The 57,671-nt window shown below is 55.3% G+C and carries 35 protein-coding genes, 2 tRNA genes, 2 other RNA genes and 15 pseudogenes (2 of these 54 running past the window's edge); 25 read left to right on the forward strand and 29 right to left on the reverse strand.

What is annotated here, in order from left to right; genetic code table 11:
- From dnaX to JCM15764_RS10120, 3 genes are all read right to left on the reverse strand, one after another.
- On the reverse strand, positions 1 to 282 hold the start of the coding sequence (gene dnaX, locus JCM15764_RS10115) for a DNA polymerase III subunit gamma/tau (protein WP_054695282.1). 1,449 nt of this gene lie to the left of the window's left edge; 282 of the gene's 1,731 nt are visible here — the first part of the coding sequence; its start codon is at positions 280 to 282; the stop codon falls past the left edge of the window.
- An 83-nt stretch (positions 283 to 365) separates the two neighbouring features.
- Positions 366 to 464, reverse strand: an RNA gene (gene ffs / locus JCM15764_RS22850) — signal recognition particle sRNA small type.
- A gap of 54 nt (positions 465 to 518) precedes the next feature.
- A tRNA-Ser gene (locus JCM15764_RS10120) sits at positions 519 to 609 on the reverse strand.
- Between the two features lie 163 nt (positions 610 to 772).
- On the opposite strand from JCM15764_RS10120, the pseudogene JCM15764_RS10125 reads away from it, so the two are divergent.
- From JCM15764_RS10125 to rdgC, 11 genes and pseudogenes are all read left to right on the forward strand, one after another.
- Positions 773 to 3,012 (forward strand): annotated as a pseudogene (locus JCM15764_RS10125) (ATP-dependent helicase).
- 138 nt (positions 3,013 to 3,150) lie between these two features.
- Positions 3,151 to 3,437 (forward strand): annotated as a pseudogene (gene gatC / locus JCM15764_RS10130) (Asp-tRNA(Asn)/Glu-tRNA(Gln) amidotransferase subunit GatC).
- 55 nt (positions 3,438 to 3,492) lie between these two features.
- A pseudogene (gene gatA, locus JCM15764_RS10135) lies at positions 3,493 to 4,949 on the forward strand (Asp-tRNA(Asn)/Glu-tRNA(Gln) amidotransferase subunit GatA).
- A gap of 22 nt (positions 4,950 to 4,971) precedes the next feature.
- Positions 4,972 to 6,409, forward strand: a pseudogene (gene gatB / locus JCM15764_RS10140) (Asp-tRNA(Asn)/Glu-tRNA(Gln) amidotransferase subunit GatB).
- A 251-nt stretch (positions 6,410 to 6,660) separates the two neighbouring features.
- A pseudogene (gene mtnA / locus JCM15764_RS10145) lies at positions 6,661 to 7,720 on the forward strand (S-methyl-5-thioribose-1-phosphate isomerase).
- Positions 7,692 to 10,870: pseudogene (glnE, locus tag JCM15764_RS10150) on the forward strand (bifunctional [glutamate--ammonia ligase]-adenylyl-L-tyrosine phosphorylase/[glutamate--ammonia-ligase] adenylyltransferase). Before mtnA ends, glnE begins: the two co-directional pseudogenes overlap by 29 nt.
- A 1-nt stretch (position 10,871) precedes the next feature.
- Positions 10,872 to 11,258 (forward strand): YbgC/FadM family acyl-CoA thioesterase, encoded by a 387-nt coding sequence (locus tag JCM15764_RS10155; RefSeq protein ID WP_054695284.1) that lies wholly within the window; start codon positions 10,872 to 10,874, stop codon positions 11,256 to 11,258.
- 37 nt (positions 11,259 to 11,295) lie between these two features.
- On the forward strand, positions 11,296 to 11,544 hold the full coding sequence (locus JCM15764_RS10160; protein WP_054695287.1) for a hypothetical protein: 249 nt from the start codon (positions 11,296 to 11,298) through the stop codon (positions 11,542 to 11,544).
- Positions 11,545 to 11,951: 407 nt separating this feature from the next.
- Positions 11,952 to 12,302 (forward strand): helix-turn-helix transcriptional regulator, encoded by a 351-nt coding sequence (locus tag JCM15764_RS10170; RefSeq protein WP_054695292.1) that lies wholly within the window; start codon positions 11,952 to 11,954, stop codon positions 12,300 to 12,302.
- 73 nt (positions 12,303 to 12,375) lie between these two features.
- Positions 12,376 to 12,933, forward strand: a complete 558-nt coding sequence (locus JCM15764_RS29540) for a CopG family antitoxin (protein ID WP_243688723.1) — start codon at positions 12,376 to 12,378, stop codon at positions 12,931 to 12,933.
- 211 nt (positions 12,934 to 13,144) lie between these two features.
- On the forward strand, positions 13,145 to 14,320 hold the full coding sequence (rdgC, locus tag JCM15764_RS10185) for a recombination-associated protein RdgC (RefSeq protein WP_054695301.1): 1,176 nt from the start codon (positions 13,145 to 13,147) through the stop codon (positions 14,318 to 14,320).
- Between the two features lie 12 nt (positions 14,321 to 14,332).
- Here the strand turns inward: rdgC and JCM15764_RS10190 are convergent, their stop codons facing one another.
- From JCM15764_RS10190 to ileS, 3 genes and pseudogenes are all read right to left on the reverse strand, one after another.
- The gene (locus JCM15764_RS10190) at positions 14,333 to 14,533 is read right to left on the reverse strand and encodes a hypothetical protein (RefSeq protein WP_012645488.1); all 201 of its coding nucleotides are present in this window, start codon (positions 14,531 to 14,533) and stop codon (positions 14,333 to 14,335) included.
- 184 nt (positions 14,534 to 14,717) lie between these two features.
- A complete protein-coding gene (lspA, locus tag JCM15764_RS10195) occupies positions 14,718 to 15,209 on the reverse strand; it encodes a signal peptidase II (protein WP_054695304.1) in 492 nt (163 codons plus the stop codon).
- Between the two features lie 20 nt (positions 15,210 to 15,229).
- Positions 15,230 to 18,002, reverse strand: a pseudogene (gene ileS / locus JCM15764_RS10200) (isoleucine--tRNA ligase).
- 154 nt (positions 18,003 to 18,156) lie between these two features.
- Here ileS and JCM15764_RS10205 point away from each other — a divergent pair.
- The gene (locus JCM15764_RS10205) at positions 18,157 to 19,977 is read left to right on the forward strand and encodes a KUP/HAK/KT family potassium transporter (protein WP_054695307.1); all 1,821 of its coding nucleotides are present in this window, start codon (positions 18,157 to 18,159) and stop codon (positions 19,975 to 19,977) included.
- A 173-nt stretch (positions 19,978 to 20,150) separates the two neighbouring features.
- Here the strand turns inward: JCM15764_RS10205 and JCM15764_RS10210 are convergent, their stop codons facing one another.
- The 9 genes and pseudogenes from JCM15764_RS10210 to JCM15764_RS28190 all read right to left on the reverse strand — a co-directional run bounded on the left by JCM15764_RS10210 (position 20,151) and on the right by JCM15764_RS28190 (position 31,048).
- On the reverse strand, positions 20,151 to 22,316 hold the full coding sequence (locus tag JCM15764_RS10210; protein WP_279384361.1) for a serine protein kinase PrkA: 2,166 nt from the start codon (positions 22,314 to 22,316) through the stop codon (positions 20,151 to 20,153).
- Positions 22,313 to 22,480, reverse strand: coding sequence for a hypothetical protein (locus JCM15764_RS29545; RefSeq protein ID WP_279384362.1), 168 nt, complete (start codon positions 22,478 to 22,480; stop codon positions 22,313 to 22,315). The genes JCM15764_RS10210 and JCM15764_RS29545 overlap by 4 nt, the downstream gene beginning before the upstream one ends.
- Positions 22,473 to 24,119, reverse strand: a complete 1,647-nt coding sequence (locus tag JCM15764_RS10215; RefSeq protein ID WP_054695310.1) for a SpoVR family protein — start codon at positions 24,117 to 24,119, stop codon at positions 22,473 to 22,475. The genes JCM15764_RS29545 and JCM15764_RS10215 overlap by 8 nt, the downstream gene beginning before the upstream one ends.
- 19 nt (positions 24,120 to 24,138) lie before the next feature.
- A complete protein-coding gene (locus JCM15764_RS10220) occupies positions 24,139 to 25,254 on the reverse strand; it encodes a DUF444 family protein (protein ID WP_279384363.1) in 1,116 nt (371 codons plus the stop codon).
- A 112-nt stretch (positions 25,255 to 25,366) separates the two neighbouring features.
- Positions 25,367 to 27,427, reverse strand: a complete 2,061-nt coding sequence (locus JCM15764_RS10225) for a serine protein kinase (RefSeq protein ID WP_054695315.1) — start codon at positions 27,425 to 27,427, stop codon at positions 25,367 to 25,369.
- 290 nt (positions 27,428 to 27,717) lie between these two features.
- A complete protein-coding gene (gene groL, locus JCM15764_RS10230) occupies positions 27,718 to 29,367 on the reverse strand; it encodes a chaperonin GroEL (protein ID WP_012645496.1) in 1,650 nt (549 codons plus the stop codon).
- 46 nt (positions 29,368 to 29,413) lie between these two features.
- Positions 29,414 to 29,704: a co-chaperone GroES gene (gene groES, locus JCM15764_RS10235; RefSeq protein ID WP_012645497.1), complete on the reverse strand. Its 291-nt coding sequence runs from the start codon at positions 29,702 to 29,704 to the stop codon at positions 29,414 to 29,416.
- Between the two features lie 217 nt (positions 29,705 to 29,921).
- Positions 29,922 to 30,452, reverse strand: coding sequence for a hypothetical protein (locus tag JCM15764_RS10240; protein WP_054695318.1), 531 nt, complete (start codon positions 30,450 to 30,452; stop codon positions 29,922 to 29,924).
- Positions 30,452 to 31,048 (reverse strand): annotated as a pseudogene (locus JCM15764_RS28190) (DUF507 family protein). Before JCM15764_RS28190 ends, JCM15764_RS10240 begins: the two are co-directional and overlap by 1 nt.
- A gap of 181 nt (positions 31,049 to 31,229) precedes the next feature.
- Here JCM15764_RS28190 and aroF point away from each other — a divergent pair.
- From aroF to recQ, 5 genes and pseudogenes are all read left to right on the forward strand, one after another.
- Positions 31,230 to 32,245, forward strand: a pseudogene (gene aroF / locus JCM15764_RS10255) (3-deoxy-7-phosphoheptulonate synthase).
- Between the two features lie 53 nt (positions 32,246 to 32,298).
- Positions 32,299 to 32,474, forward strand: a non-coding RNA gene (gene ssrS / locus JCM15764_RS22865) — 6S RNA.
- Between the two features lie 132 nt (positions 32,475 to 32,606).
- A pseudogene (locus tag JCM15764_RS10260) lies at positions 32,607 to 33,842 on the forward strand (spinster family MFS transporter).
- Between the two features lie 2 nt (positions 33,843 to 33,844).
- Positions 33,845 to 34,501, forward strand: coding sequence for a lysophospholipid acyltransferase family protein (locus tag JCM15764_RS10265; RefSeq protein ID WP_054695320.1), 657 nt, complete (start codon positions 33,845 to 33,847; stop codon positions 34,499 to 34,501).
- A gap of 7 nt (positions 34,502 to 34,508) precedes the next feature.
- On the forward strand, positions 34,509 to 36,326 hold the full coding sequence (gene recQ / locus JCM15764_RS10270; protein WP_054695323.1) for a DNA helicase RecQ: 1,818 nt from the start codon (positions 34,509 to 34,511) through the stop codon (positions 36,324 to 36,326).
- 302 nt (positions 36,327 to 36,628) lie between these two features.
- Here recQ and JCM15764_RS10275 read toward each other — a convergent pair.
- From JCM15764_RS10275 to JCM15764_RS10295, 6 genes and pseudogenes are all read right to left on the reverse strand, one after another.
- Positions 36,629 to 38,026: pseudogene (locus JCM15764_RS10275) on the reverse strand (DegQ family serine endoprotease).
- An 88-nt stretch (positions 38,027 to 38,114) separates the two neighbouring features.
- Positions 38,115 to 38,456: a sensor histidine kinase gene (locus JCM15764_RS22870; protein WP_243688724.1), complete on the reverse strand. Its 342-nt coding sequence runs from the start codon at positions 38,454 to 38,456 to the stop codon at positions 38,115 to 38,117.
- Positions 38,428 to 39,537 carry a histidine kinase dimerization/phospho-acceptor domain-containing protein gene (locus JCM15764_RS10280; protein WP_243688725.1) on the reverse strand — a complete coding sequence of 370 codons (1,110 nt, stop codon included), beginning with the start codon at positions 39,535 to 39,537 and terminating at the stop codon, positions 38,428 to 38,430. Before JCM15764_RS10280 ends, JCM15764_RS22870 begins: the two co-directional genes overlap by 29 nt.
- 4 nt (positions 39,538 to 39,541) lie before the next feature.
- Positions 39,542 to 40,216: a response regulator transcription factor gene (locus JCM15764_RS10285; protein WP_012645507.1), complete on the reverse strand. Its 675-nt coding sequence runs from the start codon at positions 40,214 to 40,216 to the stop codon at positions 39,542 to 39,544.
- Positions 40,217 to 40,277: 61 nt separating this feature from the next.
- Positions 40,278 to 41,087: a pyruvate, water dikinase regulatory protein gene (locus tag JCM15764_RS10290; protein WP_054695326.1), complete on the reverse strand. Its 810-nt coding sequence runs from the start codon at positions 41,085 to 41,087 to the stop codon at positions 40,278 to 40,280.
- Positions 41,088 to 41,182: 95 nt separating this feature from the next.
- Positions 41,183 to 42,343 carry a M20 family metallopeptidase gene (locus tag JCM15764_RS10295; RefSeq protein ID WP_054695329.1) on the reverse strand — a complete coding sequence of 387 codons (1,161 nt, stop codon included), beginning with the start codon at positions 42,341 to 42,343 and terminating at the stop codon, positions 41,183 to 41,185.
- Positions 42,344 to 42,501: 158 nt separating this feature from the next.
- Here JCM15764_RS10295 and prmA point away from each other — a divergent pair, with 158 nt between their 5' ends.
- The 3 genes from prmA to JCM15764_RS10310 all read left to right on the forward strand — a co-directional run bounded on the left by prmA (position 42,502) and on the right by JCM15764_RS10310 (position 44,829).
- Positions 42,502 to 43,446: a 50S ribosomal protein L11 methyltransferase gene (prmA, locus tag JCM15764_RS10300; protein WP_054695332.1), complete on the forward strand. Its 945-nt coding sequence runs from the start codon at positions 42,502 to 42,504 to the stop codon at positions 43,444 to 43,446.
- Positions 43,446 to 44,186 carry a 16S rRNA (uracil(1498)-N(3))-methyltransferase gene (locus JCM15764_RS10305; RefSeq protein WP_054695335.1) on the forward strand — a complete coding sequence of 247 codons (741 nt, stop codon included), beginning with the start codon at positions 43,446 to 43,448 and terminating at the stop codon, positions 44,184 to 44,186. The genes prmA and JCM15764_RS10305 overlap by 1 nt, the downstream gene beginning before the upstream one ends.
- A gap of 64 nt (positions 44,187 to 44,250) precedes the next feature.
- The gene (locus JCM15764_RS10310; protein ID WP_054695338.1) at positions 44,251 to 44,829 is read left to right on the forward strand and encodes a hypothetical protein; all 579 of its coding nucleotides are present in this window, start codon (positions 44,251 to 44,253) and stop codon (positions 44,827 to 44,829) included.
- Positions 44,830 to 44,844: 15 nt separating this feature from the next.
- Here JCM15764_RS10310 and JCM15764_RS10315 read toward each other — a convergent pair whose 3' ends face one another.
- From JCM15764_RS10315 to JCM15764_RS10345, 7 genes and pseudogenes are all read right to left on the reverse strand, one after another.
- Positions 44,845 to 45,996 (reverse strand): ribonuclease D, encoded by a 1,152-nt coding sequence (locus JCM15764_RS10315; RefSeq protein WP_054695375.1) that lies wholly within the window; start codon positions 45,994 to 45,996, stop codon positions 44,845 to 44,847.
- A 57-nt stretch (positions 45,997 to 46,053) separates the two neighbouring features.
- A pseudogene (gene hisC / locus JCM15764_RS10320) lies at positions 46,054 to 47,094 on the reverse strand (histidinol-phosphate transaminase).
- Between the two features lie 23 nt (positions 47,095 to 47,117).
- Positions 47,118 to 48,180: pseudogene (gene mqnC / locus JCM15764_RS10325) on the reverse strand (cyclic dehypoxanthinyl futalosine synthase).
- Positions 48,181 to 48,218: 38 nt separating this feature from the next.
- Positions 48,219 to 49,306, reverse strand: a pseudogene (gene mqnE, locus JCM15764_RS28195) (aminofutalosine synthase MqnE).
- Positions 49,307 to 49,375: 69 nt separating this feature from the next.
- A pseudogene (locus JCM15764_RS28200) lies at positions 49,376 to 49,918 on the reverse strand (UbiX family flavin prenyltransferase); the annotation flags it as partial.
- Positions 49,915 to 50,805, reverse strand: a complete 891-nt coding sequence (locus JCM15764_RS10340) for a 4-hydroxybenzoate octaprenyltransferase (RefSeq protein ID WP_054695378.1) — start codon at positions 50,803 to 50,805, stop codon at positions 49,915 to 49,917. The gene JCM15764_RS10340 and the pseudogene JCM15764_RS28200, both read right to left, overlap by 4 nt.
- 343 nt (positions 50,806 to 51,148) lie before the next feature.
- On the reverse strand, positions 51,149 to 53,569 hold the full coding sequence (locus JCM15764_RS10345; protein ID WP_243688726.1) for a M6 family metalloprotease domain-containing protein: 2,421 nt from the start codon (positions 53,567 to 53,569) through the stop codon (positions 51,149 to 51,151).
- 307 nt (positions 53,570 to 53,876) lie between these two features.
- Here JCM15764_RS10345 and JCM15764_RS10350 point away from each other — a divergent pair.
- The 5 genes from JCM15764_RS10350 (at position 53,877) to JCM15764_RS10365 (ending at position 57,352) form a co-directional block, all read left to right on the forward strand.
- Positions 53,877 to 53,953 (forward strand) — tRNA-Pro (locus JCM15764_RS10350).
- A 291-nt stretch (positions 53,954 to 54,244) separates the two neighbouring features.
- The gene (locus JCM15764_RS26475) at positions 54,245 to 55,000 is read left to right on the forward strand and encodes a dicarboxylate/amino acid:cation symporter (RefSeq protein WP_279384365.1); all 756 of its coding nucleotides are present in this window, start codon (positions 54,245 to 54,247) and stop codon (positions 54,998 to 55,000) included.
- Positions 54,975 to 55,388 carry a cation:dicarboxylate symporter family transporter gene (locus JCM15764_RS26480; protein WP_279384366.1) on the forward strand — a complete coding sequence of 138 codons (414 nt, stop codon included), beginning with the start codon at positions 54,975 to 54,977 and terminating at the stop codon, positions 55,386 to 55,388. The genes JCM15764_RS26475 and JCM15764_RS26480 overlap by 26 nt, the downstream gene beginning before the upstream one ends.
- Positions 55,370 to 56,053, forward strand: a complete 684-nt coding sequence (locus JCM15764_RS10360; protein ID WP_054695344.1) for a L,D-transpeptidase family protein — start codon at positions 55,370 to 55,372, stop codon at positions 56,051 to 56,053. The genes JCM15764_RS26480 and JCM15764_RS10360 overlap by 19 nt, the downstream gene beginning before the upstream one ends.
- Positions 56,054 to 56,410: 357 nt before the next feature.
- Positions 56,411 to 57,352, forward strand: coding sequence for an L-lactate dehydrogenase (locus JCM15764_RS10365; protein ID WP_054695347.1), 942 nt, complete (start codon positions 56,411 to 56,413; stop codon positions 57,350 to 57,352).
- Between the two features lie 86 nt (positions 57,353 to 57,438).
- Here the strand turns inward: JCM15764_RS10365 and JCM15764_RS10370 are convergent, their stop codons facing one another.
- Positions 57,439 to 57,671: the 3' portion of a YtxH domain-containing protein gene (locus tag JCM15764_RS10370; protein ID WP_054695350.1), read on the reverse strand. Its footprint extends 52 nt past the window's final position; the window shows 233 of its 285 coding nt (coding positions 53–285); the start codon falls outside the window, past its right edge; it ends in the stop codon at positions 57,439 to 57,441.

The following is a 57,671-nucleotide window of genomic DNA, read 5'->3' on the forward strand; positions in this document are numbered from 1 at the left end:
GTCGATTTCAAAAACATCGACAGAATTGCCGTCGGTGATTTCGGTGCAGGAAGGGCAGTTGTTGCAGGGTTCAGTGGTCAGACCATGTTCGCAGTTTAGGGCCTTTGCCAGTATCCGGGCAGAACTGGTCTTGCCGACTCCCCTGGCGCCGGTAAAAAGAAAGGCATGGGCGATCCTGCCGGTGTCGATGGCATTCTGCAGGGTACGGCTGACATGTTCCTGGCCGATCAAGTCACTGAAGGTCTGGGGTCGCCATTTTCGTGCCAAAACGAGATATGACAAAAGGGTTAACCTCTTTGCGCTGGTCACGGTTAGGGTTAATGGTTTGTGGGAGGGGCACAATCGGGGGAATTGCGGACACAACTGATAGCTGGGCGATCCCGCGGCACACGGGTTGAGTTACTGCCGCTGCTTCCTTCCGGACCTGACGGGGTTCATAACCTTCCGTTGCGAGGGGCCCAGCTATCAGTTGTGCCCGCAAAGGGCTAAGCGGGTACGCCAGTTTTCATGTTTTAATCTGGCGGAGAGAGAGGGATTCGAACCCTCGGTACGCTATTAACGTACACACGCTTTCCAGGCGTGCTCCTTCAACCGCTCGGACATCTCTCCACGGAAATAGAGATATTAGTATAGGCTACCATATTTTGTAAAGGTTTTTCTTGCCGCTCCCGGAGTGCCACCGTGGGAACCCATGGCCGGGCGGAAGAAAAACTTGATTTAAGGCGGCAAAAAATTTAGGATTTCGCCTATTAACATGCACGATGGGATATCTATGAATCTGCTCCACAACCTCAATCCACCCCAGAAGGACGCGGTGCTCCATGGCGAAGGGCCGCTCCTGATTCTTGCCGGCGCCGGTTCCGGCAAGACCCGGGTCATTGTCCACCGCATCGCCTATCTTATCACTGAGCGAGGCGTGCCGCCATGGCAGATCCTGGCGGTCACTTTCACCAACAAGGCAGCTGCGGAGATGCGCGGCAGGGTCGAAAAACTGCTCCCTGGCGGCGAAACCCCTCTCATTTCCACCTTTCATTCTGCCTGCGCTCGAATTCTGCGACGGGAGATCCATCACCTGGGATATGACTCCTCTTTTGCCATTTATGATGACAAGGATGGGGAGAAACTGATCAAGGAGATCGTTGCCGAGCTGCATCTGGATGAAAAGCGATTTCCGGCCAAACTCTTTACCGCTGCCATTGATGATTGCAAGAACGCCGGCCGTACTCCGGATGATCTGCCGATGGGCGATTACATGGCCGACAAGATCGGGCAGGTCTATGCCGCATATCAGAAACGTCTGCAGCAGTGCAATGCCCTGGACTTCGGCGATCTGGTGCTGCTGACGGTGCGGCTTTTCGAGCAGTTTCCGGAGGTTCTGGCTCGCTACCAGGATCGTTATCGCTGGATTCAGGTGGATGAATACCAGGACACCAATCCGATCCAGTACCGGCTGGTTAAGCTCTTGGCCGGCAATCGACAGAACCTTTGCGTGGTGGGAGATGATGACCAGTCCATCTATCGCTGGCGGGGGGCGGATATCCGCAACATCCTCGATTTCGAAGATGACTTTCCCCGTGTCAAGGTGGTGAAGCTGGAGCAGAATTACCGTTCGACCAGCACCATTCTTTCCGCTGCCGGGGCGGTGGTGGCAAAAAACCGGGGCCGCAAGGCGAAGACCCTCTGGACGGAGAATCCACCGGGCGAGCCGGTCGTCTACCGGCGTCTGATGGACGAACGGGAAGAGGCGCGTTTTGTTTGCAGGCAGATCGAGCAGTATGTGCGTAAGGGAGGCGACCTGGCGGGTGTGGCAGTCTTTTATCGCGCCAACGCCCAATCCAGGGTGGTTGAAGATGCATGGTGGCCGACGGCATCCCCTATCACATGATTGGTGGCATGCGTTTCTATGCCCGCCAGGAGATCAAGGACATCCTTGCCTATCTGCGGGTACTGATTAATCCGGCCGACGAGGTCTCCCTGAAGCGGATTGTCAATACCCCGGCCCGCGGCATCGGCCATGCTACCATGGAAAAAATCACCGAGCTGGCGCGGCGCAAGGGAATACTCTTTTACGAGGCCCTTTCCGAGGCAGCGGAGGGGGGATTGCTGGCGGCCGGTCCACGGGGCAAGATTGCCGGTTTTGTCGGGCTTCTGGAGCAGTTCCGGCAGCTCATGGACGCCGTGCCGCTCACCGAACTTACCTCCCGCATCATCCAGGAGACCGGTTACGCCATGAAGCTGAAGGAAGAGCGCACCGATGAGTCCCAGGACCGACTGGCCAACCTTGAGGAGCTCCTGTCTGCCCTGGAGGAATTCGAACGGCGCACTGAAGAGCGGACCCTGGCGGCCTTTCTCGAACAGGTGGCACTGATATCTGACCTGGAGCAGGAAGGGAAGGGACGTGAGTCCGCAACGCTGATGACGCTCCATTCGGCCAAAGGCTTGGAATTTCCCCTGGTCTTCATGGTCGGCATGGAAGAAAAGCTTTTCCCCCATGCCCGCTCCCTGGAGGAACCGGAGCAGATGGAGGAAGAGCGACGGCTCTGCTATGTGGGCATGACCCGGGCAAGGGAACGGCTGTTTCTGACCAATGCCAGGCGTCGCCGAATCTTCGGTCAGGAGCAGTACAATTCTCCGTCACGGTTTCTCGCTGATATTCCGAAAGAGCTGCTGGATGTGGAAGACGAAGGCTACCAGCAGCCCGCCTTCGGCTTTGGCTCGGGCCTGGGGGCAGTGCCTCCTCGTGAACCTGCTGTAGAAAAGGGACCGGTCCATAATCTGGCTTCGGTTTTTGAAATGGAGCTGGAACCGGAACTGGCCAATGAGGTGCAGGTGGTTCCAGATGAGACGGTAGACGGTGTCTGGTTGGGGATGAAGGTGCGCCATGGCAAGTTCGGCGTCGGCACCGTCCGCCGCATCGAGGGGAGCGGCAATGAACAAAAGGTGATCGTCTGGTTCAACTCGGTCGGACCGAAGAAGCTTTTGGTGAAGTTCGCCGGGCTGGAGCGGGCTTAACAAAGAGGTTCTACGTTCTAAGTTCTAGGTTCTAGGTTCGAAATTCGAGGTTACATGGGATTCCCCTCGGCTTGTCATTTGCCACTGTTCATGGTACAAAGGCATGCTTTTACTTATTACCCCACTGGGAGTCAACATATGAAGATCACCAAAGATGAGGTGGAGAAGGTTGCCCTGCTGGCCCGCCTGGAATTGACCGGCGAGGAGGCGGAAACGTTCACCGGACAGATGGATGCCATCCTGGCTACGTGGACAAACTGAACGAACTGAATACGGACGGCATCGTGCCGACTGCCCATGCCGTGCCCATGGAAAACGCCTTCCGTGCGGATGAGGTCCGTGATTCCATCGGCATCGACAACGCCCTGGCCAACGCGCCGAAGCGGGCGGAGAGCTTCTTCCGCGTGCCGAAAGTGATCGAGTGACTTTTGCTGCCGATCTTGGCGGCCCTTTGAATGCATTATTACACCCGGAGCAGATATGGAACTTTTCGAACTGACTATCCATGAGTTGCACGATAAGCTGAAAAAAAAGGAAGTCTCCTCAATGGAGGCGACCAAGTCAATGCTGGCGAGGATCGAAGCGGTCGAACCGAAGGTGAATGCCTTCATCACCGTTACCGCCGATCAGGCGCTGAAAGATGCTGCGGAGGCTGACAAGCGTATTGCCGATGGCGACATGGTGACACTTACCGGCATTCCCGTGGCCCTCAAGGACATCTTTCTCACCAAGGGAATCCGCACCACCTGCGCCTCCCGCATCCTGGAAAACTTCGTCCCACCCTACGACGCCACCAGCGTCGCCCGGTTGAAAGCCAGGGGAGCCGTGCTGGTCGGCAAGCTGAACCAGGACGAATTTGCCATGGGTTCCTCCACCGAATCCAGCTATTTCGGCAAGACGAGCAACCCATGGAAGCTGGATTGCATCCCCGGCGGCTCTTCGGGGGGCTCCGCTGCTGCCATCGCCGCACAAGAGGCAACTGCTACCCTTGGTACTGATACGGGGGGCTCCATCCGCCAGCCTGCTTCCCACTGCGGCTGTGTCGGCCTCAAGCCACTTACGGCAGGGTTTCCCGCTATGGGGTCATCGCCTATGCCTCCTCGTTGGACCAGGTCGGACCGGTAACTCGTGATGTCACTGACTGTGCCATCATGCTGGAGGCGGTGGCCGGTTATGACGCCAAGGATTCCACCAGTGTCGATCTGCCGGTGCCCGATTACACAAAAGCGCTGACCGGTGAGGTCAAGGGGCTGAAGATAGGCCTGCCCCGTGAATATTACATCGAGGGGCTCGATCCCGATGTGCAGAAGTCCATGGAGGAGGCCATCGCCACCTACCGGCAAATGGGAGCCCAATTTCAAGAGGTCTCCCTCCCCCACACCGATTATGCCGTTGCCACCTATTACCTTGTTGCCACCGCCGAAGCCAGCTCCAACCTGGCCCGCTACGACGGTGCCCGCTTCGGCCACCGGAGCGAAGCGGCCCAGAGTCTCCTGGACATGTACCGGAAGAGCCGTGCCGAAGGCTTCGGCGAGGAGGTAAAGAGGCGGATCATGCTCGGCACCTATGCCCTTTCTTCCGGTTATTACGACGCCTACTATCTTAAGGCGCAGAAGGTGCGTACCCTGATCATGCATGACTTCATCAAGGCTTTCGAGCAGGTGGATGTGCTGCTGACGCCGGTGGCCCCGACCCCGGCCTTCAGGATCGGCGAGAAGACCAGTGATCCCTTGCAGATGTATCTCTCTGATATTTTTACCATTCCGGTCAACCTGGCCGGCACTTGCGGTATCTCGGTACCTGCCGGCCTCAGCCGGGCCGGGCTGCCAATCGGTCTGCAGCTGATCGGCAAACCCTTCGGCGAGGAGAGCATCCTCCGTGCTGCCCACGCCTTCGAGCAGAATACCGACTGGCACAAGCGCAGAGCGGCATTGTAATAAAACCAACCGGAGAACTCCCATGGAATACAGAGCTGTCATCGGACTTGAGGTCCACGTCCAACTGAATACCAACACCAAGATCTTCTGCGGCTGCTCCACCATATTCGGCGCCGAGCCCAACTCCCAGACCTGCCCTGTCTGTCTGGGTATGCCGGGAGCGTTGCCGGTTCTTAACCGCAAGGTAGTGGAATATGCCATCAAGGCCGGCCTGGCAACCAATTGCCAGATTGCGCCGCGCAGCATCTTTGCCCGGAAAAACTACTTCTATCCCGATCTTCCCAAGGCTACCAGATCAGCCAGTACGAGCTTCCCATCTGCAGCGCCGGTCATCTGGATATCCAGGTGGAGGGCACGGCAAAAAGAATCGGCATCACCCGCATCCATATGGAAGAGGATGCCGGCAAACTGGTCCACGCTGATGTGCCGGGGGTGGGGGATGATTCCTGCGTCGACCTGAACCGCGCCTGTACCCCGCTCCTGGAGATCGTTTCCGAGCCGGACCTGCGCTCCGCCGACGAGGCGGTGGCATATCTGAAGAAACTGCACCAGATCGTCGTCTACCTGGGGATCAGCGACGGCAACATGGAGGAGGGGAGCTTCCGCTGTGATGCCAACGTCTCGGTGATGAAGGTGGGTGCCGACAAGTTCGCACCCGCACCGAAACGAAGAACGTCAACTCCTTCAAGTTCGTCAAGCAGGCCATAGAATACGAGATCGAACGCCAGATCGAGGTGATCGAGGATGGCGGCAAGATCGTCCAGGAGACCCGCCTCTTCGACCCGAACACCGGCGTTACCCGTTCCATGCGCGGCAAGGAAGAGGCCCATGACTACCGCTATTTCCCCGATCCGGACCTGGTGCCGCTGGTGATCAGCAACGACTGGGTGGAGGATGTGCGGCTCGGGCTGCCGGAGCTTCCCGAGGCAAAGCGGTTGCGCTACATGGATGAGCTGGGTCTGCCGGCCTATGACGCCGAGGTCCTGACCGCCAGCCGGGAGCTGGCCGACTATTTCGAGGCATGCCTTGAGTTCCATTCCCAGCCGAAGCCGGTCGCCAACTGGGTCATGGGGGAAGTGACCCGTGCCCTCAATGAAGAGAGCCGATCCATTACCGATACACCGGTCACCCCCCAGCTCCTTGCCGAGCTGCTGCAGCTGATCGACAAGGGGACCATTTCCGGCAAGATCGCCAAGACCGTTTTCGATGAGATGTGGCGGACCGGCAAGCCGCCCGCCCAGGTCGTTGAAGAGAAAGGGTTGGTGCAGGTTTCCGACACGGGGGAGATCGAGCGGATCATCGACGAGGTGCTGGCCAGGGAAGCGGGGCAGGTGGCGGAATACCGTAGCGGTAAGGACAAACTCTTCGGCTTCTTCGTCGGCCAGGTGATGCGTGCATCCAAGGGGAAGGCCAACCCGGCGGTTGTGAACGAGCTGCTTTTGAAGAAGCTCCAGGGGTAGCGATCCAATAAAAGAGTGATCAGACATTTCGGGAGGCTGCCGTGGCTTCGGGAGAGAGTGACAGAGCCGTAGCGGCGAGCGGACGCCCGCCGTACAGGGAACAGAGGCATATCTGCGGCGAGCTGATATAAATCTACGAGAATGAGAGGCGGTGCAAGGTCCGCAGCTGTGGCGACCGAACGAACGGACGAAGTCACGGCAGCCGTCACTTTCCAGAAACCTCCAGGTGAATCTTAAACAGAGGATACTCAATGTCTTTCAGAACAATCGAATGGCGCGACAACAAGGTGGTGATGATCGACCAGACCCGGCTGCCGGGTGAAGAGGTCTACAACGAATATGAGGATTTCCAGAGTGTCGCCGAAGCGATCCGCGGCATGATCATCCGCGGAGCTCCCGCCATCGGCGTGGCGGCAGCCATGGGAGTGGCCCTGGGCGCCCGCGAGATCATTGCCGATACCTATGAATCCTTTTCTCGCCAGCTGAGCAACGTCTGTGATGTCCTGGCCCGTACCCGTCCCACCGCAGTCAATCTTTTCTGGGCCATCGAGCGGATGAAACGGGTGGCGGAACAACCGGGACAGGGACCTTCACTTTATCCGGGAAACTCTCAAGGCAGAGGCGATCCGCATCGAGGAAGAAGACCTGGAGATCTGCCGCGCCATCGGCCGTCATGGCGCGCCGCTGATCCGGGAAGGAGCCACCGTTCTCACCCACTGCAACGCCGGCGGGCTGGCTACAGCCGGATATGGTACCGCCCTGGGGGTGATTCGTGCCGCCCATGAGGCGGGGAAGAATATCCAGGTCTTTGCCGACGAGACGCGCCCCTGGCTCCAGGGAGCCCGCCTTACCGCCTGGGAGCTGATGAAGGACGGCATTCCGGTTACCCTCATCGCCGATAACATGGCCGGCTTTTTCATGAAGAAGGGGGTCATTACTGCCTGCGTCGTCGGCGCTGACCGTATTGCAGCAAACGGGGACACCGCCAACAAAATCGGCACCTATTCCGTTGCCGTGCTGGCCAAGGAAAACAAGATCCCTTTCTATGTGGCTGCTCCCGTATCGACCTGGATCTTTCCCTCAAGAGCGGCGACGAGATCCCCATCGAAGAGCGCCATGCCTGTGAAGTGACCCACCTGCAGGGCCTGCCCATTGCCCCCGAGGGGTCAAGGTGCGCAATCCGGCTTTTGACGTGACTCCTGCCAAATATATTGCGGGCATCATCACCGAAAAGGGGTGGTGCGGGGGGATTACGAGAGAGAACTGAAGGCGCTGGTGGCCAATGATCCGCAATGGCCAGTTTGCGGATGAGCTCCAGGCTGCTCTTGCCTGTGACCCTGAATGCGACGGTGACCGGCTACTCATCGCCTTCCTCGAAAAAAAGGGGTATGGGTACGGACCCCGCTCAGCGACAAATCTCCGTCTTCTCGCCTACATCTTCGATACAGAAATCCTTTCCGCCATCGCCCTGGGTGCACTGGCCACTCCCACACCGGACATGGCCCTCAACAACCTGGAACGGATCAGCTGCATCGTCTCCAAAGATGAGCTGCTGACCATCTGCGGCAAAAAGGTGATGTTGGCACGGCTCCTCACCATTTGCGGCTCCTCTCCATTTCTCACCAACATCATCTGTCGGGATCAGAGCTATTTTCACGAATTATTCACCTGCAAGGGAATCGACCTTCGCCGGTCCGAGGCGGACATGCTCGCAGCTCTCCGCCGACAGATGGGACCCCATGTAGCCTGGCAGGATATCTTTCCTCTGCTGCGCCGCTTCAAGTTAACGGAGATTCTGCGCATTGCCGCCCGTGATCTCAACGGATTGGCCCCCCTGGAAGAGGTTACCGCCGAGCTTTCTTCTCTGGCCGCTGCTTGCCTGCAGGTGGCCTACGAGGAGGCACGCCGTCAGCTGATTGCCGAGCATGGCCTGCCAATGATGCAGACTTCAGAAGGTGAGGGCGAGGCAGACCTGACCATCATCGGCATGGGCAAATTCGGCGGCCGGGAGCTCAATTTCTCCTCGGATATCGACATCATCTTTTTCTATTCCTCCGATCATGGCGAGACCAGCGGCATCGGCGACGGGCAAGGTCAGAAAAAGGGAAATATTTCGCTGCACGCCTTTTTCGTCAAACTGGCGGAGATGGTCAGCAAAGCAGTTTCCCAGGTCACCGAGGACGGTTTTGTGTTCCGCGTCGACCTGGGGTTGCGTCCGGAGGGAAAAAGCGGCGATGTGGCCACTTCAATCAGGTCAGCAGAGATCTACTACGAGTCGTGGGGGCAATCCTGGGAGCGGGCAGCCATGCTCAAGGCCAGGCCGGTCGCCGGGTCCCTGGAGCTGGGAGAGAAATTTCTTGCCGCCATCCAGCCCTTTGTTCACCGCAAGTATCTGGATTACAACCTGATCGAAGACATGATGGCCATGAAGAAGAAGATCGATGCTTCCCTGGCCCGTTCCCAGGAAGGTGAATACAACATCAAGCTGGGCCGGGGCGGAATACGGGAGGTCGAGTTTTTTATCCAGGCGCTGCAGCTGGTCTATGCAGGGAAAAATCCGGCCTTGCGGGTGAAGAATTCGTTGCAGGCGCTGGAGACTCTGAGGGATGCCCGGATCATCACGGCTGAGGATTGCGCGGATCTGAGTGAGGCCTACCGTTTCCTGCGCTTTGTGGAGCACCGCATCCAGGTGGTCCAGGAGCGGCAGACCCACAGCCTGCCGCGCAAGGAAGATGAAATGCTGGCCCTGGCCAGACGCTGCGGTTACCTTCGTCCCAACGGTCTGGCCAAATTCTGCGAGGTTCTCGAATCCCACCGCCGCCGGGTCTCCGCCATCTATGGGGCACTGTTCCTTTCCCGGGACGAGCGCCTCAAGGAAGAGGTTCAGCCGGAGGTCTATTTCTTTTTCGACCGCAAGGCTGATCCTGACCTGATCAAGGATATGCTGGCAGAGTGCCGCTTCGAGAATGTGGATACCGCCTACGAAAACCTGCTCATGCTCCGTGACGGTCCCCCCCGTGCCCATCTCACCGAGCGGGGAAGGCGGATGCTGGAGAACATCGCCCCGCTCCTGTTGCAGGAGATTTTCAGCTCGCCCGACCCGGACATGGCACTGACCAACCTGGAGCGCTTTCTCTGTGCCGTCGGCTCCAGGTCGACCTTTTTCGCCCTGCTGGCAGAAAACAAGGAAATCCTCAAACTGATGATTTCCCTCTTCGGCATGTCCGAATTCCTGTCGAAGATCTTCATCAGCCATCCTGAACTTTTGGACAGCATGGTTTCCCGCAGCTACGCCACCTCCATGAAAAGTCCGGAGGTGATGGAAGGGGAGCTTGCCTCGCTCCTGGAGCAGGCGGAGGATTTCGAAGAAAAGCTCGATACGCTACGCCGTTACCGCCATGAGGAATTTCTCCGCATCGGTCTCAACGATATCTACGGCAAAATGGGACAGACGGAGATTGCCGTGCAACTCACCACTCTGGCCGATGTCTGTCTTGCCGCCGCCTGCCGCATGGCCAAGCAGGAGCTGCACCGCTTTGGCCGTCCCACCTGCAAGGAACAGGATGACAGCGTGCAGCAGGCCCATTTTGCCGTTCTGGCCATGGGAAAGCTGGGGGGCAACGAACTCAATTACCACTCGGACCTGGATGTGATCTATATCTACGATCATCAGGGCATGACCGACGGCGAAAAACAGATCACCAACCACGAGTATTTCGCCAAGCTGGCCCAGAAGATCATCCTTATCCTCACCACTCAGACCAGGGAGGGGTACGTCTACAAGATCGACACCAGGCTCCGCCCCTCTGGCAATGCGGGGCCGCTGGTAACTTCTCTGGATTCCTTCGTCAACTACCACCGTGAAGATGCCCAGATCTGGGAGCGCCAGGCCCTGACCAGGGCGCGGGTTGCCTTCGGCATCGGATCGCTTAAATCAAAGGTGGAAGAAGTCGTCCATCAGGCAGTTTACGGCACCGGTTGCGGGGATGAGGTGCGTAAAGAGATCCATCGCCTGCGCATGCGCATGGAGAACGAACTGGCCAAGGAGTCGGAGGGGAGTTACAACATCAAAACCGGCCGCGGTGGCATCGTAGATATAGAGTTCATCGTCCAGTATCTCCAGCTGAAGCATGGTGTGGCGTGCCCGGAGATCCGCAGCACCAATACCCTGGTGGCCATGAAGGGGATGAAAGCCTGCGGACTTATCGGAGAAGAGCAGTTTAACGTGCTGCAAAGCGGTTACAAATTCCTCCGCCGCCTGGAAAACCGGTTGCGCATTATTCATGACTATTCCATGAATGATCTTGGGGGGCCGGCCAAGTACCTGAACAAGCTTGCCCGCCGTCTGGGGTATGATCCGCAGCTGAAGCACCCCGAGAAGCGCTTATCCGGGATTACGAACAGATTACCGGTGAAGTGCGCCGGGTCTACGACCACATTTTCGTGGTCGAAGGAGAATAGGGTGGAAATACGGGTCTATTATGAGGACACGGACGTCGGCGGTGTCGTCTATCATGCCAACTATCTCCATTATTTCGAACGTGCAAGGACCGAATTCTTCCGGCGGAGGGGGTTGTCGGTGCGGGAGCTCCATGAACGGGGCTGCATCTTTCCCGTCGTTCGGGCGGAGGTGGATTTCCGCGCCCCCGCCAGGCACGACGACCTGCTCCGGGTGGAGACCGAAGTGCTTGAAGTGGGGAAAAGCTCCTTTGTTCTGGGCCAGCAGGTGATCCGGGCAGTGGACGACATGCTTTTAGTGGCAGGCGCCATAAAGCTGGTCTGTGTCGGCCCCGGCATGAAGGCGAAAAGGTTGCCGGCTGACCTGCTGGAGACTCTCCGGGGGGAATAGCTGTGCGCCTTGGCAAGACCGAAAAAGGAGGTAATTCATGAAAGCAATAATAATGCTTTGCGCCCTCGCCACCATCCTCGCCGGATGCAGCTCTTCCAGCCAGCCGCAAGGCAGCGAAAAGTACCAGGGGCGCGAGGAAACCAAGAAGCTGGAAGGTGCATCGGCGGTGGGCTACGACGGCACCGCCATCCGCAGGAATGTGGATAACACCCTCAACAAGAATGATGACCGCAATCAGGACCTGGACGAGGCGATGAAATCGGCCAGTGATGGGCAGAAACCGTAACTAAGAGTGGTTTGTAATCTACAAGAAGACTGACTTCAGCCATTAACCATGATGGGAGGCAGTACACAGAAACACTAGGAGGCGGCCTGATTGGCCGCCTCTGCTTTTTGTAGGGCACTAAATTAAATTTTGAAAAATCCCTTTTATGGGTATATTATTCCCGCATGAAGTGGACCGTTACCTTTACCGGCAAAGCACGGAAGCAGAAGGAAAAACTGCCGCTTAAAATTCGTGAGCTGCTTTTCCAACTTGCAAAAGATATTGAGGCCTCAGGCCGGTAAGGGGAGACTGGCCCAATTACGGCAAGTTGGTGAATAATCGGCACCACTGTCATCTGAAGAAAGGGCATCCAACGTATGTGGCTGTCTGGACTGAGGATCGTGGGGCCATAACTGTGGAGATAATCTATGCGGGTACACACGAAAGAGCACCCTACTGAAGAGCTTGTAACTGTTACCTTGCGTGTTCCTCGAAGCAAGGTGCCTTTGTTACGACGGTACGCTGAGTCTATTAAGGCTGGAGATGAGAAAAACTTCTCCATTGCCGAGACATTTCCGGAGTACATGGGCAAAGAGCAGGAGGTGGCGTTGCGGGCGTATCGCAACCGCGAAGGCCTGACCCAGAAGAGGCTCGCTGAGATGACCGGGATTCCGCAGCACCATATCAGCGAGATGGAAAATGGCAAACGCGGCATTGGTAAGGAAAGAGCCAAAAGACTTGCCGAAGCACTGAACTGCGATTACCGCCGGCTGTTGTAACGCCAGGGTGAAAGATCATGGATCAGCTGACGCCTTCCTTGCACATGCCTGTATATTATAGTAGTATACAACCATGATTGACCTGCATCGAATAACCGGCTTTGACTGGGACATCGGCAACGCCCGTAAGAATGAGAAACATGGCGTTTCTCAGGCTGAAGCCGAGCAGGTATTTTTTAATGAGCCTCTGGTATCGCTTGCCGATGCAGTACATAGTGTCCAGGAACCCCGTTTTCATGCCCTTGGTGTCACTGAAGAGGCAGACTCTTGCACGTCACCTTTACCCTGCGCTACGACAACACCCGCTTGCGGGTTATTTCGGCGCGGGACATGCACCGCAAGGAGCGAACTTTTTATGAGAACTCAACGAAAGAAAATTCCTGAATTCGCCAGTGAGCAGGAAGAACGCGAGTTCTGGGAAACGCATGATTCCGCCGATTATGTGGATTGGACACAGGCGAAACGGGTGTCATTTCCTAGCCTGAAGCCGACGACCCAGTCGATTTCTCTGCGATTGCCCCTTTCCCTGCTCGAGGGAATCAAATCAGCAGCAAACAGCAAAGATGTACCGTATCAATCGCTGATCAAGATCTGGCTGCATGAGAAGCTGCACGAGGGACATGGGCACTAAGGTTTTGCATGAGCTTACTTGTACTGCTGCATACTTACTAAAGATCGAGGCTCTGCGCCATTAACAATGGGCCATCTTCTCACCTAATTATTCCTGGGCAATTGTTCCGCCTGTCTGCCCGCCTTGGAAAACCATAACCAAAATCTCCTTGCCCCGCGTGGGCAAAAGGTGTATCTCTGCAAGCTTCCAATTTTTTCCGAGGAGGTTATCGATGGGTATTTTGTCCAACACCATCAGCATCTGTCAGTTCCGGGTCGCCGGGGATTTCCCCGCTGGCGACCTTTTTCAATGGGCCTCCCAGCGCCTGGCCGGGAACGGCTTCAAGTCCATAGACCAGGGTACTGCCGAGCTTTCCGTTGGCTGGGTACATCTGGACGATCACCGGCAGAGCGATTTTGCCGCACCCGGCGCCTTCTGGCGCGATCATTACCTGGTCTTCACCCTGCGTCGCGACCAGCGTCGCCTTCCTGCTGCCCTGGTCAAGGCTTACCAGCAGGTAGCCGAGCATGAGTATTTGGCCGAAAATCCGGGACTGTCGCGGGTGCCGAAGCAGAAAAAGGAGGACATGAAGGAAGCGGTTCGGGGCATGCTGCTGGCCAAGACACTGCCGATTCCTTCAACCTGGGATGCCGTCTGGGATACCAGGACCGGTCTCGTCACCTTTGCGTCCCTGTCACCGGCGATAATTGAGCTCTTCGAGGGCCAATTCAAGAAGACCTTCGACGGTCTGCGGCTGGTGGCGGTGCATCCCTATGCACGGGCGGAGCAGGTCGTGACGGAGGAACTCAAGCCGGCGCTTGCGCAGGCAAATCAGGCGGGGAGCGATGCGGCCCTCGATCTCATCCGGAGTAACCAGTGGCTTGGCTGGGATTTCTTTCTGTGGGTAATGTTCCGCACTATGCATGACACTTCCGAGTACCGGATCACATGCGGGGGGCATGGGGAAATGAACGAGCCTTTTGCGGCCTATGTCAACGACCGCCTGGTCCTGCTCAGCAGTGGCGAAAACGGGCAGCAGAAGATCACCGTTGCCGGACCGCAGGATCATTTCAGCGAAGTGCGCACTGCTTTGCAGAATGGCAAGCGGATCACCGAAGCGACCCTCTACCTGGAAAAGGAAGAACACACCTGGCGGGTGACACTAAAGGGGGAGCTGTTCCACTTTGCTTCGTTGAGAGCACCGGCGGTAAGGCTGGAAAAGGATGACAGCGTCGATGAGCACAGCGAAAAGGAAGCGGTTTTTTTCGAGCGGATGTTCGTGCTGGAGCAGGGGTTACAGCTGTTCGACAGCCTCTACTTCATTTTCCTCGAGCTGCGCCTGGGTAGCGGCTGGGAGGAGGAATCCGCCCGGATCGGCAAGTGGCTTGCCGAATCCGATGCCCTCTGAACCGTCACAGTCTCAACAGATATCAAATTCAGTGGCGGCCATGATGTCTGCCGGTATGTAGATGGTTGCCAAGGTGTCACCATTGACGATCTTGACGATGCTGAAGCATTCCTCGGCATAGTCATGTCTTGAAATTTTGAGCCAGTTTTCTCCATTCAGGCCATATCCGTATTCTCTGAGTTTTCTGATCTGGGTGTTTGGCAAGTGTCTCATCTGATCGCGGTCTCCTGAGTATAGATGGCAGAAAGCCGCCGGATTTTTCGGCTGACTTTGCGGTGTCTAACTATTATCGACCTATGATGCAGATACTTTAATTATTTTTTCGTGGTTAATGCAGGGTGGGGGCAGGGAAAACAGGCAGAGAAAAAAGGCGGGGGCTGAAAGCGGTATGAATCGCTTACGGCCCCTGTTTTTTTTGCCGTCTTTCTTCCAGATACATGTCGACGGCCAGGAGAAATACTCCGACGCAGATGGCCGAGTCGGCTACATTGAAGGCGGGCCAGTGGTGGCGGTACCAGTGGACGTCGAGGAAGTCTATTACCTCGCCCAGCCGGACCCGGTCGATCAGGTTTCCAAGCGCCCCGGCAAAAATCAATGCCAGCGACACGACAGCGAATTTCTGGTCTGGACGCAGCCGGTAGACGACGCTGAGAATGACCAGAATGGCCACTACCGAGACAAGGATGAAAAAGGGGATGCGGTAGCTGAAGTTTGAGAGAAAGCTGAAGGCAGCTCCTTTGTTGCGCATGTAGGTGATGTTGAAAAAGTTTTCGATTACGGTGATGGAACTGTGAAGGTCCATCACCCTGTCGATATAGAGCTTGGTCAACTGATCGATGATGATCAGCAGCACTGAGATGGCTGTGAAAGCGATGTACTTGAAGCTCATGGTTACCTGACCTTTTGCTTTTATTTGACTGCTGAGAGGCACTTGGGACATATGCCTGGGTGCTCGCTGTCCTTCCCGAGTTCTTCGTCGTAACACCAGCATCGCTCGCATTTTTCTCCCGGCGCGGCAGATACCTTGATCTGCAGATCGGCTATCCCCTCGGCAGAATAAAAATCCCCCCCGAGAGTATCGACCAGTTCCGCCTTGGAAACGATGAAGATACTCTTCAGTTCGGCAGCGTGAGGCTCCAGCAGTGAGCGAAGCTGGGCTGGGGCACTAAGGGCAACGGCAGCATCCAGTGAATGACCGATCACCTTCTGAACACGGGCCTGTTCCAGCGCCTTTGAGACCTCGGCCCGCACTTTGATGATGGTCTCCCATCTTTCAACCAAGGCATCATCCCTGTATTCGGGCTTCAGCTGGGGAAACTGGGACAGATGGACGCTCTCCTCGGCCGGGGTGGGCATATAGCGCCATACCTCGTCGGTGGTGAAGGAAAGCACCGGGGCGGTCAGTTTGACCAGGGCGTCGAGGATCTGGTACATGGCGGTTTGGGCACTGCGGCGCTCGACGGAGTCTTTTCTGCTGGTGTAGACGCGGTCCTTGAGGATGTCCAGGTAGAAGGCGCTCATCTCCACCGTGCAGAAGCCGTTCACTGCGTGATAGAGAACGTGAAACTCGCAGTTCTCGTAAGCCTTGAGCACCTTCTCCTTCAGAAGCTCAAGCTGGTGCAATGCCCAGCGATCTATTTCGGGCATGTCGCCGTAGGCCACGCTGTCCCGTTTCGGATCGAAATCGGCAATATTGCCGAGGATGTAGCGGCAGGTGTTGCGGATGCGGCGGTAGGCCTCGGAGAGGCGAGTAAGGATCTCCTGGGAGATGCGCAGGTCGTCCCGGTAGTCCTGGGCGGCGACCCACAGCCTGAGCACTTCGCCGCCATATTTCTTGATCACGTCTTCGGGCGCGACCACATTGCCTACGGACTTGCTCATCTTGCGGCCGCTGCCGTCGACGACGAAGCCATGGGTGAGAACGGCTTTGTAGGGGGCAACGCCGCGGGTGCCGACACTGGCCAGGAGCGAGGAGTGGAACCAGCCGCGATGTTGGTCGCTTCCCTCCAGGTACATGTCGGCCGGGGATGACAGATTGTCGCGGTGTTCGAGCACGGCGGCATGGGAGACGCCCGAATCGAACCAGACATCGAGGATATCCATTTCCTTGTCAAATTCGGTTTTGCCGCAGGCTGGGCAGGTGGTGCCGGCGGGGAGCAATTCTTTCGCCTCCCGCTCATACCAGATGTCGGAGCTTTCCTTCTCGAAGAGGTCGGCCACGTGGTGCATGATTTTACCGTCGGCCAGGCTTCGCCGCAGGCCTTGCAGTAAAAGACGGTGATCGGCACTCCCCAGTTACGCTGGCGGGAGACACACCAGTCGGGGCGGTTTTCGATCATGCCGAAGATCCGTTCCTTGCCCCATTTGGGAATCCAGCTGACGGTGTTGATCTCAGTCAGGGCTTTCCGGCGCAGGTCGTTGCTTTCCATGGAGATGAACCACTGCTCGGTGGCGCGGAAGATGATCGGTTTCTTGCAGCGCCAGCAGTGGGGATAGGAGTGGCTGATTTCACCTTTGCCCACCAGCGCCCCCACTTCCTCCAGCTTGGCGATGACGTTGGGGTTGGCATCGAATACATACTGGCCGGCAAAAAACGGAATCGTCTCCAGAAAGCGCCCCCGGTTGTCCACCGGGTTGTAGATGTCCAGGCCGAACTTCAGTCCCAGCTCATAGTCCTCCTGACCGTGGCCGGGAGCGGTGTGGACGCAGCCGGTGCCTGCTTCCAGGGTAACATGGTCGCCGAGAAGAATGATGGAGTCCCGGTCGTAGAAGGGATGGCGACAGAGTTTCTTTTCCAGAGCCGCGGCCTTGAAGGTGTCGATGACTGCGCCGCTGACGCCGGTGGCCTTGAAGAAGGCCTCCTTGAGACCCTCGGCAACGATCAGCACTTCAGCCCCGGTATCCAGGGCAACGTAATCAAATTCGGGATGCATGGCAATGGCCAGGTTGGCGGGGATGGTCCAGGGAGTGGTGGTCCAGATAACCGGGGAGACTTTCTTTCCGGAAAGGGCAGGCAGTTCTTTGGATATATCGTCTTTTAGCTGGAACTTGACGAAGACGGACGGCGATTTATGATCGGCATATTCAACCTCGGCTTCGGCCAGGGCTGTGCCGCAGGATGAACACCAGTGAACCGGCTTTTTACCCTTGTATAGGCCGCCGTTTTCGGCAAATCTGGCCAGCTCATGGGCGGTGATCCCTTCATAGCTGTAGTTCATGGTCAGGTAAGGATTATCCCACTCACCCAGGACTCCCAGCCGTTCGAATTCCTGCTTCTGTATATCTACGAACTTCTTTGCATATTCCCGGCACTGCTTGCGCATCTCCAGCTTGCTGATCTCATGCTTTTTCGAGCCGAGATTTTTCTCCACCTGCAGTTCAATAGGGAGCCATGGCAGTCCCAGCCGGGGATGTATGGGGCGTCGAAGCCGCTCATCCGCTTGCTTTTTAGAACAATGTCCTTAAGGATCTTGTTTAAGGCGTGGCCGATATGGATGTGACCGTTGGCGTATGGAGGACCGTCGTGTAGGATATATTTGGGTTTGCCCTTGCCTGCATCTTCCATCTTTTTGTAAAGCCGGTTTTTCTCCCAGGTTTCGAGCATTTCCGGCTCCCTCTGGGCCAGGTTGGCCTTCATGGGGAAGTCGGTGACGGGCAGATTGAGGGTATCTTTGTAGTCCATTTAAATCTCCTCCGGAATAGATCCGCTGACTCGCGGACAAGCGTCATAAAATACAAGGAACATATTGAAATGTCAAGGGTAAAGGGGGAATTTAGTTGTATTCGACAGGGTGAAGTGGTATAAGTCTGGCAGTTTGCGGAAGGGATATTTTTTAATGAGAGATGATCACAGCGAATCCTTCTGGGGTGGAATAGTCAAAGCCATGGGTCTCGTCTTCGGCGATGTCGGCACCAGCCCCATTTATACCCTGACCGTTGTCTTTGCCTTGACCCCTGCTACCCGCAGCAACGTCTTCGGCATACTTTCACTGGTTTTCTGGACGATGACCATCCTTGTAACCGTAGAATACGCATGGCTGGCCATGGGACTGGGAAGGAAGGGCCAGGGGGGGGAAATAGTCCTGCGGGAGATCATTCTCAAGCTGGTCAAATCAAGCCGGTTGGTGGCGTTTGCCGGATTCCTCTCTTTTCTTGGTGTTTCCCTGCTTCTGGGTGACGGTGTCATTACCCCGGCCATCAGTATCCTGTCTGCAGTGGAAGGGCTTCTGCTCATCCCATCGTTCAGCGGGCTTTCCCAAAGCATACTTGTCGCCATTGCCGCGGCAATTGCCATCGGTCTGTTCCTGATCCAGCACAAGGGAACAGACAAGGTAGCCGGGGCCTTCGGTCCGATCATGGTCGTCTGGTTCGGCTCCCTTGCTTTGTCCGGCCTTATTTCAATCTCGGCAATGCCGGAAATCGTCTCGGCGATCAGTCCTCACCATGCGTTCCTGTTTTTCCGCGAAAACGGCTTTTCAGGGTTTTTTGTCCTTTCGGAAGTCATCCTCTGCTCCACCGGTGGCGAGGCACTCTATGCCGACATGGGGCATCTTGGGCGCCGGCCCATTGTCCGCGCCTGGTATTTTGTCTTTGTCGCCCTTTTCCTCAACTACCTGGGGCAGGGGGTATTCGCCTTGCACCATCCCGGGGCCAAAAACTTCCTCTTTTCCATGGTACAGGACCAGGCGCCGATACTCTACGTCCCGTTCCTGCTCCTGACGATCATGGCAACCATCATTGCTTCCCAGGCGATTATCAGCGGCGTCTTCTCCATCGTCTACCAGGGGATAACCACGCGTCTCATGCCGCTGATGAAGGTCGATTACACCTCCAGCCATCTTAAATCCCAGATTTATATCGGGGCAGTCAATTGGGGGCTGATGGTGGCCGTCATCATCGTCATGATGGTCTTCAAGGCATCCAGCAACCTGGCAGCCGCCTATGGCATGGCAGTAACCGGTTCAATGACCATCACCGGCATCATGATGATCATTGTTTTTTCCCATACACTCAAGAAGTGGAAGGTGCCCATTGCCGTTCTGGTGACCCTGCTCGATGTGATCTACCTTAGTTCGACCTTTTCCAAGATTCCACATGGCGCCTACTGGTCAATAATACTGGCCTCTGTTCCGTTCATCACCATCATGATCTGGACCAAGGGGCAGCGGGCGCTGTACCGGGCCTTGAAACCCCTCGATATCGACACCTTTCTCGTTTCATTCGAACAGATCTACGCCAAGGGGAAAAACATTCCCGGCACCGGTCTCTTCTTCACCAAGGACTGGCAGACCATCCCGCCGTATGTGGTGCACTGCATGATCCGCAGCAACATCATCTATGAGCGGAACGTGATGATCTCCATCGTCCGCACCGATGAACCCTTCGGTCTGGCCATCAACCACAAGACCGACATTACTGCAGGTCTTGAGGGATTCGAGGTCGTCCTCGGCTACATGGAGATTATCGATATCGAATCCATTCTCAAGGAGCACGGTATCAGGGAGAAGGTAATTTTCTACGGCATTGAGGACATTGCCACGGCAAACCCGGTGTGGAGACTGTTTGCCCTGCTGAAAAAGCTGACACCCACCTTTGTCCAGTTCAACAAGCTGCCGGCAAGTCGGTTGCAAGGGGTGGTGACGAGGGTGGAGATGTAACCGTTTGCGCTGAAAAACACCCATCTGCGGCGTTGCTCTCGTACTTCATCGCTCGGCGTACTGGTGTACGCCTCCCTCTTCAGTCCTTTGAGCGCCTTGCACTGGACATTTTTGAGCGCAAAGGTGATGGATACGCTGAAAAACACCCATCCTGCGTGGGCAAAGTTTCTGGACTAATCGCTGGTGAGGGTGGTCTCCTTGGCAGGTTCAGGGCTGTTGCGGGAGAACCTTCTTGCCAGGTCGGTATCGATTACGTAGAGACAAACTTCTCTAGCGCCGTTTTTCGTGTAGCGGAACTTGCTGCAGAGATTGTTGATGAGAAAGGTGACGTCGTTGCGGATCTTCTTGTCGTAGGTTTTGAATTCAGGCCGGCCATAATCCTTGATAGCCCGCCGGAAGTTGGCGTTTTCCAGGAAGGGATCCAGTGCCTTCTCCTTCAGGTTGAAAATGTAACGCTCCCGCAGCTCCTGAAAAAGACTGGTCCTGGTTACGTCCTTACCTTCGGCCAATATCTCCTGGGTCAGGGTTCTCGCCGTATATTCTTTCTGGGTTTGGCCGCGGAACGCCAGTCGCGTTTCCCGCTCCACCTTCGGCCCCAAAAGCCGGTTCTCGATCCCTTCAAAGAAACTCTCGCTGATCTCCAGCCTGTCGCCGGTGAAGCGGCAGGTCTCGGTTCTCCCCGGCTCAAAATTGATGGAAAAGAGGTAATTGCGAATTTCCCGTGAAATCTGCTCCTCGTTGTAGTAGTAGAGGGATTCCTTCACCTCCTGGAGAACGGTGTAGGCATAAAGGCGCAGCAGAGAGTCGATGAAGCCCTCGGGCACCAAGTGCCCCAGGTCGGGACGAACCTTGGTGAAATAGTTGCTCAATACCGACATGTTGATCAGTGCGTCCTTGCGGGCATAGGTGGAATAGAAGTCATTGAAGATATTTATGGCGTCCCGGCCTGAAAAGCCACTCTCCCCTTCGATCTCCGACTCGGCGATAATTTTCCGCCGCCGTTTTGCCATCAGCCTTTTCCGGTCTTCTTCATCCAGCCACGGCGGGATATAGCCTGTATAGATTTCCATCTTCAGCAGTTGCAGGTTCTCATCGCAGAACATGGCATATTTCGCCGGATCGGGGATCCACTCCTGCATTGCATCCGAATGCTGCTGCATGCGGGTGGAGATGATGATCCGGGCAAAATTGTGCAGGACCCGGGGGAGGAAGCTGTCGTCGATCTGCTTGCCGAAGATGTTGCGATAGATTTCCACCTCCGTGTTCAGATCCAGCACATAGGGTATCTTTATGTACTGGATGCGGTCCGAGAAGGAGGGGAAATTTTCAATGTTCTTCTTGTCCTCCGGATTCATCAGGGCGATGAACAGGGAGTTGACGTTTTCCTCCAGGTCCTCGACCTTGTGCACCCCCTCACTGATGATGTTGTGCAGTTCGATGAGCCGGTCGGTGTTGTGGGACTTGATATCCATGAGGGCATAGATGCCATTGTTGGTCTTGGCGTATTGGGAGAAGATGTAGTTGACCTGATTGCTGTCGCGCAGCAGGCTGTTGAGACGGTTCTGCAGCATATCGTTGGTGAAGACCATATGTTTCATCGGCTTGTCGCCGGGGCTGAAGACGCTGATTCCCTCTCCAAGCCGCCGGTTGAAGCGGTATGGATATGCATAGACCATCTTCAGCACCTCGGCAGGGTCCTTGAGCTTTCTCAGGAGCGCCAGATACAATGAGCTGCAGATGGTGCAGGGCTGGTTTCGAAATACCCATTCATAGGCCTTCTCGTCGAGAAGGTGCAGCTTGGACTCGTCATTACCGAACAGGTTCAGGAAAAACTGCCTGCGGAAATCCTTGGGAATCATCAGGATCGGACTGTCGTGGCTGGGGCAGACCACCTCAACAAAGTCATCCCTTTCCTGCATGGAAGACTGGGCTTCGATGATCTGATTCTGATCGAACTCATACTCGTCGATGAGCTTTGACAGCCTGTCGAGAAAATGCGACGTTTCATGGCGGGGAATGCCGCCGAATTTTTGCCGATCCAGTCGCCACACGGTCTCAAAACGCAGCCCCTCGTCACTGTTGGCGTACTCCTCGAACTTTATCAAGAGCCTGTTGAGAAAGGTGCTCTTGCCGCTCCCGGGCGGGCCTTCAAAGATGTAGATCTTGTTCTGCTGGGCGCCGCGTCGCCAGGCCTCCACCAGATTGATCAGCCGGTTGGCAAAGAGCCGGTCGGCGAAAAACGGGTGGTCGGCATTTTCCACGAAGAGCTTGGAGCAGTCGTAGGAGACATAGTGGATGGATTCCGGATCTTCAGGATATTCGTCTGCTTTTTCAGTCACCTGGCTGATGACCATGTCGTGAAAGACTGAAAGACATTGCGCACCAATTGCTCGGGGCGGGCGGCCAGTAGCTGCAGGAATTCCTCGAAGGGTAGCGGTTCCCGCTGCTCCCAGCCGCTGACGCTTCCCTTTATATGCTGTAACGCCTGATGTAGGTCAGTCATGGCCGCTTTCCGTACCGATAGTGGTTTTCGTCAGTTTCTTTTTTTCCATCCTGTAGAGTACCCGTTGCCAGTTGATCCGTTGAGCTTCCCCAGGGGCGTGTAATTGCCGCTCCATTTCAGGCGGAGAGGGCATTACTTCGCTTGTTTCAAGCTGCACTGGCCCCCCCCACAGGTACTCGATGCCCATCATGGTGTTGCCGATGAATTCCCTGACCAGCGGTTTTTCCTCGAAGCGATGGGTCAGGTACAGACTGCCATCACTTGTATCTTTACCTATTTCCATGTGTGGCGGGTGGTAGAGGGTGTCGAGAAGCATCCGGCGGTAGTCCTCGGCTTTTCGACTTTTCACGTAATACTGCCAGACCATCTTCTGGTGGTCGAGCCTTCTGTCCACCACAAACAGCTTATGCCTGTTGAGGAAGTCCTGATCGACAAAGGTGTTGATGAAGGTGAAGTCGCAGAAATTCTCCCGCACCTTGAATATATAGTCCACTCCTTCGCCGGTCTGCTTGTCATATTTTTCCCTGGTGTGGATATCCCGCAGCATCTGAAATTCGAGACTTCTTTTGCCTTTGTCAGCCATTTCGTCGATGGTTGCAAAGACTCGCATGCCCAGGGCATAGGGGTTGAGCCCGACCCTTGGCAGCGAGGTCACACCGGCGTGGACCCGGGCAAAATCCACCTCATGCTCGCGGATCCGGTCGTCCAGGAGGAAGAGCTTTTCATGCCAGTAGCTGGCCCACCCCTCGTTCATGATTTTGGTGCGGATCTGGGGCTGGAAATAGACTGAGGTATTGCGCACGATCTCAAGTACCGACTTCATCCATTTATTCTCATCCCGGTTGAGGAATGGCGAGTATTCCATCAGGTGCTGGAGCAGGTCAAGCCGAGGCTTGCCTTTCTCGGGCGCCTGTCTGGAGAACACCGCCTCCAGTTCCGGATGCTTCTTCAGCGTGTCGGCAAAGAAGGTCTTCTCCCCCAGTTCCCCGTATTGGGCCATGGCCTGGTTGTAGCGTTCCACTTCTTTAACATATTCCTGGATCCGCACCTTTTTCACCGACTGAAGAAAGGTGTCGAAGTAATAGTCAACGTTGCTGGAAAGGGACGGGATCTGGGCGCGGCTGGCCCGCGACAACTCGTCGAAATAACCTACCAGGTTGTCGACGGCGCGACCGAACTCGATGACATAATCCACCCAACGCCCCTTTTCAGATCGCAGGCGGGCAATCAGCCTCTTGTCTGCCAGCGCCTGGCCGTTAAGGTCGTAATCCCAGGTGAGACGGTAGAAGAGGTTGTTCTGGAAAAAATCGATGTGGGCCAGCACATGGTAGAAGATCATCACATTGAGCCAGTCCGGATTGTTATCGTTATAAAAAGAGATGGGGGGGCGGGTGTTGATCACCGTCTCGTAGGGATTGTAGGGGTAAAGCTCGTATTTCCGCAGCCCTTTCAATACCTCCACGTCGTGGACCCAGTAGTCGTAGAGGGTGGGGATCATCGCCTTGGGGGAAAGTTCCAGCATGTCCCGATTGGTGACGATGTACTCCAGGGTCTCGTCCTGGAAGCGCAGGCCGGCATCCTTTGCCCGCTCCTTGCACCCTTCCATGATCTGTTTTGCATGCTGGCTGATCAGTTCCATAGGTTTCCCAGTTTCTGCCTCAGGAGATGAGCTTTTTGATTCCCTCGATGAGACGGGGTTCCTCCGCCTCCTCATCGAGGACATCCAGGCGCAGCACGTCTGCCCGTTCCTTGAGCAGGCCGGAAGTGGTGAGGTATTGTTCCACCTCCGAATGCCTGCCTGCAGCGTAGGCGTGTTCGGCAATGGTTATGCCCATCCTGTTGGTGTAGGTGAGCATCTGCTTGATTTCCGGGAGCGCCTCCACCCCTTCCGTGTCCCAATCGTCGCCGTCGGTGCCGTGGAAAATATAAATATTGTAGTCCTTTGCCAGGCTTTCCTTCTCGACGATCTCATTTACCAGTCGATAGGCTGAAGCAACCTTGGTGCCGCCGGCAACCCGGAGGCGATAGTAGCTTTCAAAATCCGGCACTTCCCGCGCTTCGTTGTCGTGGAGGATAAAGCGAGACTCAACCTGGCGGGCAAACTGATAAAGCAGCCAGCAGTAGATCATCACGTGCTGGGACACTACCAGCTCAGTTGCCTTCCCCTCCATGGAACCGGAGTAGTCACGGATAAAGAAGACCAGGGCCTGGGATTCGTAGTCGATGTCCCGGGACAGGATGCGATAGATCTTGTCCTTGGGGGAGATGAGAAAACGGGTGGTGTCGATGTCGGTGACATTGGGGACATTACCCAGGCTGATATTGGTTTCCAGGATCTTGCGCATGGTCGCTTTCTTGTCCAGAAGCTGACCGAAGCCGCGGTTCCTGTCCGTAAGGTCATAGGTATAGCGGGTAAGGGAACTTTTTTTCCCTTTTTCCTTCAAATTGGGGAGCTCAAAGGTTTCGGTGAGAATCTTTCCCAGGTCATAGGCGGTGGATTCCAGTTCGTGGCTCTCTCCCTCCCCCTGGCCAGCTTCCCCTTCTCCCGCTCCTTCTTCGGGACGGACCGGCCGCTCTCCCAGGATGTCTCCTTCCTCTTCCTTGCCGGTGCCGCCGGTTGCATTCTCCTCATCCATGGGAGATGGAACCCGGTCGTGATAGAATTTTTCTTCGACGGTGGTGGGGATGACGACGAATTTTTCCTTGCCGCCACGCGTAGGCTTGACCAGCTTGCCGATGCGGATCTTGCGCGGAAATCCGTCCTTTTCCCGCATCTTGTCCCTCTCCAGCAGTTCATGGATGGAGCGGATCCGCGTCGTATAGGTCCTTCCGCCGTTGGTGGCTCCAGGGAGGCGAAGGGATTTTTGTCCGGGTCGAAGTCAGACACTAGATCTCATCCTCTTGGCTGCAGAAGTACTCGATGGTCTTCTGGGCGCAGGTTCTGCAGTAATGGAGCTTGTCCAGCATGGTAGTGATCATCCTGTCGTACAGTTTCTGGTTTTCCTCGTTGGTACGATTGGCCAAAGCGCCGATCAGGCTGCCGGCGCCGGCGATATCCGACTTCAGCCGCACATCGGTCACCGCCTTGACCAGCTCCAGGTTGTCCATGAAGTCATAGTTGGGCTCGACGGAGATTTTCTGGCCGTAGATCTTGCGGATGGAGGTGCGGAAAGATTCTCGTTGTTCCTCTGTTTTCAGGCCGATGCGCTCCTCGATATTGCGCACGTAGCGTTCGTCGATCCTGATGGCCTTAAGTTGGCCTGTTTGCGGGTCCTTGTATTTCCACATCTTGTCCGGACCGAGGTTCTCCGCATCGATGCCGATGATCATGTTGACATAGTTGAGCACGTCCTTGCGGATGGCGAAGGGCTCATCCATGTAGGCATTGAACATTTCAGTCATGATCCGCTCCCGGTAGAGGGACTTGGCGATCTTCAGATCTTCCAGGTATTTGGCCCGGTCGTTGGCATCGGAAACATAGTCCAGCACCACCCTTTCCAGGGTCTTGAAGATATCGACGGCGATCATGCAGCGTCCTTCGTTGGTTTCCGAACTTTCCACCATCAGCTGCACCGCCCTTCCCAGGTTTCTCTGGCCAAGTCCTTTCTGGCCGAAACGCTTGGTGATATCCGGCTCCTGGCTGAGCATATCGACTACTTCGGCAAGGGTTTTCAGGCTCTTCTCGCCTGCCACTTCGCCGGCCGCAAGTTTCAGGGTTTCAATGGGGGTCAGTTTTTCCGAGCGGGGAAGTCTGGTCATTACCGTGGCCACCGATGCCGAATAATTCAGGTTCGGGTCCTGGTGCAACTCCTCCTTGGTCAGTGTCGTCTTTGTTTCAGTGCCTATGGCATAGGTGGTCAGCGCCTCCTGCATGCGGTAGTTGGTGTTGTGGGAGACATAGCAGACCCGGCAGCGGTCGATGATAGGCGCCTCCTCGCGCTCGGCGAGAAAGTGGTTGAACTCGGAGTTGTTGCTGGTGGCAATGATCAGGGTGTCGATGGGCCAGCGATAGCCATCGATCTCAATGAGCCGGTTCTGAATCACCCCCAGGTAGACCTGGACCAGGTCCTTCTTGTTCTTGTAAATTTCATCGCTGAAATGGATGCCGCCGCCGGCAACCCTTGCCAGGGCGCCGCGGCGGAGATCAAAGCGGTAAGGATTATTGACGTCGGTGATGTGCAAAAGCCGCTGGATCGACTCGTCACCCAGGAGATCCACCGCCGAAGAGGTGATCTTGTCCTTGGCAGCATATTTGCCGGTAATGGTGCCGAGAGTTTCGGTCAATGGAACCGGCACTACCTCTACAAATTTGAGCATTTCTTCCAAATTGCCACCGCTATATTTGCGCAGGTCGTTCCAGATGTAGCCGCTGTCGGCGCCCAGGGGGCGGTAGTTCTCGAAGAGTTTAGCGATCTCCTTATCACTGAAACCGACGGTCCTGCCGAGAAATTCCCTGCTTTCATCCAGGTTGTCGAAGAGGTTCATGGCCAGGATCATCGGATCTTCGTAGGTCTGGGACTCGATGACGGAGATGCGGCCGTAACTGCCCAGCTTGTCCATATTTACCAGCTGAAAGGTGTAGCGGCGGTTTTCTGGACGGGCCAGGAATTCCCGGTATTTGGCGCAGAGATATTCGACAAAAAAGGTCTTGCCGTTGCCCGGCTCGCCGACGAGGACGAAGGCCATCTCCTTTGAGGACCCTCCTTCTGCCGCATCCTTGACAAAGGAGACGAAGCTGTTGATCTCATCGTACATTCCGACGGGGTGCTTTTTCCCGGTGCGGAAGATCATGAAGTCATAGGTGGTCTTGCCGTTGACGACGATTTTTTCGATTTTCCCCTCGAGAATCATCCTCGCTACGCCCTGGAAGGCATTTTCAAAGCATCGCTTCCCTTCCTTGACCTCAGTAAGGTGCTGATTGAGAGTGCAGGTATGGTTGCTGTTCATGGGTCCCTCCAGAGCATGTGTAATATCAACTTGATTATCCCACAGAATTTTCATTCTCCAAGCTCATGAAGAAAAATTTCAGCCGCCGCTGCTTACATTGGGGGGAGGGATGACGGGAAAGGAACGAAAAAAGGGAGCGGACAATTGTCCACTCCCTTTTTTCCTTTAATCGATGAGGATTTTTCGGCCTGGCAAGGAAGTCAAGCGATGGGGCGGAGGCGTAGCCCAGCTACGCCGCACAACTCATCGTGATGACTGACACCGCCAGGGCGGAAAAGCATCGTCGATGATTACATCATGCCGCCCATGCCGCCCATTCCTCCCATGCCACCCATTCCGCCAGGCATTGCAGGCATTGCGCCTTCTTCCTTGGGTTTATCGGCAATCATCGCTTCGGTGGTCAGCATCAGACCGGCGATGGAGGATGCGTTCTGCAGTGCGCTACGGGATACTTTGGTCGGATCGATGATGCCGGCCTGGATCATGTCCACGTACTCGTCATCTGCAGCGTTATAGCCGAATGCATCCTTGCCGTTCTTAACCTTGTCGACAACGATGGAGCCGTCAACACCGGCATTCTGGGCGATCTGACGGATCGGCTCTTCCAGGGCGCGTTTGATGACGTTAACGCCGAACTGCTGCTCCGTAGGGAGATTAAGGGCATCCAGGGTAGACATGGCGCGCAGGTAAGCCACTCCGCCTCCAGGGACGATGCCTTCGTCAACTGCAGCGCGGGTTGCGTGCAGTGCATCTTCAACGCGGGCTTTCTTCTCTTTCATTTCAACTTCGGTGGCAGCACCGACCTTGATCACAGCAACGCCGCCAACAAGCTTGGCCAGACGCTCCTGAAGTTTTTCACGGTCGTAATCGCTGCTGGTTTCTTCGATCTGAGCACGGATCATCTTCACCCGTCCGGCAATATCACCTTCTGCACCGGCACCGTCAATGATGGTAGTGTTGTCCTTGTCGATGGTGATCTTTTTTGCCTGACCAAGCATGTCCATGGTGGTGTTTTCCAGCTTGAAGCCGACCTCTTCGGAGATCACCTTGCCACCGGTAAGGACGGCGATATCTTCCAGCATGGCCTTGCGACGGTCACCGAAGCCGGGTGCCTTGACGGCGCAGATGTTGAGCACGCCGCGCAGTTTGTTGACAACGAGAGTGGCGAGGGCTTCGCCTTCAATGTCTTCGGCAATGATAACCAGGGGACGACCGGACTTGGCGGTCTGCTCCAGAACCGGCAGGAGATCTTTCATGTTGGAGATCTTCTTGTCATGGATAAGAATATTGGCGTTTTCCAGGTTCGCTTCCATGCGCTCGGGATCGGTGACGAAGTAAGGAGAGAGGTAGCCCCGGTCAAACTGCATCCCTTCCACGGTCTCCAGTGAGGTTTCCATGGCCTTTGCTTCCTCGACGGTGATGACCCCTTCCTTGCCTACTTTTTCCATGGCCTCGGCAATGATGTCACCGATGGTCTTGTCATTGTTGGCGGAAATGGTGCCGACCTGGGCAATTTCCTTGTGGTCCTTGATTGGCTTCGAGATGCTTTTCAGCTCGGCGACCAAGGTCTCGACAGCCTTGTCGATACCGCGCTTGATTTCCATGGGATTGTGGCCTGCAGCAACCAGTTTGGCGCCTTGACGGTAGATAGCCTGGGCAAGCACGGTTGCAGTGGTGGTGCCGTCACCGGCTACGTCGGAGGTCTTGGAGGCAACCTCTTTCACCAGTTGTGCTCCCATGTTTTCGAATTTGTCTTCCAGTTCGATCTCTTTTGCTACAGTAACGCCGTCCTTGGTGATGAGAGGAGCGCCGAAAGATTTTTCGATAACCACATTGCGGCCTTTGGGGCCGAGGGTGACCTTAACTGCGTCTGCAAGAGTATTTACACCTTTCAGGAATGCGTTTCTGCCTTCCTGGTCAAATTTTATAACTTTTGCCATGTTGAATTATCCTCCTTGGATTAGTCAGTTATTTAAATGTTGTTCTTTATTTCTCGATAACGCCCAGGATGTCGTCTTCTCTCATGATGAGGTAATCCTGGCCTTCAACTTTGACTTCGGTACCGGAATATTTACCAAAAAGTACCTTGTCGCCGACCTTGACATCCAGTGGGAGGATCTTGCCGTCTTCAGTCCTCTTGCCGTTGCCCACTGCCACGACTTCACCTTCCTGCGGCTTTTCCTTGGCCGTCTCGGGGATGTAGATCCCGCCTGCGGTCTTGGTCTCTTCCTCAACCCTTTTCACAATGATACGGTCCTGCATTGGTCTCAGCTTCATGCGTTACTTCTCCTTTCCTTGGGAATAAACAGAAATTTACGATTGGAAAAAATATTAGCACTCCTTGTAGCTGAGTGCTAATCATGGGGTAAATATAAACACGGTATGGGCAAAAATCAAGTCATTAATGGAAAAAAATTAACGGGCGATAGGGCTGTCGCTGGCGGGGTGGAAAATCAATGGGACTGGTGCGATTTGCGGCGGGCAAAAATATCGGTTATGGCGTCAGCATCTCGGTGGCCAACCGCTTTGCCATCCGCTGCCGCTCATTGGACAAGGTTGAACGGTCATGCTCAAAGAAGGCTTCCACGGGGAACTGCATTTCTAGTGTTGCATCCCGTTGTTCCATTTCGAAAAGGTTCAGACGGGCTTTAGCTCTGAGTTCGGTGGAGCAGCATCCGGCATTTTCGACATAGCCCCACAACTCACCGCTGATGTAGACCTGCCTGGTCAACCACGCCGGATCGATGTCCTTCAGGTCTTCCTTGAGAATATAGTACCACTGCACATCGGTGCGGGAGCGGTTTTTGTTCAGGTTGTCGACGAACTCGTTGAAAACGGTGTCGCTGAAGTCATTGGGGACAAGGCTTTGGCTGAACGGCACCAGGTAGACGATATTGTCTTCCGGGGCCGGGTTGAAGGCTGGAGACATGGTAACCCGAGGCCCCGATGCACAGCCGAAAAGGAGCAGCATGGCAATAAGCAGCAACAGGTACGATGCTTTGACTGTCGCAGAAGTATTGCCCATCACCATTTCCTTTTCGCCAGCTCTTCGGCGTAATGCTTCTGGTAGAGTACTTCCCATTCCCTGCTGCCCGGCACCTTCGCCTGGGAATAGGAAGCGAGTTTTTTTCTTACAGCCTGGTCGATGTCTTCTGCAACGGAAAAAAAAGCGGCGATGGAGTCCTTAATGGCGTTCAAGGAACGTGCTTCATCGGGGAAATCGGCCAGGTCGTCCCGCCAGAGTTTGTCGTAAATCTTGTGGGCAATATGTGAAATTCTATCTTCTGAAATCTGCATGGGTACCCCCCGGTGACAAAATGTTTATTGCTGAGACTAAAGAACGATTTTCCGTTCCTTCGCCAGCTTTTCCTTGATCATGCGCAGCATCTTGTGCTGATCGATGCCGGTCGCTCCGCTTCCCATGCCGCGCAGGGTCTGGTCCAGAAGCTGTGCGGCATCCTTTTCCAAAGCTTCTTCCGCCTTGATGTCAGCAGTGATGGCGCTTTTGATGGCATTGAGGGCGGCAACACGATCCTGCTTGAGCTCTATAAGCCCCGCTGCCGAGAGATCGCCAAGTACTTTCTCCGCCATCCTGCCGATCTGGTCTTCCTTGAGTCGCATCAGTACCTCTCTTTTGTTCTTCCTTGTCCACAGTAAGGGCTTATTTTACGATATCCTAATAAAAAAGCAACACATTACATCCGCACAAATCAGGTGCGGGCTTGATTCATCGTTGACCTGACAGTTGCGGCCTGTTATCTTAGGCGAAATTAACGTTATGCGGACAGGAGGAGCCGGGGCCATGCTGATAGTAATGAGTTATACTGCCGGGCAGGCTGAGATCGATGCCGTTGTCAATGCAGTTGAAGGAATGGGATACAAGGCGAGACCGATTCCGGGCAGCGAGAGAACAGCCATCGGCGTTCTCGGTAACACCGGCTATGTGGACGATGTGGTTATTCGCGATCTTCCCGGCGTTCAGGAAGTAATACACGTTTCCAAGCCGTACAAGCTGGTTTCTCGTGCCTTTCACCCCCAGAGCAGCATCATCGAAGTCTGCGGGGTCCGGATAGGTGAGGGCTGTCCTCCGGTAGTCGCCGCCGGCCCGTGTGCTGTAGAAGGGGAAGAGCAGATAATAAAGACGGCTCTGGCGGTCAAGGCTGCAGGCGCAGTACTGCTGCGGGGAGGTGCCTTCAAACCCAGGACCGGCCCCCATACTTTTCAGGGGCTCAGGGAAGAGGGGCTCAAATTGCTTGCGGCTGCCGGCAAAGAAAGTGGATTGCCCATCGTCACCGAGGTGATGAGCCCGGAAAATGTCGCGTGGTGGCCGAATATGCGGACTTGCTCCAGGTAGGGGCGCGCAATATGCAGAATTTTGATCTGCTGCGGGAATTGGGGCGGATCAGAAAGCCGGTGCTGCTCAAGCGGGGCATGAGTGCCACCATTGAAGAATTCCTTGCCGCGGCAGAATATATCCTGGCGGAAGGAAATCCCAACGTCATCCTCTGCGAGCGGGGCATCCGCACCTTCGAGACCGCCACCCGAAATACCTTGGATCTGTCGGTGGTGCCTCTGATCAAGGAGATGTCCCACCTGCCCATAATGGTCGATCCTTCCCATGCCACCGGCAAGCGCACCCTGGTTTCCCCCATGGCAAAGGCTGCACTGGTCGCAGGTGCCCACGGCATACTGGTGGAGGTACACCCCGAGCCGGAGAAGGCATTATCGGACGGGCCCCAGTCCCTGACCTTTCAGGGCTTCGACAAATTAATGGAAGAGATCGTCAAGCTCAGGCAGTTTCTCGGTTTTGCCGGTTAAAAACACCCTTGATTTATTCCCTGGGGCGGGATAAGATTGCTCAACGATAAAATTTCTCTCTGCCCTGTTCGTGAGGTATTAAAGCCCCTGCGGAATAATCATTGAACGGGCGCCTTTTTAAGCTGTGGTGTGCTGCCCCTTTGCGGGAATTGCCTGAAGCAGCATTAAAGGAGCCCACCTGTTAGGGAACTCGCTGTGAGGCCCCGACCAACGGCATGGTGGAGAGATAGTAAACGGGAAGTTCCGTCCGACGGAGCTTCCCGTTTTTTTGTTCCTTCGAAAGGTCATCGATTGCCGGATGGCTTTTTCATGGTAAACATGATACGTTTCCTTCTCACTCAACTTGAGGCTGGTGCCCATCGTGAACGATCATGCCTTTAACCGCAATTATTCCCGCTACGCCCTCTCGCTTCTGCTGGCGGTCAACCTGCTCAATTACATCGACCGGCAGGTGCTCTATGCCGTCTTCCCCCTGATAAAAGCAGACATGAACCTCTCCGACACGGAGTTGGGTTTCCTCGGCAGTTCCTTCATGATCTGTTACATGATTTCGGCTCCTTTTTTCGGCAGGATCGGCGACCGTGGCAACAGGATCAATCTTGCCTCCTTCGGTCTGATTACCTGGAGCCTGGCAACCGGCCTTGCCGGTTTCGCTCCCGGCTATCGCACGCTCCTTGCGGCCAGGACCGTGGTCGGGGTGGGCGAAGCCAGTTTCGGTACGGTCTCTCCCGGACTTTTGTCCGATTTTTTCCCCAAAGAAAAACGGGGACGGGTGCTTTCCTACTTCTATCTGGCCATTCCGGTTGGCAGCGCCTGGGTTACCTGCTTGGAGGGGTAATAGGCCAGCGCCTGCTGGCACGCGGCCTTTCTGCTTGTCGGTTTGCCGGGGCTGCTCCTTGCTGTGCCGGTCTATTTTCTGCGTGACCCGCGGCGCGAGCATGGCCGAACAAAGGTGGAGACTGGTCGGACAGGAGAGAACGCCTTTGTCGCCCTGCTGCGGAACCGCTCTTTCGTCATTGCCACCATGGCCATGGCAGCCATGACCTTCGCCCTTGGCGGGCTTTCCCAGTGGATGCCCTCCTTCTTCAATCGGGTGCACGGTCTGGATGTGGAGCGGGGTAACACCCTGTTCGGCGCCATCACCGTGGTGGCCGGAATAACAGGCACCCTGGCCGGGGGCTGGCTGGGGGACCGGCTGCAGCAAAAGAGCAGCAAAGGCTACCTGTTGGTCTCTGGCTGGGGCTTCGTCATCGGCGCACCGGTGGCGGCTGTGGCTATCCTGGCTCCATCCCTCACCACCTCCCTGGCGGCAATCTTTATTGCCGAGTTTTTCCTTTTCTTCAATACCGGCCCGCTCAACACCGTTCTTGTCAACGTGACGGCGCCGTCTCTGCGGGCTACTGCCTTTGCCGTCAATATCTTTTTCATCCACGCCCTGGGAGATGCCTTTTCTCCTACCATTCTCGGTTTCTGTTCCGACCTGTGGGGCATCCGTTCGGCACTGCTCATAGCGCCTACGGCCATTGTCGTTGCAGCCGGTTTCTGCTTTTTCTGCACCCCCTATATCGAAGCCGATATGCAGAAGGCAGGTGACTGAGCTTGGTTTATCGCCTGCTCCGACTGGTATTTTCCCTCTACCTGCGCTCCTTTCACCTGCTACGTATCAAGGGAATGCACCACATACCGCTTAACGGGCCGCTGATCCTGTGCGCCAACCATAGCAGCTACTTCGATTCCATGCTGCTGGCTCTCTGCACCACCCGCCAAATACATTTTCTGATCTATCAATCTTTTTACCACCATCCTCTGCTGGGCTGGTTTGTCAGGAAATGCGGGGCCATTGCCGTGACCCAGAACGGCAATGACAAGGAAGCCCTGGGCAGGTCGCTGGCAATACTCAGGCAGGGGGGTGTAATTGGGGTTTTTCCGGAAGGGCGATTGAGTGCGACCGGCATTCCCAACGAAGCAAAATCAGGTGCTGCACTCCTTGCAGTGGCAAGCGGCGCGCCGATCATTCCGGTTACCATTTCGGGTGCCCATGCAGTGTTTGCCAAGGGGCGAAAAGGACCATCTCCTGGAACAATCATGGTAGAGGTCCATGCACCGGTGCATCCGGACCGGTCGAAAAGAAAAGACAAGGCATATCTGAGAGCCCTTATTGACTGGGTAATGGGCCGGATAGAAAGAAGATTGGTTGCCCATCGGCGCAGAAGGGCCTATTTTGCAAGAAAGAGGCTTAGTGAAAGAAAAGGATAAATCAGTTATGGAAGCTAATCCGCAACAAACCCTGCTCAAGGTTTTTGGTTACAAATCTTTTCGTCAGCCGCAGCAGGAGATAGTAGAGGGACTGATCCGCGGCGAGGATGCCTTTGTCATCATGCCCACCGGCGGCGGCAAGTCTCTCTGCTACCAGATTCCTGCCCTGCACAGGCCGGGAGTGGCGATTGTGGTGTCACCGCTCATTTCCCTGATGAAGGACCAGGTGGATGCCCTGCAGGCCAATGGTGTGAAGGCGGCCTTCTACAACTCTTCTCTGTCCGAGGCGAAGGCCAGGCAGGTGCTGGCGCAGATGCATGATGATGCTCTCGACCTGCTTTACGTGGCGCCGGAACGGCTGATGTCCGAGCCGTTTCTGGAGCGGCTTGAGGATGTAAAAGTTGCCCTTTTTGCCATCGATGAAGCCCACTGTGTTTCCCAATGGGGGCATGACTTCCGCCCGGAATATGTGCAGTTGGGGCGCTTGCGCCAGCTTTTTCCGCAGGTTCCCCTTATTGCCCTTACTGCAACTGCCGATCCCCAGACGAGGAATGACATCATCGAACGACTCGGCCTGGGGAAGGCGGCCTGTTATGTGGCGGGATTCGACAGGCCGAACATCCGCTATCTGGTGACGGAAAAGCACAAACCATTTGATCAGCTGCGCTCGTTCCTCTCCAGCCGCCAACCGGGAGAGCCGGGTATCGTCTATGCCCTGAGCAGGAAACGGGTTGAAGAGGTGGCGGCGCGCCTTGTCCAGGCCGGAGTGGCCGCAGCTCCCTATCATGCCGGACTTCCCGAACGTGAGCGGTCGCGGGTGCAGGAGGCTTTCCAGCGAGACGAACTGCAGGTGGTGGTGGCAACGGTCGCCTTCGGCATGGGGATCGATAAGTCCAATATCCGCTTCGTTGTCCATTACGATCTGCCTAAAAATATCGAAAGTTACTATCAGGAGACCGGCCGGGCCGGGCGTGACGGGCTTCCGGCAGAGGCGCTGCTCCTTTTCGGCTACGGCGACATCGCTGTTGCCCGTGGTCTGATCGAAAACGGCACCAATGCTGAACAGAAAAGAATCGAGCTGCACAAGCTGAATGCCATGGTCGGTTTTGCCGAGGCAGTGACGTGCCGGCGCAGGGTTCTTCTCGGTTATTTCGGGGCGGCATTAAACCACGATTGCGGCAACTGCGATGTCTGCATCGACCCGCCACAGCGCTACGACGCAACGGTGGAGGCGCAAAAGGCGCTCTCCTGCGTTTTTCGCGTTGGGCAGCGTTTCGGCATGGGTCACGTGATAGATGTGTTGCGCGGCGCCGGGAACCAGCGCATCCAGTCACTGGGCCATGACCGGCTGTCGACCTACGGCATCGGCAAGGATATATCTGTGGACATGTGGGGGAGTATTATTCGCCAACTGGTACACCTGGGTTACCTGGAGCAGGATCTGGCTTCCTATTCCGTATTGAAACTGACGCCAGCCGCACGCGTCCTGTTGCGCGGCGAAGAGCGGCTGGTTCTGGCTCGACCGCGCCACAAAACGGCCAGTGCAAAAAAGGCACCGCGCAGCAAAGGCGAGGTGTCCTGCGATGATGCACTCTTTCAGACGTTGCGCGCTTTGCGCAAGCGTCTGGCCGACGAGGCAGGGGTACCCCCATTCGTCGTCTTCAGTGATGCCACCCTCACGGAAATGGCTGCAATGAGACCGGTGGATGCGGAGGGCCTGCTTTCAGTGAGCGGCGTGGGGATACACAAGCTGGGGCGGTACGGAGAGGAATTCCTTACGGCGCTGCGCGAATACACAGCCAACAACGCTTCTGCATCAACGTAAGGGGAGGGACCGGCTGCCGTGACTTCGTCCGTTCGTTCCGTCGCCACAGCAGCCGCCTGTCCCGGCGGAAGAAACAAAAAGCCCCCTCTCCTGGCGGGAATGGGGGCTTTTTATTTTCATATCAATGACTGATAGCTAGGAGTCTGTCGGACTTAGAATGAATCGGCTGCGAAAATGGCAAATCGGTCCGGATCTCCGTAAATTTTCGACAAATAGGTCCACTATTCGCTCTCAAATTTCCAAATATCCGTCCTCGATTTTCCATTCTCTCGCTTCGATCCCTAAGTCCGACAGACTCCTGGCTAATCGATACGGAAGGCGACAAAGAGGGACATGTCGCCTCTGCGCAGCAGCATGCGCATGATGGCCCCCTTCTTGTGCCCGTTAACCGCCTTTTCGTAGTCGCCGACGCTGTTGATCTTGCTGCCGTTTATTTCGCGGATGATGTCACCCTTGGCAATGCCGGTCTGCTCCGCGCTGCTTTCAGGCTTGACGTCTGTTATGACGACTCCCTTTTGTTCCTTGATGCCAAGTTTGGCGGCCAGATCCTTGCTGAGTTCCCTGACAGTTATGCCAAGCTTTTCCTGGCTGACTCCGGCCTGGTCCCCATCTTCTCCGTCTTTCAGCCGCTCCACATTAATCGATAGATCCACAGGCTTGCCTTCCCGCAGTATCTTGACATTGACCTTCTTTTCAACCGGAGTGGCAGCGACCATGCGGGGAAGTTCATTCATTTCATGAATGGCCCGGCCGTTGAATTCCAGGATGATGTCTCCCGACTTCAGGCCCGCTTTTTCAGCTGGGCCGTCCTTTACCACCTCGGCGATAAGGGCCCCCTTCTCTCCCTTCAGCTCGAAAGACTGCGCCAGTTCAGGGGTGATGGCTGAATGGAGACACCGATCCAGCCGCGGGTCACTTTTCCCTTTTCCTTGAGCATGGGGATGATGTTCTTTGCCATATTTACAGGGATAGCAAAGCCGATTCCCTGTCCACCGGCAACAATGGCGGTATTGATGCCGATCACTTCTCCCTGGGCGTTGAACAACGGGCCGCCGGAGTTGCCTGGTTGATGGAGGCATCGGTCTGAATGAAGTCGTCATAGGGACCGCTGCCGATGACTCTCCCCTGGGCGCTGATAATTCCAGCGGTTACAGTTTGTGACAGGCCGAACGGGTTGCCGATGGCCATTACCCATTCGCCGATCTCGATCCTGTCGCTGTCACCAAGGGCAGCAACCGGCAGATGGTCCTGGGTAGAAATCTTCAGCAGCGCCAGATCGAGTTTTTCATCGGTTCCCTTGATTTCCCCCTTGAACTCTCGCCCGTCGGAGAGCTTGACCTTGATTTCATCGGCTTCGGCAACCACATGGTTGTTGGTAATGATATAGCTTCATCGCTGATGATGAAACCTGAACCGAGGCTTTTCTGCTTGTACGGATGCTGCTGCGATTCATCGAAGAAACGGTCGAAGAAATCCTGAAATGGGTCATTGCCGAAAGGGCTGTTGAATGGACGCTGAAAGCGGCGCTGGGGTTTTATTGTTTTGGCGGTACTGATATTGACGACGGTAGGTTTCAGCTTTTTTGCCAGTTCGACAAAATCGGGGAGAACCGGTTTTGCAATGGCCACACCGCAGAGCATGACCGACAAGGCAAGGGAGCAGGTGAAAAGTGCGAATAGTCTCGATGGTCGACAGTACATGGATTCCTCCTGAAGAATATTCAAACCCTGCTAAAGATAGTGAGCCCCAAGGCTGTTGTCAACCTCGGGATGTCTTTTTAGGAAGTGGTCAAAGGTTTGTTCCGGAATGGGAGAGGGGAAGGAAGACGGTGAAGGTGCAGCCGCTGCCGGGGAGGGAAAAAATCTCTACTCTGCCGCCATGGGCTTCGCTGAAGGCGCGTACCATGGATAGGCCAAGTCCGCTGCCGCCGTCATTGCGGTTTCTTGCCTTGTCGACGCGGTAGAACTGTTCGAAAATATGGGGAAGATCTGCTTCCGGAATGCCAGGTCCCGTGTCGGTGACTGAGACCTTTGCCCAACCCGGTTCGGAATCGACGGCAAGGGAAACCTTGCCATCGCAGGGGGTGTACTTTATGGCGTTGTCAATGAGGTTGAGAAAGATCTGCTGCAACCGCGCCGGTCCCCGGTACATGAAGAGACGCGGCATTGGGCAGGTCAAGGATGATCCGCTTTTCTCTTGCGTCAGGGGCGGCTTTGGTGCAGATATCCTGCAGCAGTTCGTGCAGTTCCACCGGTACCGGGTCAAGGACCAGTTTCCCTTCTTCTGCACGGGACAGTTCCAGGAGATCGCCGATGATATCGGACATCCTGTTGATTTCTTCCATGTTGCTTCTGAGAATTTTCTTCAACTCATCCGCATCTCCCCCCCAGCGAAGGCCCACCTCCGTTTCTCCTCGCAGGATGGTCAGCGGGGTGCGTAATTCGTGTGAGACATCCATGGAAAACTGCCTGGTGCGGTTGAAGGCGTTTTCCAGGCGGTCGAGGGTTAGGTTGAAGGTCTTTGCCAGCCGGCCAATTTCGTCACTGGGATTTATAATCTCCAGCCGGTGCCCAAGATTTTCTGCGCTTATTTTGCGGGCGCTGGTGGTGATAAGTTCTACCGGCTTCAGGGCACGACCGGCCAGAAACCAGCCTGCATACCAGAGCATGATGAGGGCGAGGGGAATGGAAACGGCAAAAATAACAAGCAGCTTTTCCAGAATGTCGCTGGTGTAGTCGAGAAGCATCCCCACCTGGACAACCTGAACCATGCGCCCGTTTTCCATTATCGGCATGGTTATGGAGCGAATCGGGTAGCGCAACGAATTGCTGTGGGTATGGTAAGTGCTGTTGCCTATGCCTGAAATAATGAGGGAGGTCTTGTCCAGGGGAAGGGAGATATTCTGTAGATTGGTGGAACTGGAAAAAACCTTTCCGCTAGCGTCGGCGATCTGCACGAATTTGTCGGCAACGCTTGGGCCGATGAAATCTTCCAGAATTTGATCGAGAACCGTCGGTGCAGATCTGCGAAACGGTTCCAGGGTGGGGCTGGCCACTGCTTCCGCAATGGCCAGCAGCTCCCGGTCAACTTCTGCATAGAGCCTTTTACTGATGGTCAGATAAATGAACGTGCTGAACAGGAGGAGGATTAACGCTAATGTTACCAGATACCACAGTGTCAGTCTGAAGCGGATTGATCTGAAAAAAAACAACTGATCAATCCTCCTCTTTAAGGATGTATCCGACGCCTCTTACAGTATGAATAAGTTTCTTGTCGGCATCTCTGTCGATCTTTTTGCGCAGGTAGTTGACATAAACATCGATGATGTTGGTAAAGCTGTCGAAGGTGTAATCCCAGACATGCTCGGCAATCATGGTCCGGGTCAGCACTTCGTGGGGGTTGCGCATGAAGTACTCAAGGAGACCATACTCCTTGGCTGTCAGGTCGATCTCCTTGTCCTTGCGCCAGACCTTGTGGGTCACCGGGTCAAGACGCAGGTCGCTGAACCGAATCTCTGCACCGCGGTCCTGCTCGCTTCGGCGCAGCAGTGCTCTAACCCTGGCCAGGAGTTCGGCAAAGGCAAAAGGCTTGGTCAGATAATCGTCCGATCCCGAATCGAGGCCGGCGACGATGTCTTCTACCGAGTCTTTGGCGGTAAGCATGAGGACCGGAGTGGTATTTTTCTGGCTTTTCAGCTCCTTGAGTACACTGAGACCATCCATCTTGGGGAGCATCCAGTCAAGGATTAGCAGGTCGAAGTTCTTTTCCATGGCCATTTTCAGCCCTTCCTCGCCGTCTCCTGCAGTCACAACCTCATACTGCTCCTCTTCCAGCCCCCGCTTGATGAAGCTAAGTACTTTTTTTTCATCTTCCACTACCAGAATTCTCATGATTGCTCCCTCTCTATGATTGATTTTTTTTCTGCGTTCACTGCAATTCTGCAAAAAAAGCCTAGTCTTTGATACCGGTCTCAAACCTTCTCAGGATCTCTGCGGCGGACTCCTCTACCGATTTATTTGTCACGTCGATAACCTGCCACTGGGGATGCTTGCGGTAAATCCTGCGGCAGAAATCCAGTTCTTCTTCAACCCTCTGGTAATCTGCATAGCTGCCGCGTGGATTTTGCCTCATATTGCGCAACCGGGCGGTACGTATATCGACAAGCCTTTGTGCATCGATCATCAGCCCGACTACGCGGCTGTTGTCGACCTGATAAAGTTCAGACGGAGGCTCTATTCCCATTACCAGCGGGACATTCGCCACCTTGTAACCCTTATGGGCAAGATACATGGAAAGCGGGGTCTTGGATGTCCTTGAAACTCCCACGAGTACAATGTCTGCCTTGTGAAGGTTCCTCGGCTCCTGGCCGTCGTCCTGTTTGACGGTAAAATCCACCGCTTCCATCCTCTTGTAATATTCGCTGTTTAGCTGGTAGAGCAGCCCCGGTTCCTTCTGGGGCTGGATGCCCAGCAGGCTTGCCAGCCTATACAAAAGCGGCGTGATCAGGTCGATTGCTTCCAGCTGTCGGAGGTTTGCCTCATTGTAGAGGTACTGTGCAAGTTCGTTATCCACCAGGGTATAGAAGATGACCCCCGGTTGCTTGGCCGCTTCATCAAGAGAGTTGCTGATATCTTCACGGGTGCGCAGCCGGCTCATGCGGTGGAGTTTTACGTCCACGTTCCTGAACTGGGTCAGCGCCGCTCTAACGACCCGTTCTACGGTTTCCCCTGTTGCATCGGAAAAGAGATAAATTCTCTGCATGTGATTGTTCCGCCGAGCCTTTTTTATTATATATCGGTACGGCTTTGAAATTCATTAGATATATACCATGATTTTAACGATAATCAAAAAAATAATTAAAGGGACCTAAATTCATTTTTAATCTTTTCTTGCGTCTCGGGTGAGAATGCCAGCTCAGCAGCTGTTATCGCCAGTGCTTTAGCCCCTTCGACGACTGCTTCCTTTCCCTTTTCGGAAATGGTTGCCCTGGCAAACTCATCACTGTGGATATGCAAGCCGTTGCCGATGGGCACGTGGGGATGGATAGTCGGTACCACCTGGGATACATTGCCGATATCCGAGGATCCCTTGTTCCTGTCTGGAGGGGATTCGGCTTCCTCAAGGCCCAGGTAGGCCAACTGGGAGGAGTAAAGAGCCGAGAAAGCCCGGTTAATTTTCATTGGTGCCAGGACCCGCTCATCGGCATCGATTTCCAACCTGCAGCCTGTGGCTTTTGCAGCTCCATGGGCACACCCCTTGACTCGCTCCAGACAACGGCTTAATTCTTCGCCATCGTCGGCCCTCACATAAAAATAACAGGCAGCCCTTTCAGGAATTATATTGGGGGCGGTTCCCCCCTCGGTGATGATGCCGTGAACCCTTACGTCCTGACGCAGTTGCTGGCGCAGTGCATTGATGCCATTGAAAGTCAGGATTACAGCATCAAGGGCATTTATCCCTTCTTCGGGATAAGCAGCTGCATGGGCAGAGCGGCCGAAGAAGGTGAAGCGGATTCTGGCGAGCCCCAGAAACATTTTGATGACCTGGCGCCTGGAGGATGGGTGGACCATCATGGCGAAGTCGATGTGGTCGAATGCTCCATGCTTAACCAGTTCAAATTTGCCGATGCCCAGTTCTTCGGCGGGCGTTCCGAGTACAACAATTCGGGCCAATTTCTCCGGCAGGGATTGGCGAAGGGCAAGGGCCGCGCCGATGGCGGCTGAGGCAATTATGTTGTGACCGCAGGCATGTCCCATGGCAGGGAGGGCGTCCATCTCGGCCAGAATAGCAATGGAGGGGCCACTGGTTCCCCAGGTGGCACGGAAGGCTGTTTCCAGCCCGGCAATGCCAGTTTCGATCTTGAAGCCGCTTTCTGCCAGTTTTTCAATGAGCAGAGCCGAAGTTCTGAATTCCCTGAGGCCGGTTTCCGGATCATGGTAGAGCTGATCGGCGATTGCCGTCAGTTCTTGGCGACGGTCATCGACAGCATCAACTATAGATTTTTTGACGGCGGTCATGGAGGAACTCCAAGTTTATTCTAATGAAAGCTACACCTTTGCCTCTTTGTTTGTCAAGGTTTTTATTGCTATTGGTTCTGATATTCTGCTAGGTTAGCTTTTCTGTTGTAACTGGTTGCGGTATATGGCGCCAGAGTAAAGTTAAAGGAGTAAAGACAGTGAACATGGTCTGGACAGAAATTTCATGCGAGGTGCCTGCCGCAATGGTCGACCTCCTTGCCGACTTCCTGGTGGAACTTTCCGGGAACGGCGTCAGTATAGAGAACCTCTCCCTCGATACGTTTTCCCTGGACACAATAGAAGATTCGCCGTTGAAGACAGTGAAGGCTTACTTTGCTGCCGACAATGCTCTGGAGGCGCACCTGGATGCTGTCGGGGCCTTTTTGTCGGCCAATGGTCCCGATTTTGCCGGTTTTGTGTTTAAAAATCCGGCGGTCAACGCAATTGATGCCGAAGATTGGGCAAACAACTGGAAAAGGTATTTCAAGCCGGTGCGGATCGGCTCCCGGCTGGTGATTAAACCCACCTGGGAGGAATATTCCGCAAGCCCCGGCGACCTGATCCTGAAGCTCGATCCTGGTATGGCATTCGGCACCGGTGGTCATCCGACGACAAAGATGTGCCTGGAGGCGCTGGAGCAAATCTTCCTGGCAGAGGGGGCGTTCAAGGGAGCGGCGCCTGCAGCTCCCGTCACTGTCCTCGATGTGGGTACCGGTTCAGGAGTTTTGAGTATTGGCGCGGCCAAGCTGGGGGCGGAGCGCATAATTGCCATTGATATTGATGCCGATGCGGTCGTCGTCGCCGGGGAAAATGTGGCGCTCAATGAGTGTTCCGATGTTGTTGAATTATCTACTACGCCCCTTCAGGAACTGACCGGTAACTTTGATCTGGTATTGGCCAACATTCTGGCTGAAGAACTGGTGCGCCTTGCTGCGGAACTGGCGGTCAAATTAGCGCCGGCAGGATTTCTCGTTCTTTCCGGCATTCTCAGCGAAAAGGAAAACTTTGTCCTCGATGGCTTTTCGCCCTATGGCCTGAAAGTGATCGAAATCCGTCGTGAAGGGGAATGGAGCTGCATTTCACTTTGCCTGGAGCCGCGTTAATGCGCAGGTTCATTGTTGATAAAAGGGATATTGACGACGCTGAAGCCGTCATTACCGGATATCTTTACAGGCACATGGCAAAAGTACTGCGTTTGAAGCAAGGGACAGCGGTAATGCTGGCCGATGGAGAGGGAGGGGAGTACGAAGGAGTCATTGAATCCATTGATGCAACCAGCCTGCGTGTAAGGGTTGTCAGGCGGGAAGCAGTGATGGTGGATGATGGCGGGCCTCGAATTACCATTTACCAGGGACTGCCCAAAGGGGATAAACTGGAATACATCCTGCAAAAGTGCACAGAGCTTGGTGCCGCAGGGATAGTCCCCTTTGCCGCCAGCCGTTCCATTGCCAGGATCAGCCCACAACGGAGTGCCGGGCGTGTCGACCGCTGGCAAAAGATAGCTGCCGAGGCAGCCAGGCAATCCCGGCGGACGACGGTGCCCCGGGTTTCCTTGGCTGATGATCTTTCGCAGGTATTGCAGCTTGCCCAACATTCTGTTAAGCTGCTGCTCTGGGAGGAAGAGAAGGCAAACCTTCTCCGGGAGACACTGTCGGGACTGCCCGCCCCGGATGATATCGGCGTACTCATCGGCCCAGAAGGAGGATTTTCCCCTGAGGAAGCTGCAGCAGCATCCTCTGCCGGATTCATCCCCATTTCCATGGGCAGGCGTATCGTCAGAACAGAGACCGCCAGCCTGGTAATCCTTTCAATCCTCCAGTACCATTGGGGCGATCTTGGCTGAATGAAGAAGACGTGAGATTGAGAATCCAGTCCCTTTTCGGGGCTTATTAGAGGAGTATAAAGTAATGAAGTGTCCCAAATGCGGCTACAACAGCTTCGAATTCCTGGATCAGTGCAAAAAGTGCAGTAATGATCTGGTTCTTTTCAAGGAAAGTAACGGCATTCGCTCAGTGCTCATGCCTGTGCTGGAAAGAGGGGACGGGGTGTCTGCAGCAGGGATTACTTCTTCTGGCTTGCAGCCGGACCAGGCTGTAGGACAGCATGACGATGAGACCTTCAGCTGGGATGAGCCGGTTGCTGAAATTACTCCGGCGCCTGCAGGGGACAAGGCAGGGTCGGCAGATTTTTTATTCGGTGAAACTGCCACAGGCAATGAGGCAAGCCTTGATGATCTGCTTGAAACGAGCGCTACACTGGAAAGAGCAACGGTTGCCGATGGGGCTGATCAGAACAAGGCTCCAGCCAATGGCCCTGCCGCCGGATTTGAAACCTCAGCCGGTGAATTCGAAATGGCAGACTTCTTCAGTGAGGACAAACAGGAGAAAAAGGCCGACACCATTCCCCAACAGGGTAAGCCGGCACAGGACGGGCTGGATGGCGATTTCGATTTTCTTTTCAGCAGTGACGAGAACGAGAAGAAATAGTTATCAGCGCTACCTCTACTGGATAATATCCAGCAGTTCTGCGGCAAATTCCTTCCTTTGCCAACATTTTATAAATGGTATTTCCGCCAACGCCTCCGGGCTGCTGGGAGCTGTATCAGCGAGAGCTTCCAGCAGGCTGTTGTTGGCGATGATGCCCACACCAAGTCCCAGCTCCACTGCTTTTGCTTCTCGCCACTCCTTCAGCCGTTTCAGGCGCGCTTCCTGGTCGCGATCCCTTATCATGCGCGCTGTTGAAGGAAAATGCGGCAGTCTGGCCACCGGGATTGCCGCTCCCTTTGCCACCACCTTGAGAATTTCCCTTCCGAATGTTTCGATCAGTTTTTGCGTCAGTCCCGGTATGCCATTCAGATCCGCCAGGGTCCGCGGCTGCAGTTCGGCCAGTTCCCGTAATGGCTCGTTGCCGAGGATGCGAAAAGGGGGGACGTCCTTTTTCCGTGCCTTTTCGTCCCGCATCCGCAGTAGTTCCTCCAGCACCGCCAAGGCGCGCGGTTTAAGCTTTGCCGCCCCCTTAAAGCGGATAAAGAGCGGTTCATGACCCCTTGAAGCCGCTCTAACGCAGGAAACCAGCTCTGACTCTTCCTCGACCCATTCCAAGCGCCCCTTGGCGCGCAACTCTTCTTCAAGTTGCAGATAAAGCCTGATGAGAAGTGCCGTGTCCATTTTCGCATATTCGATCATTTCCGCCGAAAAGGGGCGCTTGCTCCAGTCCGCCTTCTGATACTTCTTGTTCAGCTCCACGCCGAATCTCTTCTTCAATGCAGCAGCCAGACCGACCTCTTTCTCTCCCAGGAACTGGCAGGCGATCATGGTGTCGAACATGTTGCACACCTCCAATCCGAAGTCGCGATAAAGGGAACGCATGTCGTAGTCGGCGCCGTGAAAGACCTTGCGTATGCCACGGTCGGCGAGCACCGGGGCCAGTGGTGACAGATCAACCGGGGCTAATGGATCGATGAGAGCAGTCTGGGAAAGATTTGATACCTGGATCAGGCATACCTTTTCCGTGTAGTGATGGAGCGAATCTGCTTCCAGGTCGAAAGCCAGGATATTTTCTCTGCTGAGTTGTTCCACCAGCAGGTTCAAGTCCTTCTGGGTTTCGATAATGCCTTTTGCAGGAGAATTGGTGCTATCTGATTGCTTTTGCAAGAAAGTCCGCCGTTTCTGCATCTAAAAAATGCTGCTGAGTTTGAAAGTGTTGTTTTATCAGCCGATCTCCACCAGTGCCGCAATTGTTTTTTCCATTTCCGCCTGGGTGCCGATGGAAATACGCAGCCCGTGAGCCAGGTTCGGGTCGGAAAATGTCGCACCAGGATTTTCCTGTCGAAAAGTCCCTGGTAGACCCGTTCGCCGTTCCGATCAGGGGGAGTGGCAAAAACGTAATTGCCATGGGACGGGATAACGGTGTACCCCAGCTTGCCCAGCTGATCGCAGAACCACTGCCGGGTCTCCTGAATCTTGACCACCGTTTCGCGGAGATACTCCTGGTCGTGCAAGGCAGCCACCGCCGCAGCTTGGGCGAGCCGGTCCAGGTTGTAGTGATCCCTGATCTTGTCCAGGGCCGAGATTACCTCCGGCCTTGCCACCGCCAGCCCCAAGCGCATGCCGGCCAGGGAGTAACTCTTGGAAAAGGTGCGCGTTACGACCACATTATCATATTTGCGTACCAGTTCCAGGGAAGTAACTTCGGCAAAATCGGCATAAGTCTCATCGATGACCAGCGTTCCCGAAACACGTCCGGCCAGTTCTTCGATGTAGGTCTGACTGAAGGTGAAGCCTAACGGCGCATTGGGATTGGTAAGAAAAAAGATACGGCCATCGTATATCTTGGGAAAATCCTTCAGCTTCCAGTCCTCGGTCAGGCCGAAGGTCTTCACCCGGGCGCCTGAACCTCTGCCAGTGTTGCGTAGTAGGAATAGGACGGGTAGACAAAGGCGATCTCATCTCCATCGTCGGCAAAGGCTCGGATCAGGTTGTTGAGCACTTCGTCGGAACCGTTGGCCATGATGACCCATTCGGGTGGGAAGCCGTAAAGCTCCGCAGCCGCTTCACGTGCCGCACGGCTGGCAGCATCGGGGTAGCGCTTCAATCCTTCACCCACCTCGCAATGATTGCCTCAATCACCTTCGGCGATGGCGGGTAGGAATTCTCGTTGGTGTTGAGCTTGATGTAGGTTGCCGGGTCCTCGGGCTGGTAGCCGGGAACATAGCCGGCCATGCGGGCAATATTCTTACGCAGCTTGATCATGTGAACTCCAGTCTTCCTATTGATCAATATTCCTCAAGGATTTCATAAGTGGTGGTGCGCCGGGCCGGGATGAAGTCCGCGCCACGGATGAGGTCGATCATTTCCTCACGGGACATGCGGAAGCTGCAACCGGCTGCAGCAACGACATTTTCTTCCAGCATTGTGCCCCCCAGATCATTGGCGCCGAAATACAGTGCGATTTGGGCGATCTTTGCCCCCTGGGTGACCCAGCTGCCCTGAATGTTGGCGATGTTGTCGAGGACAATCCGTGACAGGGAAAGAACCTTCAGATACTCCACACCGGTTGCTGTCGTTCCACCCAGTTCCGTGTTTCCCGCTGGTAGGTCCAGGGAATGAAGGCGGTGAATGTGCCGCCGCTGGCCTGGAGCTCACGAACCCGGAACAGGTGTTCGACGATATCCTCGGCCTGCTCACAGCTGCCGAACATCATGGTTGCCGTGGTCGGCATTCCGAGCAGGGCCGCTTCCCTCATTACCGCTGCCCACTGTTGCCAGCCGATCTTTTTCGGCGAGATCTGCTGCCGAACACTGTCCACCAGGATCTCGGCTCCTCCCCCCGGGATGGAGTCAAGTCCTGCCCTGTGTAGCCGCTCCAGGGTCTGGCGGATGGTAAGCCCGGACAGGGAAGCGATGTGGGTTACTTCCGCCGGGGACAGGGAATGGTTCTGCACTTGGGGAAAGCGGCTCTTGATGCCGGCAAAGAGCTTTTCGAAGAATTCAATCCCCAGGTCCGGATGGAGCCCGCCCTGCATGAGCAGTTGCGTCCCCCCCTGTTGGACCAGTTCGGCAATCTTGGCAAAGATTGCCTCCTCTCCCAGCATGTAGGCATCGTCGGCGTCTTTAGTCCGATAAAAGGCGCAGAAGCGGCATTGGGACTCGCAGATGTTGGTGTAATTGACATTCCTGTCCACAACGAAAGTGACGCGGTTGTCGGGATGGAGGCGGCGGCGGATATGGTCGGCAAGCTTCCCAACTCCAGCAGCGTCCCGTCATTCAAGAGCCAGAGGGCTTCCTCTCTGCTGAGCTGCTCGTTTACCTCTATTTTAGTTGCGATCTTTTTCAACATATAACCAGTCCTGACAGCCTGTGTCCACTAAGTCTCATTCAATAGGTCCGCAGTTCGTTGTAAAGAGTATCGCGCTCAACCGGTTCACGGCCGGCTTTGCGGATGAGAGCGATGATGCCGTCGCGGCTCAAGGCCTGGGGTGATGCAGCTCCGGCGTCATGGCCGATCTTCTCTTCCACCACCGTGCCGTCCAAATCGTTGACACCGAAGGCGAGGGCTACCTGGGCGACCTTTTCTCCCAGCATTACCCAATAGGCCTTGATATTATCAAAGTTATCCAGGTAGATGCGGGCAATGGCCAAGGTTTTCAGGTCGTCTACCCCTGTTGTTCCGGTTCCCTTGGTGATGGTCAACGGCGAGTTTTCGGGCTGGAAGGCTAAAGGGATGAATACCTGGAACCCTCCGGTGCGGTCCTGCAGTTCACGCAGCCTCCGCATGTGGTCAACCCGGTCGGCGAAGCTCTCCAGATGTCCATAGAGCATGGTGGCATTGGACTTGAGACCGGCCCGGTGCACCTCCTCCATTATGGCAAGCCACCTTTCGCCCGAAATTTTTTCCGGGCAGAGCTGTTGCCGGATGCCTTCGCTGAATATCTCTGCTCCACCGCCCGGCAACGAGCCCAGTCCGGCCTCCTTGAGCTTGACCAGGGTCTCACTGATGGAGCAGTCGCAAAGCTTTGCCAGATAATCGATCTCCACAGCTGTGAATGCTTGATGTGCAGTGATGGAGAGACCTCCCGGACAGTACGCAGCATCTCCAGGTAAAAATCGAACGGTAGGTCGGGATGCAACCCTCCGACGATGTGGATTTCCGTTGCCCCCTGCTGCAGAGCTTCGGTCGCCCGATTCCTGATTTCATCCAGGTCGTACAGGTATGCCCCCGGTTGATCGGCGGCACGGACGAATGCGCAGAACTTGCAGCGGTTGACGCAGATGTTGGTGTGGTTGATGTGGCGATTGACATTGAAAAAGACTTTCCGACTGTTCTTGCGTTCATTGGCCATCGCTGCAAGTTCGCCAATGGTCAGCAGATCATGGTGCTGGAAGAGAAAGAGCGCTTCATCGTCGTCAATGCGCCGGTTGTCCCGCACCTTTTCGGCTATGGCAGCATGGTAATCATCGGTCATCCCTTTCCGGCCGCCCCAGCGGCAAAACAGGCTGTGTTCAATACCTGCCATGTCCAGCACCCTGCCGACGACAAAATCGACCATATCATTGACGGACCGGGGGTGGTGGTAGAAGGCGGGCATGGCCGGTATGATGGCGGCATCCATCCGGGCCAGCTTGAGCATGTTCTCCAAGTGGATCTCGTTGAGCGGCGTTTCACGGGGGACAAGTATCAGCGGCTTTTTCTCCTTGAGCATGACGTCGGCGCAACGTTCGATCAGGTTGCCTGAATTGCCGCCGGCGATGCGGGAAAGGCTTCCCATGCTGCATGGGGCGACGATCATGGTATTTGCGGCTGCAGAGCCGCTGGCAATGGGCGCGTAGAGATCATCTTCCGCGTGATACGCAAGCTTTGCCTGATCCACGTTGAAATGACTGCACATCCGGGCTCCGATTTCCGCCGGGCTGCCGTGCCAATCCAGGGAGCATTCTTCTTTCAGGACTGCAAAACCTGCCCTTGTTACCAGCAGCGTTAAGTGGGCGCCGCTTTTGAGAATCTCTTCTGCGGTTCTCAGGCCGTAAAGGGCGCCGGATGCGCCGGTTATGGCCAGGGTAAAGCGGCGGATTCTCATGCCGTACCCCTCACCAGGATATCGAACAGCGTAAAAAGGAAGATGACGACACTGATGTAGCCGTTCATGTTGAAAAATGCGGCATCCAGTTTGGTCAGATCCCCCTTGCGCAGCAGCCAGTGCTCATAGCCCGCCAGTATCACAGTTGTTATCAGACCAATAAGGAAGAAGATGCCCAACTGCATGGTCAGGTACAGACCGGCAAGAAGGCCGATCATCAGCAGATGCAGAAGGCGGGCCATCCAAAGTGAGCCGCTGACGCCAAGGCTGACGGGAATGGAGTGCAGGCCGCTTGTGCGGTCGAATTCCAGGTCCTGCAGTGCATATAGGATGTCAAATCCCGCCACCCAGACCAGCACTGCCAGAGCCAGCAGTACTGCCGGAAGACTGAAGTTGCCGGTGATGGCGATCCATGCCCCAAGGGGGGCGGCGGCCAGACAGAGTCCTAAGATCACATGGGCCAGGGCCGTAAAACGCTTGCAATAGGAATAGAGTACAAGAAAGAAAAGGGCAATTGGCGACAGGTAGAAGCACAAAGGATTGAGCATCCGGGCAGCCCAGAGCATGAGCGCCACCGAAAGGCAGATGAAGAGAGCAACCATCCCCTTGCTGAGTAGCCCTGCCGGAATGGCACGCCCCTTGGTGCGGGGGTTTCTGCCGTCGATATCGGCATCGATAAGCCGGTTCAGGCTCATGGCGGCAGTGCGGGCGCCAACCATGGCCATGAGAATCCAGAAGGTCTGGTAGATGGAGGGAAGTCCTCCCGCAGCAAGTATCGCCCCGGTGAAAGCAAAGGGGAGGGCAAAGATGGTGTGGGAGAATTTTATCATCTCCAGAAAGATGGTGACTTTTCTCCAGATGCTACCCTGCTGCAGTTTTATCTCCATTGATTCATTCCCAGCCATAGTGCCGCCATTTTTTTCAACGAGTCTGACAATGTCGGTAATCTCCGCGATCTCCAGCATGGGGTTGTTTCCACCGCTATCCGGTGCAGTTCGCCAGTTTCTTCCAGTTTGTCAGGAAGTGCTGCAGACAGCGGGAGGCCATGGGCACTTCACAAGTGGAGATTGAAGGACAAGTGGTAATTTTTAGCACTTCACCATGAATATGACAATGTTTTTCTTGGTTTTTGCGGCAGAAACAGCTGATCCCTCGAAGGAAATATTCAACGTTTAATGTGGGCAGGGGAGGTCTTTAGCAGAGGAGCATGTGCAGAATATTAAAAGGACGTTACATGGCCAGTCCAGCCACGTCGATAGTGTCGGTAGTGATGGCAAGACCTTGTACCGTAGTGACGCCGATGACGTTGCTGAAGCTGGGGTCGTACCCGCCACGGAAGGATATGTTGATGCTGCGGTTGCCGGCCAGGGCTTCAGGGAAGTAGACAGCCTGGGCAAGAATGGTGTCACCATTGTTTGCCATGGCGTAGGCCTCCGCAAAGGTTGTGTAACAAGCAGAGCCGATCCTGGCCTGGCAGGGATTGATGGTCCAGGCATAGGTGGCGGGTGTTGTATCGGTATTGCCTGCACCATCGGCAGCACGGACGCTGAAAGAGTGACTGCCGACAGCAAGACCGTCATAACTGACGCCGCTGGAACAGGAAGCATAGCTGCCGGCATCGAGCTGGCACTGGAAGCTGGCAGTGGCATCCTGTGAGGAGAATTCGAAGACTGCAGCATTGGCAGTCGTCGGGTTCTGCGGCCCTGCCAATAAGATCGTATCGGGAGGAATGGTGTCGACGGTCCAGGTATGACTGCCGATTGTGCTGCCGTAACTATTGGTGCCCCGGACGTTGAAAGTATGTTGACCGTCAGCCAGCGCAGCTGTGACATAAGGGGATGAACAGGCTGCATAGATCTCCGTATCCAGCTTGCACTCCAATGACGCTGAACTGTCACTGGCAGTGAAGGAAAAGGTTGCATTCTGACTGCTGGTAATTGCCTGCGGAGTATCGGTAAAGGTAACCACGGGCGGTCCAAGGGAGAGCGCCGCTGTCATGACCGCCCCCGCTGCGGAAATCCCTGTGAGAGAAAAGTTGGTGGCGGCGCCATCGTAGTAATTTGAATTGGGGGTGCTCGTCGGGGTCCATGAAGCATTGTTGGTGGAATAAAAAAGGGTTTTGGCGTTACCACGACAGGTTGAACCCACAGCCAGCATGTTGCAGGGGGTGGTGCTGGCTTGTACCGGCACGACTCCCTGATGGCCGGGATTCGGGAGATTGGCGGAATAGCTGTTGATGTCGTTGCTTCCTTTAGTTCCGGCAGTATTGTCGATGTGGGTGATAAGCAGGCCGCCTGTCCAGGCGCTGGAAAGACTATATCTAAGCCCCAGGTCCCAGCTGGTAGGCAGACGGTTTTCAACCAGATAATATTCAGTCGTACTGGTGGTCGGAATGGCCAGTTTATAGACCGAGGATTTCGAAACCAGGGGATATTCAAGGCCGATCAGACCGCTGCCAGTCGGTATGACTGGCGTGGACCAGCCGAGATATTCACGGGACCAGGCATCAAGGGTGGTGGGTGTGGTGCCTTGAAATTCACCGATGTTTGCCCCCCAGCTTCCCCCGGCCATGACGGAAAAATTGCCCAGGCCTTGGTTGTTGCCGGAGATGTCGTATAAATCAGGCAGGCCGCACATCTGGTGGCCCAATTCGTGGGAAATGACCCCCATGGTCATCCGGGTGCTGGAATTGTAATATTCACCGTTGAGCGCCCAGCGTTGAACATTTTTTGAACCGGCGGTGAGCCCTGTACCTGATGTCCACCAGGCATGGGCCCACATTGAGGGAGTCAAGGTGGTGGCAGAGGTTTCATAACCGGCGGCGATGAAGTAGATGACTAGTTCGGAGGTGTCCAGTTTGCCGTCCCCGTTGGTGTCGAAGCCATTGAAATTCACAAATGGGGCGGCCTGTTGCAGGGCGCTGTTGCCCCAGGTCTGGTCGGAGTAGAAGTCGGAAGTGCCACCGGTATTCGGATGATTGGTTGTAAGTGTTACCGAGACGACACCGGTCGGACTGCCTGACTGGCTATGTGGGGCAGGGGTGACAGTAAGGGTGTCGAAGGAGTTTTCCCTGTAATACTTTGCAACTGACTTGGCTGCCGTGTCGAAAACGTCCGTTGCCCAGCCTGCTGCAGTAGTGGTAATCGGCCGGTCGGCAAAACCCACGAGGACAATCAGCAGCTTTCGAGTTCCGGCGACAGGAGTTGGCGCCCAGTCGCCGGATGCGGGTGGTGCTGCTTCTGATCGGGTGGTGGAAGACGGGGAACTGCTGGCTGAAATGCGTTGCTGGTAGGAATCCACAAGCATTTGCTGGATTTGCGTCTCGTGTTCTTTATTTCGTGGCGGTCTCAATCGCTTGGGTATGTTAATTGGTGCATTCGCTCCATTGGGAAGGACCCTGATGCCGGTGCTTTTCAGAGAGCCGTCAGCAGCCTGTTCAGCATAAACCCAGTAACCGTCGGCACCATTCCGGATGATGGTGTGACCTGTCTCCTCCGACTCAATCCAGTTCTGAAACTCGTCACCCCGTATGGAGACCTTTATGGCCGCTCCATCCGGCTGAACTGTATCGACTGGGTCTGGAGCTGCAGGAGCTGCATGGAGGGGGGAGCAGACAGCGAAAATGAGCACCGCTATTAATATACACCGCATGAAATTCCCTTTTAAATATGGCTAGCTGACGGGCCAGGACAGGCTTTTGACGTAAATACAGGATTGGTTGACTCAATTGCAGCCGCAAGACTCTTTTCCAGTCTGCATTTAATCAGAGCCTCTGCTTGTCCGGGTCGATAAAGGCTTACCGAACAAAGCAAGATCTGTACCGCACATATTGAAGGTTTCGCAGCAAATTGTGTTGCAGAAGCCATGGGGAGAGAGGTGCAAGGTTGATACGGTGGGGCGCTGCCGGCTGTTTTTCAGTTGACAAAACGCTCCTGACACGATAAAAAGACAGACTTGTCGGGATGTAGCGCAGCCTGGTAGCGCACCTGCTTCGGGAGCAGGGGGCCGCTGGTTCGAATCCAGTCATCCCGACCATCTCTTTACTCAATCCGCTGAAGTTAGCAGAGTTAAACCTCCTTTTGATGCCTCAAGTCCAGGCACATTCAGGAGGTTTTTCGTTATCAGGGCACTTTTAATTCAGTTCCGCTGGGTTAGAACCAAACAGTCTGGCAGGGTCCCATCATTGATGCACTCTGTTATACTGGTTAAAAGCAAATGAGCCTGAGGTATAAATGAAGCTGCTGAAGACTTACGGTTTCTCCCTGCTTCTGATCCTGTCAATCAGCGCCGGGCTTTTGCTCGGCTCCTTCCATCCCGGCGCAGCCCGTGCCATCCGCTTTGGGAGACTTGTTCCTCAATCTGCTCTTCATGATCATCGTGCCGCTGGTATTCTTTACCGTTTCCTCCAGCATTGCCGTTAGTGCCGACAGCAGAAGGCTAACCAGAACTTCATCGGCCATGGTCATAGTCTTTCTGGCGACAAGCCTTGTTGCAGCCGTCGGTGCGCTGCTGTTCATGCTAGTTGTCCAGCCTTCGCCTGGTGCCGGCGTGGTCCTCAAGGGACAGCCGGTGCAGGAGGTCCCTTCCCTGCTGGCCCAGCTGGTCAAGGCCTTTACCGCCAGCGATTTTCCCGAGTTGATCTCACGCAGGTCGATGCTGCCGTTGATTGTCTTTTCAATCGGCGTCGGATTGGCGACACGCTCCAGTAAAGAGGCAGGTGCTTCATTCGGCCGCTTCCTGGCCGGCGGTGCACAGGTCTTCATCCGTATGGTGGACTACGTCATGTATGCGGCACCCATAGGACTACTGGCCTGGTTTGCAGCCACCGTAGTCGATACCGGCGAGGCCCTTGCCGCGGCATATTTCAACGTCTTTATCGTCTACTATACCTTCTCAGCCTTTTATTTTGTGGCCGGCTTTTCACTCTACGCCTTCCTGGCCGGAGGCGTTGTTGCCGTACGCCGCTTCTGGGCCCACATGCTCGAACCTTCCTTACCGCCCTCGCACCTGTTCCAGCATGGCCACCATGCCGGTGAATCTGGAGGCGGCGCCGAAAATGGGGGTGCCACAAGGTATCAGTGACGTGGTGATCCCGGTGGGGGCTGCCCTGCACAAGGATGGATCGGTGATCGGTGGCGTGCTCAAGATACTTTTTGCCATGAGTCTCTTCCACCAGGAGCTTACCTTCAGCCGTCTGATTGTAGTGGTGGGTGTCGCCATTCTTGTCGGGGTGGTGATGGGCGCCATTCCCAGCGGCGGCATGATCGGCGAAATGCTGATACTGTCGGTGTTCGGTTTCCCACCGGAAACCCTGCCGCTTCTTGCAGCCATCAGCGTCATTATCGATCCCCTTGCCACGCTCCTCAATGCCACCGGTGACAACGTGGCTGCCATGCTGGTGACGCGGTTGACTGACGGAGTCGCCTGGAAAGAAAAGGAGGGGGTGCAGCCATGGGCAAGAAAAGCTTAGCTCTTTTTCTCCTTTTTAGCCTGTTCATGTTGACCGGCTGCCGGCATCAGCGACCATGGCAGTCTTCTCAAGACTGTCTGCTCAGGCTCCCCATGGAGAGCCGGCAGGCAGTAGTGGTGACAAATGATGGGTTATCGTCTTCCGGGGCGGCAATTCATCTCTTTGAACGGGAGAATGGAACTTGGCGGCCCGTTGATGGGCCGATTGCGGCAGTGGTCGGAAGAAACGGGCTGGCCCAACCGGGTGAGAAGCTGGAAGGGGATGGCAGAACGCCAACGGGCACATTTCTTCTGGAGAGGGGTTTCGGCTACGAGCCTCTGCAGACTAAAATGCCCTATATCGTCCTCACCCCGGATATGATCTGGATTGATGATCCCAGCTCTCCGCTCTATAACACTCTGACCATGAAAGAAGAGGGGCTGGGGCTATCCCACGAGATCATGAGACGGACCGATGACCTCTACAAGTACGGCATTGTCATCGAATACAACACCAAGGCGACATTGCCGGGCGCCGGAAGTGCCATCTTTTTCCATATCTGGCGCAATGGTGAGACCCCCACCTCGGGATGTGTGGCGGCGGCGGAGATCGATATCCTCCGCATACTGCACTGGCTTGACCCAATGCAGCATCCGATGGCAGTTATCGGCGATGTCTGTCCCTAGGAGTCTGTCGGACTTAGAATGAATCGGCTGCGAAAATGGCAAATCGGTCCGGATCTCCGTAAATTTTCGACAAGTAGGTCCACTATTCGCTCTCAAATTTCCAGATATCCGTCCTCGATTTTCCATTCTCTCGCTTCGATCCCTAAGTCCGACAGACTCCTAGTTTCCCAATCGGTTAATGCGGCTTGCCAGGAACCAAAATCCCTCAGAATTCTTGCGGTGAACAAACCGCACGTGACACTAACCTCCAACCATATTCTTCCATTGGCCACAGTACTTTCCACCCGAATCACCAGTGACCGTTCAAGCTGTTATACTTAACGTGTTACCTCGATAACGTTCTATGTGGAGGTCCATATGAAGATAGGTATCGTCGGATGCGGTTTTGTCGGAGCTACGGCAGCCTACGCCATGGTCATGCGCGGGGTCGGTCGTAAACTGGTCCTGGTGGATGTGAACCGTGCCCGTGCCAGAGCCGAGGCAGCGGACATTTCCCATGCTGTTCCCTTTGCCCACGCACTGGAGGTGGTTGCCGGGGAATATGAGGATCTGGAGGGGGCTTCAGTGGTGCTGGTTGCCGCCGGGGTGGGGCAAAAGCCCGGGGAAACGCGGTTGCAGCTCCTGGAACGGAATGCGGCCATTTTCAAGGAGGTAATTCCCCAAGTGCTGCGCCATGCCGGCGATGCCGTGCTGCTGGTGGCGTCCAACCCGGTGGATGTGTTGACCCATCTTGCTGCCTACATAGCCGGAGAGTTGGGAATACCCTCCTCCCGTGTAGTCGGTTCGGGCACCACCCTTGATACGGCCCGTTTCCGCAGTCTGCTCAGCTCATCCCTCGGTATCGATCCACGGCATGTGCACGCTTATGTCCTTGGCGAGCACGGGGATTCGGAGGTTCTGGGCTGGTCGACGGTTACGGTCGGAGGCATGCCACTCGATGCCTTTGCCCATCGCAAGGGGGCTTCCTTCCCGCCGGGGCTGATTGCGTCAATCGATCACCAGGTCAGGCACGCTGCCTACGAGATCATTAGCGGAAAACAGGCCACCTACTACGGCATAGGCAGTGCCCTGGCCAACATCGTCGAGGTCATGGTCTACGACCGCCGTTCGATCCTCACCGTCTGTACACCTTTGCCGGAAATGGAGGGTGTAGAGAATGTTACCATCGCCCTGCCACATCTGGTGGGAGGGCGGGGGGTGCTGGAGACCTTTCCCCCGGCCCTGGACCACATGGAGCGGGAGGCATTGCGCAACAGTGCGCGAATCGTGCGCAATGCCATCGAGAGTATTAATGTGTGACATGTGGAGTAGAATCTCCAGACCCATGAAAAAAGCCCCATGCATCCCATGGGGCTCTTTTCGTGCTGTTACAGTCCGTCATAATGTCATGCACGCCCCAGCGGTTCTTCGCCGGTTTCCATGGTCGCTGACATCTGCTCCTTCTTTTCCCGGAACATATCCCTGCCGGTGTTATAAAAGCTCTTCATTTTATCCTGTGCCTGGCTGCCATATCCTTTCATTTTGCTTACGGTGTCGTTACTGAGGTCGGTGATCCGGCCCCTCACTTCTTTGCCGGTTTTTGGGGCGTAAAGTAGCGCCAGCCCTGTGCCTACCGCTG

It is taken from the genome of Geotalea toluenoxydans JCM 15764 (genome assembly GCF_001311985.1).
Lineage (GTDB): Bacteria > Desulfobacterota > Desulfuromonadia > Geobacterales > Geobacteraceae > Geotalea > Geotalea toluenoxydans.

What these genes read in the sequence shown, in the direction of transcription:
- JCM15764_RS10160 (WP_054695287.1), top strand. Translation starts at nt 11,296, where the DNA reads ATGAAAGCAATAATAATGCTTTGCGCCCTCGCCACCATCCTCGCCGGA.
- JCM15764_RS10170 (WP_054695292.1), top strand. Translation starts at nt 11,952, where the DNA reads ATGCGGGTACACACGAAAGAGCACCCTACTGAAGAGCTTGTAACTGTT.
- JCM15764_RS29540 (WP_243688723.1), top strand. Translation starts at nt 12,376, where the DNA reads ATGATTGACCTGCATCGAATAACCGGCTTTGACTGGGACATCGGCAAC.
- rdgC (WP_054695301.1), top strand. Translation starts at nt 13,145, where the DNA reads ATGGGTATTTTGTCCAACACCATCAGCATCTGTCAGTTCCGGGTCGCC.
- JCM15764_RS10190 (WP_012645488.1), bottom strand. Translation starts at nt 14,533, where the DNA reads ATGAGACACTTGCCAAACACCCAGATCAGAAAACTCAGAGAATACGGA.
- lspA (WP_054695304.1), bottom strand. Translation starts at nt 15,209, where the DNA reads ATGAGCTTCAAGTACATCGCTTTCACAGCCATCTCAGTGCTGCTGATC.
- JCM15764_RS10205 (WP_054695307.1), top strand. Translation starts at nt 18,157, where the DNA reads ATGAGAGATGATCACAGCGAATCCTTCTGGGGTGGAATAGTCAAAGCC.
- JCM15764_RS29545 (WP_279384362.1), bottom strand. Translation starts at nt 22,480, where the DNA reads ATGACTGACCTACATCAGGCGTTACAGCATATAAAGGGAAGCGTCAGC.
- JCM15764_RS10215 (WP_054695310.1), bottom strand. Translation starts at nt 24,119, where the DNA reads ATGGAACTGATCAGCCAGCATGCAAAACAGATCATGGAAGGGTGCAAG.
- JCM15764_RS10220 (WP_279384363.1), bottom strand. Translation starts at nt 25,254, where the DNA reads ATGCGGGAAAAGGACGGATTTCCGCGCAAGATCCGCATCGGCAAGCTG.
- JCM15764_RS10225 (WP_054695315.1), bottom strand. Translation starts at nt 27,427, where the DNA reads ATGAACAGCAACCATACCTGCACTCTCAATCAGCACCTTACTGAGGTC.
- groL (WP_012645496.1), bottom strand. Translation starts at nt 29,367, where the DNA reads ATGGCAAAAGTTATAAAATTTGACCAGGAAGGCAGAAACGCATTCCTG.
- groES (WP_012645497.1), bottom strand. Translation starts at nt 29,704, where the DNA reads ATGAAGCTGAGACCAATGCAGGACCGTATCATTGTGAAAAGGGTTGAG.
- JCM15764_RS10240 (WP_054695318.1), bottom strand. Translation starts at nt 30,452, where the DNA reads ATGGGCAATACTTCTGCGACAGTCAAAGCATCGTACCTGTTGCTGCTT.
- recQ (WP_054695323.1), top strand. Translation starts at nt 34,509, where the DNA reads ATGGAAGCTAATCCGCAACAAACCCTGCTCAAGGTTTTTGGTTACAAA.
- JCM15764_RS10285 (WP_012645507.1), bottom strand. Translation starts at nt 40,216, where the DNA reads ATGAGAATTCTGGTAGTGGAAGATGAAAAAAAAGTACTTAGCTTCATC.
- JCM15764_RS10290 (WP_054695326.1), bottom strand. Translation starts at nt 41,087, where the DNA reads ATGCAGAGAATTTATCTCTTTTCCGATGCAACAGGGGAAACCGTAGAA.
- JCM15764_RS10295 (WP_054695329.1), bottom strand. Translation starts at nt 42,343, where the DNA reads ATGACCGCCGTCAAAAAATCTATAGTTGATGCTGTCGATGACCGTCGC.
- JCM15764_RS10305 (WP_054695335.1), top strand. Translation starts at nt 43,446, where the DNA reads ATGCGCAGGTTCATTGTTGATAAAAGGGATATTGACGACGCTGAAGCC.
- JCM15764_RS10310 (WP_054695338.1), top strand. Translation starts at nt 44,251, where the DNA reads ATGAAGTGTCCCAAATGCGGCTACAACAGCTTCGAATTCCTGGATCAG.
- JCM15764_RS10340 (WP_054695378.1), bottom strand. Translation starts at nt 50,805, where the DNA reads ATGGAGATAAAACTGCAGCAGGGTAGCATCTGGAGAAAAGTCACCATC.
- JCM15764_RS10345 (WP_243688726.1), bottom strand. Translation starts at nt 53,569, where the DNA reads ATGCGGTGTATATTAATAGCGGTGCTCATTTTCGCTGTCTGCTCCCCC.
- JCM15764_RS26480 (WP_279384366.1), top strand. Translation starts at nt 54,975, where the DNA reads ATGGGGGTGCCACAAGGTATCAGTGACGTGGTGATCCCGGTGGGGGCT.
- JCM15764_RS10360 (WP_054695344.1), top strand. Translation starts at nt 55,370, where the DNA reads ATGGGCAAGAAAAGCTTAGCTCTTTTTCTCCTTTTTAGCCTGTTCATG.
- JCM15764_RS10365 (WP_054695347.1), top strand. Translation starts at nt 56,411, where the DNA reads ATGAAGATAGGTATCGTCGGATGCGGTTTTGTCGGAGCTACGGCAGCC.